Here is a 55,217-nt window from a genome sequence, read left to right as displayed (position 1 = left end):
AGCTTGCCGATCGCCGCCGCGACCTTCACCGCGAAGTCCGGATGCGCGTTCAGTCCCGTGCCGACCGCCGTGCCGCCCTGCGCGAGCTGATACAGATGCGGCAGCGTCGCCTCGACATGCCTGATGCCCTGATCGAGCTGCGCCACGTAACCTGAAAACTCCTGCCCAAGCGTGAGCGGCGTCGCGTCCTGCAAGTGCGTGCGGCCGATCTTCACGATCTTGTCGAAGGCCTTCGCCTTCTTGTCGAGCGTATCGCGCAGCGTCTTGAGCGACGGAATCAGATGCTTCGTGATCGCCATCGCCGCGGCGACGTGCATCGCCGTCGGGAACACGTCATTCGACGACTGGCCGCGATTCACGTCGTCATTCGGATGCACGAGCCGTTCTTCGCCGCGCGAGCCGCCCATGATCTCGCTCGCGCGATTGGCGATCACCTCGTTGAGGTTCATGTTGGTCTGCGTGCCCGAGCCGGTCTGCCACACGGCGAGCGGAAACTCATCGGGATGCTTGCCGTCGATGATTTCCTCGGCAGCCTGAATGATCGCCTTCGCCTTTTTCGAATCGAGCACCTTCAGCCCTTCGTTCACCTCGGCGGCCGCGTGCTTGATGATCGCGAGCGCGGTGATCAGCTCGGGCGACTGCTTTTCCGTCGAAATCTTGAAGTTCTGCAGCGAGCGCTGCGTCTGCGCGCCCCAAAGCTTGTCGTTCGGCACGGCGATTTCGCCGAACGTGTCCTTCTCCATCCGTACGTCGCCCTTCGCATCGTGTGTCATGGCGTGAGTTCCCTTACGAAGTTGGATCAAAGCTGCTTGTCGACGGGCAGCAGCATGAAGAGGCCCGTCATCGCGTTGCGATAAAAACCTGCCTCGGGATCGAAATTGTAGGTGACGAGGTCGCCGTTCGCCTCGGTCGTCCAGACGAGGCCCGACTGCGGCGCGCCCGTGCGCCTCAGCTCCTCGGTGACCGCCGCGCTCGCCAGTTGCACGCGCCAGCTCATCTTCGGCGAGATGCCGTTCGCGAAGAGTCTCGCGGCTTCCTCGGCGATCGGTTTGCTGTGGATCACCAGCGCGAGTTCGGTATTCAGTTTGGCCGAGCGCGGATCGAGATTCATGGAGCCGATCACGAGGATACTCCGATCGATCACATAGGCCTTCGCGTGCAGGCTCGCGCGCGACTGCGAGCCGAACAGACCCGCGCGCGGACCGCTTTCGCCTTCGGCCTGTATCGGCTTGAACTCGTACAGCTCGACGCCGTTCTGCAACATCGGAATGCGATACGGCGCGTAGCCCGCCTGCACGGCGACGGCATCGGTCGCGGCGAGCGAATTGGTCAGCACCGCGACGCGCACGTGGCGTTTCGTCAGCTCGCCGAGCGCCTTCACGCCCGCGTCGTGCGGCACGAAGTAGGGCGAGAGAATCAGGAATTCGCTCTGCGCGTCTTTCAGCAAGTCGATGAGGCGCTGCATCGGCGGACTCTTGTAGTCGTCGCTCGGATGCTCGATCTTCGACGGCGAATCGACATGGAATTCCGTCGGCGCCCACACGAGGCCCATTTCCTCGCGCGAAATCTGCTGCGCAAGCGGTGTCGCGTTGAGCGGCTTCGCGTTCAGCGGCTCGGCCTGCTGGCGCCAGTGCGCGCGCAGGTCGTCGCGGGTCTTGTCGAGCTCGGACGGATCGAACTTCTGCTTGTTCAGCGCGCGCAGCGGATACGCAAGCGAGCTGTTCCAGTAATCGTCGAAGCTCGCGGAGATTTCGTGCGTCACGGGGCCGGCGGCGAAGACGTCGAGATCGCGGAACTGCAGCGTTGGGCTCGCGCTGAAGTATTCGTCGCCGAGATTGCGTCCGCCGACAATCGCGATCTGGTTGTCCGCGATCATCGCCTTGTTATGCATGCGGCGCGTGAAGTGGCCAAGCTGCGTGAAGAAATTCTGCGTGCGCTCGGAAAAGCTGCGCTGCGTGCTGCCGTACGGGTTGAAGACGCGGATCTCGATCTTGTCGTGCGAATTGAGCGCCGCCATGATCTGGTCGATGTCCTTGAAATTCAGATCGTCGACGAGCATGCGCACCCGCACTCCGCGATCCGCCGCATAGAGCGCCGCGCCCAAGAGCAGCTTGCCGGTGTTGTCCTCCTCGGCGATGTAGTACTGCATGTCGAGCGTCTTGGTCGCCGCGCGCGCGAGCGCGATGCGGGCCTGCAGCGCGTCGGTGCCGGTCGGCAGAAGGCGCACGGCCGATTGATCCGGATGCTGCCGTTCCAGCGGCGCGAGCGCGTTCGCGAGCGGCGTCGCTTCGTTCGACGCCAGCGCGCGGCTCTCCGGCCGATCGAACGCCGTCGCGGGCGGGCGCGTCGCGCAGGCGGCGAGCGCCGTCGTCAACAGGACGATGGCCACATTGCGCACGGCGTCGCTCAATCTTCTTTCGATGCTGGCGTGCTTCGCGCCACGCTCTGTCACTTCCCACATCCCCCGGCTTTCCGACACTTCGATTCCTCGTTTTTAGTTGTCGCGACTCGGCACGTCCTGACGCATTCGACGGACGGCACGATGAAGCAAGGCGCGTTCTCGCACCGCGCATCTCGAAATTATTTTATGGGAAATCGGAAAAAGGTCGGACGGAATGCCCGCGAGTGAGGGGAAGAGGACGCTGAAGACAAAAAAAAGCCCGCTTGGCTGAAGCGGGCTGACAACCCCTGTCACAGATGTCTCAAGGAGGAGACGGGTTCATCGTAGCAATGCGCGCCGTGCGGCCCAACCAAGCATTCGTGCTATGCAAATCGGCGCGTGCATCGTGTGCTTATCAGACGTGTCCGTGCGGCGCGGCGCTCGCGGCGTCGGTGTCGTCGGGCAGGGGCGCGACGCCCGTTTCGATGAAGCGCCGGCTGATGCGATGAAACCGCAGCGTCATCAATACGGCGACGCTCGCGAGTCCGGCGGCGAGTCCCCACCACAGGCCTTTCGCGCCCAGCTCGAAGTGGAACGCGAGCACATAGCCGGTCGGAAAGCCGACGCCCCAGTAGCCGAACGCGGCGGCGAGCATCGGGATGCGCGTGTCTTTCAGGCCGCGCAGGCAGCCGGAGCCGACCGTCTGCATGCCGTCGACGATCTGGAACACGGCCGCGACGCCGAGCAGCGACGCCGCGAGCGCGACGGTATGCGCGTTGGCGGGATCGTCGAGATTCAGATACAGGCCGACGATCGCGCGCGGCACGGTGATCAGAACGAGGCCCGAGCACACCATGAAGCCGACGCCGAGCGCGAGCGCCACGAAGCCCGCGTGCCGGGCCGCGACCGGCACGCCCGCGCCCACCCAGTAACCGACGCGCACGTTGGCCGCCTGACCGATCGCGAGCGGCACCATGAACGCGACCGACGCGACGTTGAGCGCGATCTGATGCGCGGCGAGCGGCGCTTCGCCGAGCAGGCCGACCATCATGCCGGTGGCGAGAAAGAGCGTCGATTCGACGCCGTAGGTGATCGCGACGGGCCAGCCGAGGCCGAAAAGTTCGCCCATCAGCGGCAGACGCGGGCGCGCGCGCACGACGAAATGCCGGTAGCGCGGCCGCAGATGCAACACCGCGACGAGCGCGATCGCGATGCCCCAGACGGTGATCGTGGTCGCAGCAGCTGAACCGAGGAAGCCTTCGCGCGGCAGGCCGTACGCGCCGTGGATCAGCCCGTAGTTGAGAAAGCCGTTGACGAACACGCCGCCGATCGAGATCCACAGGAGTCTGCGCGCCGCGCCGATCGCGGGCAGAAACGCGCGCATCATCCCGACGCCGATAAGACTGGCCGGCGTCCCCCAGCGCAGCACCGCGCAATATTCGCCGACGTTCTTCGCGAGCGTCGCCGGTTCGTGGAACGCGAGCAGGATCGGCTCGGCGTAGCTCAGCAGCACGAACGCGGGCACGGCGAGGAGTATGGAAAGCACGAGCCCCGTCCAGTAGATGCCCGGCACGCGATCGTCGGCGTTTGCGCCGCGCGCGTGCGCGACCGACACGGACACCGATGTCAGCACGCCCTGCAGCAGCGTCACGACGACGAAGAAGAGGTTCGCGCCGAGGCCGCCCGCCGCGAGCGCGTCGGGGCCGAGCGAGCCGAGCAGGATGGTGTCGGTGACGCCCATCGCCATCTGCGAGAGTTGCGCGATGGCGAGCGGCGCGGCGAGGCGCGCCGTGTCGACGGCATGACGCGAGAGGCTCGGCGGTCCTTGATGCGCGCGTGTCGCGCGCGTGACTTGCGGTTGCATGGCTGCTCGGATCGAAAACAAAGGCGGCGCTCAGCGCACTGAGCGTCGCGGACTGGAAAGCGGAAGGGCAACAAGCGGAGCGCGCTGCGAAACGCGCGCTGACGGGAAAACCGACGCTACAGACCCGGCGCTGAAACCAGAACGAAAGACGACTAGCTTATTGCGTCGCGTGCGGCATGTCGATGACGCGATCGCTTATGGCCGGATTTTCTCAAGTGCGCGGCGCAAGCGCGCAAGTGGCGGCGATGCTATTCGGGGGCGCGGACGTGGATCGTCTGGCCGTCGAGTTTCACGCGCTGACCCGCGCGGATCTTGCAGGTCTTGCGCAGCTCCACCTTGCCGTCGACGGTGACATCGCCCATTGCGACGCGCGCCTTCGCGGAGCCGCCGCTGTCCGCGAGGCCCATCAGCTTCAGCAGATTGTGGAGTTCGACGTAATCGCCGGTGAGGGTGAACTGGAGTGGCGGCATGGGGCGGGTGAAGCAGGAAAGGCCTCCATGATAAACCACGCACAACCGTGCTTCGGGCATGCGACGTGCTGAGTGCCATCGCGGGACCGGTAATCGGATCGCAAGCGAGCTGGTTGGCAATTGTAGCCAGATGAAACCGTCGGTAACAATGACTGGTTTTGGAGAACTCGCCCGATCGTCGCCCGGTCCGACCGTTTGATCGACAAAGCTTCGGTCATCTTTCGAATCGACAAAAGTCGCGCGGCTCGCTCGCATCACCGCTTTCAGCGCGCCGCCGACGCCAACTACAGAGAGGACTAGCTTATGACTCGCGCACGAATCCTTTTGATCGGCTCCGCCATCGCCACGCTCGCCGCTTCGGGCGCTTACGCTCAGACCGCGACGCAGCCCGAGCCGGTGCAGCCGCAGCCGATGCAGGCCCAGCAGCCGATGACGCCTCCGCAGCAGAACGTCGTCGCGCCGGCGTCGACCGATCCGCTCGTCCAGCGCCGCAACGCGAACGCGCAGGCCAACGCCGAGTATCGCGCGTCGAAGAAGGCGTCGAAGGCCGAGCTGAAGGCGCAGAACCAGCAGGCCAAGGCGCAATACAAGGAAGAGGTGCAGAACGCGAAGATCAATCGCAAGGCGGACAAGGACGCCGCCAAGGCGGAACTGAACGCGACGGAGCCGGGCACGCCGAAGGACGCGGGCCTGCAGCACTGAGCGTGACGCGCCGCGAGGCCGCGCGTCGCGGCGCTCGCGGCATCTAAAAGAAGGGAGGACATCATGAATCGAAAAACCAATGCGCTGCTGGCGGCGCTGATCGCGGGGACGCTTGCGAGCGTGAGCGCGGCATCGTTCGCGCAGACGACATCGGACGCCCCGACCGCCGCCGATCAGAAGGCCGCGAAGGAGCAGTCGAAGGCCGACAAGAAGGCGGCCGTCGCGCAGGCCAAGGCCGACAAGAAGAAAACGGAGGCGCAGTCCGACGCCAACGAAGCCGCCGCCGACGCGAAGCTGAAGAACGCGAAGAAGGCCGAGTAGTACCCGCTTTCGTCGCGATGCGAGCCCGGTTCATCGCGAACCGGGCTCGTTGCATTTGGGGCCAAAAGCCTAGTCGAGCCAAAGACTTGCGCGCGCGGGTTGTATGGATATACAGTGTGCGTCACTCTTTTCCCGCCGCCTTCCTTCACGTGCTCACGCTTCCCGACACCGCCGACGCCGCTTCCGATTCCACCGCGAAACAGGTCGCCGACTATCTCGCGAAGCTCAACGAGGCGCAGCGCGAGGCCGTCGAGTTCGGCGTCGATGAACCGGGTCGCACGGGCGGCCCGTTGCTCGTGATCGCAGGCGCGGGCTCGGGCAAAACCAACACGCTGGCCCATCGCGTCGCGCATCTGCTGGTGAAGGGCGCCGATCCGCATCGCATTCTGCTGCTCACGTTTTCGCGGCGCGCGGCGCTCGAAATGACGCGGCGCGTGTCGCGCATCGCGATGAACGCGCTCGGCAAGAAAAGCGCGATCGCGCAGGGGCTGACGTGGTCGGGCACGTTTCACGGCGTCGGCGCGCGGCTGTTGCGCGATTACGCCGATCTCGTCGGGCTCGCGCCATCATTCACGATCAACGATCGCGAAGATTCCGCCGATCTCATGAATCTGGTGCGGCACGAACTCGGGTTGTCGTCGAAGGAGAAGCGCTTTCCCGCGAAGTCGACCTGCTTCGCGATCTACTCGCGCGTCGTGAACACTGGCGCGACGCTTGTTAACGTGCTCGATCAGTCGTATCCGTGGTGCCGCGAGTGGGAAGCCGACCTGAAGCGTCTGTTCGCCGCCTACGTCGCCGCGAAACAGGCGCAAAGCGTGCTCGATTACGACGACCTGCTGCTCTACTGGTCGCATCTCGCGGCAGAGCCTTCGGTGGCGGCGGATCTCGCGAGCCGTTTCGATCACGTGCTCGTGGACGAATATCAGGACACCAACCGCCTGCAGGCGTCCATCCTGCTCGCGATGAAGCCCGACGGGCGCGGCCTCACGGTCGTCGGTGACGACGCGCAGTCCATCTATTCGTTTCGCGGCGCGACCGTGCGCAACATCCTCGATTTTCCGGGCCATTTCGATCCGCCCGCCGCGACCGTCACACTCGATCGCAACTATCGCTCGACACTGCCGATTCTCGAGGCATCGAATGCGGTGATCGGGCTCGCGACGGAGCGCTACACGAAGAACCTGTGGACCGACAAGGCATCGGCGCAGAAGCCGCGCGTCGTTTCCGTCGCCGATGAAGCCGATCAGGCGCGCTATGTCGTCGAAAAAGTGCTGGAGGCGCGCGAGGCGGGCATGAAGTTGAAGGCACAAGCGGTGCTGTTCCGCGCCGCGCATCACAGCGCGACGCTCGAAATCGAACTCACGCGGCGCAACATTCCCTTCGTGAAGTTCGGCGGACTCAAGTTTCTCGATTCCGTCCACGTGAAAGACGTGCTGGCGGTGCTGCGCTGGGCGGAGAATCCGCGCGATCGCGTCGCGGGTTTCCGGGTCGCGCAGTTGCTGCCGGGCATCGGTCCGGCCATCGCCGGGCGCTTGCTCGATAGCGTCGCGCAAGACCAGGCGCCAGCCGCGATCGCCCGGTTTCAGGCTCCCGCGCGAGCCAGCGAAGACTGGCCGCGTTTCGTCGGGCTGATGGCGAAACTGTGCGGCCGCGAATCCGGCTGGCCGGCCGAGTTCGAAATGATCCGCCGCTGGTACGAGCCGCATCTGGAACGCAATCACGAGGACGCGGCGATCCGCATCGGCGATGTGCTGCAGATGGAGAGCATCGCGTCGACGTATCCCACGCGCGAGCGCTTTCTCACCGAACTCACGCTCGATCCGCCTGACGCGACGAGCGACGAATCCGGCGTCCCGATGCTCGACGAGGATTATCTGATCCTCTCGACCATCCACTCGGCGAAAGGCCAGGAATGGCGCAACGTGTTCGTGCTGAACGGCGTGGACGGCTGCATTCCGTCCGATCTGGGCACGGGCAGCGACGAGGAAATCGACGAGGAGCGGCGTCTGCTCTATGTGGCGATGACGCGCGCGAAGGAAGACCTGCACATCATCACGCCGCAGCGGTTCTACGTGCACAACCAGACGCATCTGGGCGACCGGCACGTCTGGGCGCAGCGCACGCGCTTCATCCCGCCGCATCTGATGCAGAACTTCGAAGCGGCCGCGTGGCCGCCGGTGATCGCGCCCGCTGCGCCGACCGCGGCGGGGCTGGCGGCGGCCGCGAAAGCGAAAATCGATATCGCGGCGCGCCTGAAGGGAATGTGGGATTAACGCTGCGCGCGTGACGGTCGCGGAGCGCGCTGTGACGGTGCAAAGATGCTGCGCAGCCAAGCGGCGAAGCGCGTGAAGCCGTCGTAAGGCTCTTCGACGAACAGCTCGGGCCGCAACGCGCGCAGATACTCCAGCACCTGTTGCGCCTCCTGCTTCTGGATCGACCCATAGAAAATGCCGAGCCGCAGCAGGCAGCGCAGTTCGCCCAGCTTCTCGCGCGCGGTCGAGCCGATGCTCGTCTCCACGGAAATCTTCGTTTCGTACACGCGCTGACGCAGCGAATCCGCGAGACGCCACGCGGGCGTCTGCATCTTTTCCTCGACTTCGCGAATATCCGCCGCAGCCGATTTGATCTGCGACGCGAGCATGTCCACTTGCGACACGTCGCCCTTCGCCTCGGTGACGATCGCGGTCGCCCACGCGCGCGATGCCGCGATGAGGTCCTCCGCGGTCCAGTCGGCGCGGATCGCGAACGCGAATCCGTGCTCGGCGGCCTGACGGATCAGGATTTCGACGACATCGGGAAACTCCTTGTCGAGCGCGCGCTTGGCCCACGCGTACTGGCCGTGCGTGAGCATGCGCTGCACCGCCTGCTCGGTCAGCGGCGTGTCGTTGTCCAGCAGCTTCGCGCGCAGGAAGTCCTCGAACGTCGGCGTGACGAATTGCGGATCCAGCTTCAGCGACAGGCGCATGAACGCTTCGAAATCGCGATGCAGCGAAGCGATCGTCTCTTCGCGTAACGAAAGGGTGATTTGACGCATGTTGGTTCCCGGTTCCGCGTCCGGATGGTCCGGAGCGCGGGAAATGCCTTTGGCGCCGCTCTCGGGGCGGAGTCCATTCGTTTCTGATATCGGCGCGATTTCCGGGAACTTGAGGATTCTTCGATGCTTTTTGAAAGCCTTTTAACGGCCGATTGACGGAAACGTTTAGCGCAGCACGGCGAACTGCCAGACGAAAAATACCGTCAGCGACACCGCAATCGTCAAAAGCGGCCGTTTCGTGAGCGCGCAAACGATGATCGCGACGATCGACGCCACGAGCTGCGGATTGCGCCAGGTGATTTCGGCGCCGTTGCCGTGCGGCGAGACCGCCATCGGCACGATGATCGCCGTGAGCACCGTCACCGGCACGAACGAGAGCGCGGTGCGCACGATCGGCGGAAAGGGCAGGCGCTCGCCCAGCACGAACACGGCGGCGCGGATCACATACGTGACCACCGCCATGCCGAGGATCAACGTGATGTAGTTCATTGCGTGCGCTCCTTGGCGTTCTTCAGGCGGCTTTTCTCGTGCGGCCGGTTTTCCATCAGCGTGAGCACCATGCCGACCGCGACGCCCACGAACACCGCCGCGAGCAGCCCGAGCTTGTACGGCCAGCCTTGCCACGCGAACGACAGCACGCCCGATGCGAGCGCCGCCGCAACGAACCGCACGGCCACGAGCTGCGGCACGATGATGGCGATGAACGTCGCGACCATCGCGAAGTCGAGGCCGAGCGACTTCAGACCGGGAAACGCCGCGCCGAACAACAGGCCGGCGAGCGTCCACAACTGCCAGTTCAGGTACATCGCGACGCCGGAGCCGAAAAAGTAATGCGGGCCGGTCTCGCCCGGCGCGCGCTTCTGATAGTGCGCGTAGGCGACGGCGAAGACTTCGTCGGTGAGCAGGCCGGCGAGCGCCCAGCGCCAGCGGCGCGGCAGATGCGCGACATACGGCGCGAGCGTCGCCGAATAGAGCACGTGTCGCAGATTGACGACGAGCGTCGTCGCCCAGATGACGGCGAAGCTCGCATGCGACGCGATCAGGCCGACCGCGATGAACTGCGCGGAGCCCGCGAACACGGCGAGCGACATCAATTGGCCGTGCCAGAGCGAGAGCGGACTTGCGGTGACGAGCGTGCCGAAGATCACGCCGAAGGGCGCGGCGCCGATCATCATCGGAATGGTGTCGCGTGCGCCGGCGGCGAATTCGCGCAACGCGGCGCCGGAAGGTTGAGCGGGTATTGCTTTCAAGATTTCCTCCTATGGAAGCGAGGATACGCAAGACGCCGGCTCACACGCTTGTACGTTCTTGCGCTTTCCTGGCTGGGCGGCGCTCAGCGCCAGCGGCCGGGCGGCACGCCGAACGTGCGCTTGAAATGGCGCGTGAAATGACTCTGGTCGGTGAAGCCGCTCGCCGCGGCGACGTCGGTCACGGAAGCGCCCGCGCGCAGTGCCGGCAACGCGCGCACGATACGCAACTGGTTGCGCCATGCATGCGGCGCGAGACCCGTTTCGCGCGTGAAGAGACGCGCCGCGTGGAAGGTCGAGAGACCGACCGTCTGCGCGAGTTCGGCAAGCGTGACCGGTTCGAGCAGATCGTTGGCGAGGCGGGATTTCATCGCCGTGACGCGGTGCGTGTCGGCGGCGAGCGGCGCGATGTCCGGGTGTTCCAGCGCGTGGCGGCCGAGTAGCGTCGTCACGGCATCGACGAGCGCCAGTTCCGCGGCGAGCGGGTCGGCGCCGCTTTCCAGCAGCCGATGCGCGACGACCAGACGCCGCGCCAGATCGGGATCGCGGATGATGTCATCGGGAAACCAGGGCGACGATTCCCGCCGCCCCGACATATCGCGCGCGAGGCCTTCGACGAACGGCACCGGCAGATAGAACACGCGATAGCGCCAGCCCGCATCGACGGCCCGCGCGCCGGTATGCACCTCGCCGGGATTGATCACCGGCACCGAGCCGGTTTCGGCCACGTGATGCGCACCGCGATAGTCGTAGCACTCCGCGCCGGCTTCGATGACGGGCACCGTGTAGGCGTCGTGCCAGTGCGGCGAGAATTCGTGATCGTAGTATTCGGCCGTGACCATGTCCGCGTCAGGCACGAGCGGCGAGCGCCAGTAGCGTGCGGCGTTGCGGAAACGGTCGGCATTCATCGTCGGGAAAGTCTGAGGCGGGCGGAATCGCTCAGTTTACAACTTTGCTACGCGCCGGACAGGACAGTTGCGCATCACTTCACCGGTATGGTCGTGCCTTCGGGCACTGGCACGGCCGTCACGCTGTTCTTCGGGCTGCCGGTCGCGACGCGGTCGCTGTACGTCAGATAGACGAGCGTATTGCGCTTTGCATCGACGATGCGCACCACGTGCAGCGTCTTGAAGATGAACGACATGCCGGCCGAGAACACATCGGTTTTCTGCTTGAGCGGCTGGGCGATTTTGATCGGCCCGACCTGACGGCAGGCGATCGACGCTTCGGTCGGATCTTCGGCGATGCCGAGCGTGCCTTTCACGCCGCCCGTGCGCGCGCGCGACACGTAGCAGGTCACGCCCTGGACGAGCGGATCGTCGTAAGCGTCGACGCTCACGCGATCAGAGCCGGTGAAGCGGAAATTGGTGTTGACGCTGGCGATTTCCTCCGCGTGCGCGAATCCCGCGCCGAGGAGGGTGGCGAGCAAGGCCAGGTTTCGGGCGAGCGCAAGAGCGGAGGGTTTCATCGTCGTCTTCCGGAAAAGAGAAAGGGCGTCGTATTGTATCGACGCCCCTGGCTCTTCGATGCATCTCGCGCTTCGCATGCAGTCAATGAAAGATCAGATACAGGATCACCAGCACGATCACCGGCACGCCGAGCAACCATCCGAGTAGGTAAGGCATGTCGTCCTCCTTCGCGTGTTGTTGTTGACGATTCCAGTATCGCGAGGAAGGCGCGTGCCCGTTAGCCGTGCCTGTCCGAAATCTGTGTAGGTGTTGTCCTATCAGGACTTTCTCGCGGCTTACAGATTCGTAAGGCGATTCGATTCAGGCGACGCGCTTCTTCCGTGCCGCGATGTCGGCGTAGAGCGTGCGCACGTAATCGAGATGCGCGCCCGCGCACTCGCGCGCCCGCGCGGGATCGCGCGCGACGATCGCATCGAAGATCGCGCGATGCTGCGTCATCAGGTTCGCTTCGACTTCATCGTCGTAATCGACTAAACGATGCGAGGTCAGCATCGATTCGCGAACCAGTTCGTTGAGGCCATGCATGACGTGCGTGAGCGCGACGTTGTGCGTCGCGTCGGCGATCGCGAGATGGAACGCCGCATCCTTTTCCGCGATGCGCGTGCTCTTGTCGGCGACGGCGGTCTGGAGCGCGTCGAACGCGGCGGCGATGCGCGCGATATCGGCGTCGGTGGCGCGCTCGGCGGCGTAAGCGGTGGATAGCGTTTCGAGGCCGTGGCGCAGTTCGAGCACGTCGGCGCTGGCGTTCGGCTGCTGTTCGAGCAGTGCGGCGAGCGGATGCGACACGAGCGGCGCGGTCACATCCGACACGACGAAACCGCCGCGTCCCGCCGCGCGTATGAAGCCGTCCGATTCCAGCCGGATCAGCGCCTCGCGCAGCGACGGGCGCGACACGTTCAACTGCTCGGCCAGATCGCGCTCGGCGGGCAGGCGTTGGCCGGGCAGGAGCGTGCCGTTCGAGATCAGTTCGCGAATCTGACCGGACACGACATCGGAGAGGCGCACGCGTGAGTACGAATGCGCATGGACGGGCTGAAAACTCATCGCTGGACGTATAGGCCGGTTGAAAGCTGGTGAATGTCCGAGTTTGACACGAAAGAGGCATCTCATTAAAGTCTTGGTCAGACCAAGCTTACCAAAAATGATTGTCCAACCCCACGATCGGACCTCATGAAAGTTGCCCTGTTCGTCCCCTGTTTCATCGACGCGTTCTATCCGCAGATCGGCATCGCCACACTCGAATTGCTCGAGCGGCTCGGCGTGGACGTCGACTATCCGCCGGACCAGACGTGCTGCGGCCAGCCGATGGCCAATAGCGGCGCGCACAAGGACGCCGCCGGCGCCGAGCGCGTGTTCGCGCGGAATTTCGCCGACTACGACTATGTGGTCGGGCCGTCGGCGAGTTGTGTGCATCATGTCCGCGAGCACTTCACCGCGATCGAGCAGACGAGCGCGGTGCAGAAGGTTCGTCGCAATACGTATGAGCTCGTCGAATTCCTGCATGACGTGCTGAAGGTGCGCGAGTTTCCGTGGGCCGAGTTTCCGCACAAGGTCGGGCTGCACAACAGTTGCAGCGCGGTGCGGCATCTGCGCGAGACATCGAATTCGGAAGTCGCGGGCACGCCGTTTTCGAAGCCCCGCGCGCTGCTCGAAGGCGTGAAGGGCATCGAATTCGTCACGCCCGCGCGTCCCGACGAATGCTGCGGCTTCGGCGGCACGTTCTCGGTCACCGAAGAGGCCGTCTCCGTGCGCATGGGGCAGGACAAGGTGCGCGATCACGTCGGGGCCGGCGCGGAGTACATCGTGTCGGGCGACATGTCGTGTCTCATGCATCAGCAAGGCTGCGCCGAGCGCATGAAGGCCGATGCGAAGTTCATCCATATCGCGCAGGTCCTGAACGGAGCACGCGCATGAGCAAGACCGTTCGCATCGATCACGCGAAGGCGGCGGGCGCGTTCCTGCAGAAGCCGGATCACGTCGCGTTCCACGACAAGCGTCTGTGGGATTTGCGCAGCAAGCGCGACGCGCAGGCGCACGGCATCCCCGAATGGGAGACGATGCGCAATCTCGCATCGCAGATCAAGGAGCACACGCTGTCCAATCTCGCCGATTACATCGCGCAGTTCGTCGATCAGGCCGAGAAGAATGGCGTCGTCGTGCATTTCGCGGCCGATGCGCAGGAGCACAACGAACTCGTCTACAAACTGATGAGCGAGCGCGGCTTGACCTCGCTGGTGAAGAGCAAGTCGATGCTCACCGACGAGTGCTACATGCGCGACTATCTCGAGCCGCGCGGCATCACGGTGATGGAAACCGATCTCGGCGAGCGTATTCAGCAGCTCGATCATCAGGACCCGAGCCATATGGTCGTGCCGGCGGTGCACAAGCTGCGCGCGGACGTGGCCGAGCTTTTCGGCAAGACCATCGGCACCGATCCGCAGAACAGCGACATTCACTATCTCGCCGAAAGCCAGCGCATGAACACGCGGCCCTACTTCGTGCGCGAGAAGACGGCGGGCATGACCGGCTGCAACTTCGCGGTCGCGGAAACGGGCACGGTCGTCGTGTGCACGAACGAGGGCAACGCGGATTTGTCGGCGAACGTGCCGCCGCTGCATATCGCGTCGATCGGCATCGAGAAGATCATTCCGACGATCGCCGATCTCGGCGTGTTCGTGCGCATGCTGTCGCGCAGCGCACTGGGTTCGCCGATCACCCAATACACATCGCACTTTCGCCAGCCGCGTCCGGGCACGGAGATGCACTATATCCTCGTCGACAACGGCCGCGCGGAGCGGCTCGCGATGGACGATTTCTGGTATTCCCTCAAATGCATCCGCTGCGGCGCGTGCATGAATACGTGTCCGGTGTACCGGCGCAGCGGCGGCCTTTCCTATGGCGGAACGTATTCCGGGCCGATCGGCGCGATCATCAATCCGACCCACGACCTGAAGCGCTATAGCGCGCTGCCGTTCGCCTCGACGATGAACGGCAGTTGCACCAACGTCTGCCCGGTGAAGGTGAACATCCACGAGCAGATCTACAAGTGGCGCGAGGTGATCGCGGAGAAACACGAAGTGCCGTTCGTGAAGCAGGAAGTCCTGAAGATGGCGGGGCGCCTGCTCGCGAGTCCGACGCTTTATCGCGCGACGGTCGCGTCGCTCGGCGGCGCGTTGAAGCGTCTGCCCAATTTCGTGCTCTACAACCCGCTCAACATCTGGGGACGTCAGCGCGATCTGCCGGAAGCGCCCGCCGAGACTTTTCACGAGTGGTACAAGAAAAACCGGAAGCCTGAAAAATGACGACTCGCGAAGCTTTTCTGTCGAAGATCCGCGCGGCGCAGCCTGCATCGCGTTCGCGTCCCGATGTGCCGCTCTTTCCGTCGCCCGAAGGCGATCTGAAGGCGCGTTTCACGGCGGCGCTGACCGCGATGGGCGGAACGTGCGTCGAAGCCGGAGGACTGGACGATGTGAACGCGCTGATCGCGTCGCGTTTTCCGGATGCGAAGGTGATCGCATCGGCGGTGCCGGGCGTCGATGGCACGCGGCCGCTTTCGCCCGATACGCCGCCGGCGTCGCTCCAGGATGTCGATGTGGGCATCGTGAGAGGGCGCTTCGGCGTCGCGGAAACGGGCTCGGTGTGGTTCAGCGAGCAAGAGTATGTGGTGAACTCGATCGGCTATCTGTCGCAGCATCTCGTCGTGCTGCTCGATCCCGCGCTGCTCGTGGAGGGCTTGCAACAGGTGTATCGACGGCCCGATTTCGCATCGGCGCGCTATGCGGTGCTCGTGACGGGACCGTCCGCGACGGCGGATATCGAAGGCGTGCTGATTCGCGGCGCACAAGGCGTGCGCTCGCTCACCGTCGTGTGGCTCGCGTGAAGCGTCAGTGCTTCCAGACGGAGTAAATGCAAAAAGCCCAGTCGCGTGACTGGGCTTTTTGACTGAAGCTTTTGGCTCCCCGACCTGGGCTCGAACCAGGGACCTACGGATTAACAGTCCGGCGCTCTACCGACTGAGCTATCGGGGAACAACTGAGGTATCTGCTGCTGAGATAAAAAACCCAGCCGATTGACTGGGTTCTTTTGAAACCGACTTGCTGGAGTTTTTGGCTCCCCGACCTGGGCTCGAACCAGGGACCTACGGATTAACAGTCCGGCGCTCTACCGACTGAGCTATCGGGGAACATCTACAGCAGAGAAGCGAAATTATAGGGGGCTGAGATTATCGTGTCAACGCCCAATCTTCACTCGAAAAGCAAATTTTTGCAGTCAAACCGAAGCGTGATGCGGACGAACGCGCGATTTAACGCTCAAGCAGGTTCAGCTTGTCCTTGACGTCCTTGAACTCGTCGGCCTCGGGAAGCGAGCCCTTCGTCTTCGTGATGCTGGGCCAGTTACGCGCAAGGTCGGCGTTCAGTTCGGTGAAGTGCTGCTGGTCCCCGGGCACGTCTTCTTCGGCGTAGATCGCGTTCACCGGGCACTCGGCCACGCAGACGGCGCAGTCGATGCACTCGTCCGGATCGATCGCGAGAAAGTTGGGACCTTCGCGGAAGCAATCCACCGGGCACACGTCCACGCAATCGGTGTACTTGCACTTGATGCAGCTTTCGGTCACAACGTGAGTCATTCAGGCTCCTGCATGCGGAATTCTTGGGGGCGGCGCCCTGAGCGGCTACGTGGGCCGGGAGGTGCGCGTATCGAAACGCATATTGTAGCGTAACGGTAAAAGCGGGCGCGGGCCGCACGCGACGCGCTTTATATCGATTCGTGATGTATGTATGCGCGGCTTCGGTAAGGGAGGGCATGGATCATGCCGTCGTACACATTCGGGTAACATGGCCCTAAAGGCATACGGCCTGGCGCCGGGCGCACGGCCAATTCGCGTGGATGTTCCAGTCAGAACCATGATCATCAATTCGCTGCTCGATACCGACCTCTACAAGTTCACGATGATGCAGGTCGTGCTGCATCATTTTCCCGCGGCGCATGTCGAATATCGCTTCCGCTGTCGCACGCCGAACGTGGATCTCGTGCCGTACATCGACGAGATTCGCGACGAGGTGCGCCAGCTCTGCAATCTGCGCTTCAAGGAAGAGGAGCTGGATTATCTGCGGCGCATGCGCTTCATCAAGAGCGACTTCATCGATTTCCTCGCGCTCTTTCATCTGAACGAGAAGTCCATCCGTATCGCGCCGTCGCCCAAGAATAATGGCGAGATCGACATCGAGATCGAAGGGCCGTGGCTGCACACGATCCTCTTCGAGATTCCGGTGCTCGCGATCGTCAACGAGGTCTATTTCCGCAACACGCAGCGCAAGCCCGAGTACGAAACCGGCCGCACGCGTCTGCGCGAGAAGATCAAGCTGCTCGCCACGCCGCCCGAATACTCCGACTGCAAGATCGCCGATTACGGCACGCGCCGCCGCTTTTCAGGGCAGTGGCACGAGGAAGTCGTGCTGACGCTGAAGGACAAGCTCGGCGCGCAGTTCGCCGGCACGAGCAACTGTTTCTATGCGATGAAGCACGGCCTGCGGCCGCTCGGCACGATGGCGCATGAATACTTGCAGGCGTGTCAGGCGTTGGGCCCGCGGCTGCGCGACTCGCAGATTTTCGGCTTCGAGATGTGGGCGAAGGAATATCGCGGCGATCTCGGCATCGCGCTGTCGGACGTCTACGGCATGAAGGCGTTCCTGCGCGACTTCGACATGTATTTCTGCAAGCTGTTCGACGGCGCGCGCCACGATTCCGGCGATCCCTTCGACTGGGGCGAGCGCCTTCTCAGGCACTACGAGGAGAACCGCTGCGACCCGCGCACCAAGGTGCTCGTGTTTTCCGACGCGCTCGACATCCCCAAGGTGCTCCAGCTCTATCAGCAGTTTCGCGGGCGCTGCCAGTTGGCGTTCGGCGTCGGTACGAATCTCACCAACGATCTCGGCTATCAGCCGCTGCAGATCGTCATCAAGATGGTCCGCTGCAACGGCCAGCCGGTCGCCAAGCTCTCGGATTCGCCCGGCAAGAACATGTGCGACGACAAGGCCTATCTCGCCTATCTGCGTCAGGTGTTCGGCATCGAGCAGCCGGTCGGCGACGACTGACGGCGTCGCAGCCGTGCATTCGGCCTATGCCGTTCGGCCGAGGTTCGTGCGCGTATGTCGCTCGCTATAATTCGAACGCGTCGTCGATCAGTCCGGCGCGTTCGAATCTCAAGCACGCCAACACGAGGACGGCACCATGGATACATCGGTCGCGCGCCGCAATATTCTCGCGCGCATTCGCAGCGCGCAGGGCCGTCGCGGCACGCCAACGGAAGCCGAGCGCGAGACAGCGCAAGAGTATGTCGAGCGGCATCCCGCGGGTCCGCGTCCTCCGTTACCTCAGACCCGTGACGAGCTGATCGCGCGCTTCACGCTCGAAGCCGAGCGTCTTTCCACGACCATCGCCGAAGTGGAATCGCTCGCGGATGCACCCGCCGAAGCCGCGCGCTATCTCCAGTCGCTGAACCTTCCCGTCGATGTCGTCACGTGGCCCGCACTCGGCGATTTGCCCTGGGCGCAAGCGGGCATTCAGGCGGCGCTGCGCAAACCGGCCGACGCCGATCTCGTCGGCATCACCGGCTGTTTTTGCGCGACGGCCGAAACCGGTTCGCTCGTATTGCTCTCGGGCGCCGATACGCCCGCATCCGGCGCGCTTCTGCCTCAGACGCATATCGCCATCGTGCCGGCGTCGCGTATCGTCGCGGCGCACGAAGACGCGTTCGCGTTGATGCGCGCCGAGCGGGGCGATTTGCCGCGCGCGGTGAACTTCGTTTCGGGACCGTCGCGCACCGGCGATATCGAACAGACCATCGTGCTCGGCGCGCATGGGCCGTATCGCGTGCATGTGATCATCGTGCGCGGAGCCTGAGCACGATGCGACGTTTCGTTTCCGGCGCGCTGTGCGCGGGGCTGGCGCTCATCGCCGCACCCGCCAGCGCGGCGACACCCGATGGCGCGACGCTTCCGGCAACGTGGGGCATCCCGTTCATCGGCGTCCTGCTTTCCATCGCGGTGTTTCCGCTCATCGCACCGAAGCTCTGGCATCACCACTTCGGCAAGATCGCGGCCGCGTGGACCGTCGCATTTCTGGCGCCGTTCGCGCTCGCGTTCGGGCCCGGCACGGCGGGCGGCGTACTGGTTCACGCAATGCTCGAAGAGTACGTGCCGTTCATCGTCCTGCTGGCGTCGCTGTATACGGTCGCGGGCGGCATCTGCGTGCGCGGCAATCTGCACGGTTCGCCGCGTCTGAATACGGGGCTGCTCGCGCTCGGCACCGCGCTGGCGAGCATCATGGGCACGACGGGCGCGGCCATGCTGCTGATCCGTCCGCTCTTGCGCGCGAACGACAATCGCAAGCATGTCGTGCATGTCGTCGTGTTCTTTATTTTTCTCGTCGCGAATGCGGGCGGCTCGCTCACGCCGCTCGGCGACCCGCCGCTTTTCCTCGGCTTTCTGAACGGCGTCGGCTTCTTCTGGACCACTGTGCATCTCGCGCTGCCGATGCTCTTCGTCTGCGGCGCGCTGCTCGTGGCCTTCCATGTGCTCGACAGCTACTACTGGCGCAGGCACGACGCGCGGCCCGCCTTTCTCGATCCGACGCCCGACACGCCGCCGCTCGGCATCGACGGCAAGATCAATTTCGCGTTGCTCGCGGTGATCGTCGTGCTCGTGCTGATGAGCGGCATATGGAAGCCCGGCATCGCGTTCGACGTGTTCGGCACCGAGGTGAAATTGCAGAATCTCGTGCGCGACGTGCTGCTCATGGCCGTGCTGCTGGCCTCGCTCGCGCTCACGCCGAAAAGCGCGCGAGCGGGCAACGCGTTCGACTGGGCGCCCATCGAGGAAGTGGCGAAACTGTTCGCGGCAATCTTCATCACGATCGCGCCCGTCATCACGATCCTGCGCGCGGGCGAGGCGGGCGCGTTCGCGGGCATCGTGCACGCGGTGTCGGATGCACACGGCAAGCCCATCGACATCGCTTACTTCTGGGCGACGGGCCTGCTGTCCTCGTTTCTCGACAACGCGCCGACCTACCTCGTGTTCTTCAATCTCGCGGGCGGCGACGCGCACACGCTCATGACCACCGACGCCACGACGCTCGCCGCCATCTCCGCGGGCGCGGTCTTCATGGGCGCGAACACGTATATCGGCAATGCGCCGAATTTCATGGTGAAGGCGATCGCGGAATCGCGCGGCGTGCGCATGCCGAGTTTCTTCGGCTATATCGCATGGTCGGGCGTGGTCCTCCTGCCGATTTTCGCCGTTCTGGGCTGGCTATTTTTCTAGGAGCAATCGATGAAGAAGGTACTTGTCGCGCGTCCCACTTTTCCCGATGTGATCGAGCGCCTGAAACAGTATTTCGATGTCGACGTGAACCTCGGCGACGTGCTCCCGCAGGACGAGTTCGCGCGCCGTATCGCCGACAAGGACGGTGCCTTCACCGCGGGCGAGTGGGTCGGCGAGAAGGAGTTGGCGGGCGCACCGAACCTGAAGGTCGTCGCGAACATGGCGGTCGGCTACAACAACTTCGACATGAAGGCCTTCGACGCGCACAAGGTCCTCGGCACCAACACGCCGAACGTGCTGAACGAAACCACCGCCGATTTCGGCTGGGCGCTGATGATGGCGGCCGCGCGCCGCGTCACCGAATCCGAGCACTATCTGCGCGCGGGCAAGTGGCAGAAGTGGTCGTTCGATTCGTTTCTCGGCGCCGATGTGTACGGATCGACGCTCGGCGTGATCGGCATGGGGCGCATCGGACAGGCGCTCGCGCGGCGGGCGGGCGGCTTCGACATGCGCGTGATCTATCACAATCGCTCGCGTGTCGCGCCCGAGATCGAGGCGCAGCTTAACGCCGAGTACGTGTCGAAGGAAGACCTGCTCAAGCGCGCGGATCATGTCGTGCTCGTGCTGCCGTACACGAAGGAGAACCATCACACGATCGGCGCGTCCGAGCTCGCGCTGATGAAGCCGACAGCGACGCTCACGAACATCGCGCGCGGCGGCATCGTCGATGATGCGGCGTTGATCGTCGCATTGCGCGACAAGCGCATCGCGGCGGCGGGCATCGACGTGTTCGAGGGAGAGCCGGACTTCAACCCGGATTTCCTGCTGCTCGACAACGTGGTGTTGACGCCGCACATCGCGAGCGCGACCGAGGGCACGCGCCGCGCGATGGCCAATCTGGCGGCGGACAACCTCATCGCCGCGCTCGGCGAAGGGCCGCGCGCCGGAAATCCGCCCAACCCGATCAATCCGGACGTGCTGAAGAAATGACGGAATTGCTGTATGGCGCTGTCGCCGCATTGGCGATCGCGCTGGTCGTGTCGCTCTTCGCGCTCATCGTCGCGATCCGGCGTAACTCGAACGCGCATATTTACGATGAATTCGAGGCGCTCACCGATCGCGTGAACGACATGGGCGAGGCTCATGCGCGCGCGCAAGAGCGGCTCGAACGCGGGCTGCGCGGCGACATCGCCGAGAGCGCGCGCGTGTCGCGCATGGAATCGCAAAGCGGCTTCACGCAATTCCATCAGACGCTCGCGACGCAACTGGCGAGCACGTCGAGCGTGCAGAACGCGCAGTTCGACGCGCTCGCACAGCAACTCGCGCAACAAAGCCAGCAGGCGCGCGAGGATCAGGGCAACGCGCTGAAGCGCTTCGCCGATTCGATGTCGCTGCATCTGTCGCAGATGTCGGAGGCGAACGAGCGTCGGCTCGGCGAAGTGCGTGCGACGCTCGAAGCGCGTCTCAAGGACATCGAGGCCAACAACGCGACGAAGCTCGACGAGATGCGCCGAACCGTCGACGAAAAGCTGCACGCAACGCTCGAACAGCGGCTCGGCGAGTCGTTCAAGCTCGTGTCGGACCGGCTGGAGCAGGTGCATCGCGGGCTCGGCGAAATGCAGACGCTCGCGGCCGGCGTCGGCGATCTCAAGAAGGTGCTCACCAACGTCAAGACGCGCGGCATCTGGGGCGAAGTGCAGCTCGAATCGCTGCTGGAACAATTGCTTACGCCGGATCAGTACGCGAAGAACGTCGCGACGATTCCGAAGAGCAACGAGCGCGTCGAGTTCGCGATCAGGCTACCCGGCCGGCACGATGCGCCAGGCGCGCCGGGCGATGCCGCGACGCCTGTGTGGCTGCCCATCGACGCGAAGTTTCCTCGTGAGGACTACGAGCGCCTGATCGACGCTCAGGAAAGGGCGGACGTGGTCGGCGTGGAAGACGCGTCGCGCGCGCTCGAAGGCCGCTTGCGCGCGGAAGCGAAATCGATCGCGCAAAAGTACGTCGCGCCACCGCACACCACGGACTTCGCGTTGCTCTTTCTGCCGACCGAAGGACTCTACGCGGAAGTGCTGCGCCGCCCCGGTCTGAGCGATTCGCTGCAGCGCGACTATCGGGTGACCATCGCCGGACCGACCACGTTGACCGCGCTGCTCAACAGTCTGCAGATGGGATTCCGCACGCTCGCCATCGAGAAGCGTTCGAGCGAAGTGTGGCAGGTCCTCGGCGCGGTGAAGACCGAGTTCGGCAAGTTCGGCGAAGTGCTGGCGAGAACGAAGTCGCAGCTCGAAACCGTTACGCGCTCGATCGAAGCAGCGCAGACGCGCACGCGGCAGATGGGCAAGCGCCTGCGCGATGTCGAGGCGCTGCCGGGAGAACAGGCGGCGGGACTATTAGGCGATGCGTCGTCGCCGGAAAGCGACGACGACCTTTGACTTACTGGGCGAGGCGTTCGAGCGGCTCGCCGGTCACGCGCACGATGCGCCAGTCGGGCAGAACCGTCGCGCCCATCTTCTCGTAGAAGTCGATGGCGTTCTGATTCCAGTCGAGCACCGACCACTCGAAGCGGCCGCACTGACGCTCGACCGCGAGCGCGGCGAGCTTCTTCAGCATCAGCGTGCCGAGACCGCTGCCGCGCAGCGACGGACGCACGTACAGGTCTTCGAGATAAAGGCCGCGTTTGCCGAGAAAGGTGGAGAAGTTCTGGAAGAAGAGCGCATAGCTCACGACTTCCCCTTCCTGCTCCGCGACGAGCGCTTCCGCGGCGGGACGCGCGCCGAAGAGGGCCTCGTGCACGCCTTCCCTGGTCGCGATGAACAGATGCGTGAGCTTCTCGAACTCCGCGAGCTCGTACATCAGGCCGAAAATCGCGGCGACGTCGGCGGGCGTGGCCGCGCGGATCGTCGCATTCCCGTTCGCGGCGCTCATGCTTCCTCCGGCGCGTCGGACAGCACGATTTCGATGCCGCCGAAACGCGACGCCACCCAGTTGTACGCGTGGCACGCGATCCACAGCAGGATGAAACCGAGAATGGCGTTGAGCAGCAGCGCGCTCGTGACGGTGCTCACTTCCACCGAGCCGTATCGCACGAACGCGACCACGACGCCGAGCAGCACGATGGGCACGCTGAAAGTCAGGTACACGAGGATCAGCGCCTTGGCGGTCTGTCCGGGTGCAATGAATGAGATCTGCTTTTTCATGGAAGGAAAGCCCCGTCTATCGATGTAGGAATGTTTGTGCTGGCGACGTTCGTTGCGGCGCGCGTCAGATCAGGCCGTCGAACGGCACGATCTCGATATCGTCGCCGGCGTCGATGTCGCCGCGCGCGTGCTCGAGCACGATGAAGCAGTTGGCTTCGCTCATCGAGCTGAGCACGCCGGAACCTTGCGGGCCGGTCGTGACGACGCGAAAGCGGCCGTCGTCGTCGCGCGTTGCGATGCCGCGCTGGAACTCCGTGCGGCCCGCGCGTTTTTTCATCGGCTCGGCGGCGCGCGCGCGGATGACCGTGAGCGGCTGGCGCGTCGCGCCGGACATTGCAATCAGCGCTTCGCGCACGATGAAGTAGAAGGTCGCCATCACGGCAACCGGATTGCCCGGCAAGCCGAAGAAGAGCGCCGACTTGCCCGTGCCCGCGCGCGCGCCCGACCACAGGCGGCCGAACGCGAGAGGTCGGCCGGGGCGCATCGCGATCTTCCAGAAAGCGACATCGCCCAGCGAATTCATCAGTTCGCGCGTGAAGTCCGCATCACCGACCGACACGCCTCCCGAACTGATGACGACATCCGCGCTTTCGGTCGCTTGACGCAGCGCCTTTTCGAGCGAAGCGCGGTCGTCGCGCACGATGCCGAGATCGACCGTTTCGACGTTAAGGCGCTTGAGCATCGCGAAGAGCGTGTAACGGTTGCTGTCGTAGAGACTGCCCGGACTCAGCGTTTCGCCGACCGAGCGCAATTCGTCGCCCGTCGAAAAGAACGCGACGGTGAGGCGCTTCTGAACGGACACTTCGCCGATGCCGAGCGACGCGAGCAGACCCAGATCCGATGCGCGCACGATGCGGCCAGCGAGCAGCGCCGGCTTGCCTTTCGCGAGATCCTCGCCCGAGAGGCGACGGTTCTGGCCCGCGCGGATCGTTGCGGCGGAGAAGCGGATCGCATCGCCTTCGCGCGTGACGAGTTCCTGCGGCACGACCGTGTCGCAGCCCGGCGGAATGAGCGCGCCCGTCATGATGCGCACGCACTCGCTCGCACCCGGCGCGCGTTCGAACGGCTTTCCTGCGAGCGCAGTGCCCGCGACGGACAAGTCGAGCGTATCGCCGCCGCGCGAGAGCGCAACGCCTGCGAACGCGTAGCCGTCCATCGCGGAGTTGTCGAACGCGGGCACGTCGATCGGCGAGATCACGTCGTCGGCGAGCACGCGGCAGAGCGCGTCGTGCAGGCCCACGCGCTCGATCTGCGCGTCCCGCGTGCGCGGCATGGCCCACTGACGCACGATTTCCTGCGCGGCTTCGACAGGAAGCGCATTCGGATCGTACTGGGCGACGCAGGCGGAGAGGTCCTTGGACGTGGTCATGAATCGGCGTGGATCGCGCCGGAGCCCGGCGAAGAAGCAGCCACGAGGCCGCGCGGTGGTAGAACGCCTGTACGCGGATTGCCGCAATGGCGGACGTGAGAATCAGCGGCGTTCCAGCTCGGCCAGCTGCTGTAAATCATTGATATTGTAAAACGCGCGTTCATCGTGAAATCGCACTTCCACCGGCTTGTGGCGCGCGTACCACGCGCGGACCTTGCGTTCTCCGCGGTCGAGCCAGGCGTCGAGATCGTCGGCGAGCGAGGTGCGCAGGAGCGCGAAAACCGGATGCGCCATGACTTGCCCGGACGCATCGATTGTTGCGGCGTACGCAACGTCGCCGTCATGCGCGTCGAGCGCCTGCATCAACGTGGCGCCGATATGTTCGTCGACGAAAGGCGCGTCGCAAGGCGCGGTCAGCACATATTGCGTGGTCGCGGCGCGCAATGCGGCGGCGATGCCTGCGAGCGGCCCCGGATAATCCGCCCGCGTGTCCACGATGACGCGCGCGCCGAACGCAGCGCCCAGGCGCTCGTAATCATCGATGGAACGGTTCGCGCTGATCAGAAGCGCGTCGGCCTGAGGCGCGATGCGGCGCATGACATGCAGTGCGAGCGGCTCGCCATGAAACGGCTGCATGCCTTTGTCGACGCCGCCCATGCGCGAGCCGCGTCCGCCCGCGAGCACGAGCGCGGTGACAGTCGAGGCGGAGCGGGCGTTCAGCACGAGCGATCCGACGCGCTCAGCCGCCGATGTACGACATCTCGACGCGACGCGCATCGTCGCGCGACGGCGCCGATGCGCTGCCGCGCAATTGCGAATAGCGGTCGCCGCGCGCTTCCCAGATGCGCGCGATGGCCGTCGCGACGTCCTCGTCGCTCGCGCCGTTGCGGATCAGGCCGCGCAGGTCGTGGCCCGATACCGCGAAGAGGCACAGGTAGAGCTTGCCTTCGGTCGAAAGCCGCGCGCGCGTGCAGGAGTCGCAAAAGGCGCGCGTGACGCTGGAAATCACGCCGATTTCGCCGCTGCCGTCGCGATAGCCCCAGCGCTGCGCCGTTTCGGCCGCGGTATGGGCTTCGAGCGGTTCGAGCGGGAAATGCGCGTCGATGCGCTCGACCACTTGCGCCGACGGCAGCACTTCGCTCATGTTCCAGCCGTTCGACGCACCGACATCCATGTATTCGATGAAGCGCAGAACCGCGCCGCTGCCTTTGAAATGCCGTGCCATCGGCACGATTTCCTGATCGTTCGTGCCGCGCTTCACGACCATGTTCACCTTGATCGGATCGAGGCCGGCGGCTTGCGCCGTTTCGATGCCGTTCAGCACGTCGGCGACCGCGAAATCGGCGTCGTTCATACGGCGAAAGAGCGCATCGTCCAGCGCGTCCAGGCTGACCGTGACGCGCGACAGGCCCGCGTCTCTCAGAGAGCGGGCCTTGCGCGCGAGCAGCGAGCCGTTCGTGGTGAGCGTCAGGTCGAGCGGACGGCCTTCAGGCGTGCGCAGGAGCGCGAGCCGCTCGATCAGGAATTCGATGTTCTTGCGCAGAAGCGGCTCGCCGCCCGTCAGGCGAATCTTCTCGACGCCATGCGCGACGAACACGCGCGCAAGCCGCTCGATCTCCTCGAACGAGAGCAGGGCGGCGTGCGGGAGAAACTGGTAATCCTTGTCGAACACATCGCGCGGCATGCAGTACACGCAGCGGAAGTTGCAGCGGTCCGTCACCGAAATGCGCAAGTCGCGCAGCGGGCGCGCGAGCGTGTCCGTGAGCAATCCGGACGGCGACGCCGTCACGCCGGAGAAATCCGGGATTGCGCTGACGTCGGCGAGAGGAATGATGCGTCGGGACATGATGACTCGGGGCTTGGCCTGCGGCCTTGTTCGAATGATGGTTACACCGTCTCATTTTAGCGGAACCGGACGCAAGGACGCACCGGCACGAAGTCGCGGTTTTCCCTTGTCATCGACCAAAAGAAAACGCCATCGACCGGAATCGATGGCGTTTTTTCTGCTGCTGCCGGTTCACCGAAGCGAACTGGCTCGTGCGAGCGCGCTTAGTGGACGTGCTTGCCGGTTTCCACTTGCTGCATCGGCGTGGTGTCGGCCGGCGGGAGCACCTTGCGCTCACGCGGCACGCGCACCGCGGCCGGCTCGCGCGCGGCGGCGGCGTTCGCCTCGCGCAGCTTGCTTTCGTCGGTGTTGACCCAGACGAGACCGGCTTGCTCCAGCATCGGCATGAGCGTTTCGACGGCGATCGGCTTCGACGTCGCGGGCGCGGCCGGCGCGGCGGACTTCACCGGCTCAGCAACGACGGCGACCGGCTCTTGCGCGGCCACGGGCGCCGGCGTTTGCACTTCCGTGCTCTCGACAGGCGTTGCCGGCTCGACGATCGTCGCTTCCGGCGTCGGCGCGACTGCGGCGGTTTTCACCGGCTCGGCGACTTCGACGGGCTCAGCCGCTACGGGCTCGACGGGCGTCGGCGCCGTTTCGACGGGCTTTGCCGCTTCGACCGGCTTCGGCGCTTCCGTCGCGGCGGGCGCGAACGGATCGGCGGTCGTCGTCTCGGCAACCTTCGGCGACGGGCCGAACGGATTCTCGACCGGCGTCGCGGAAGCGGGCTTCGCGAAGACATCGAACGTGGCCGGTTCGGGCGTTTGCGACTTCAGCTCGAACGGCTCGGCTTCGACGGCCTTGGCGACCGGCGCTGCTTCGGCTGCCACAGGCGCTTGCTCTTGCGTTTCTGCCTTCGCCTCGACCGGCTTCGCAACCGGCTGCTCGATGACCTGCTCGACCGGTTGCGGTGCGACGGGACGGCTTTCGCGACGCGCGGACGCTTCCTGCGCGGCTTCGGCGTCGAACACGCCGGCTTGCGCGGAGACGCTTTCGGCGGAACCTTCTGCTTCGGCAACGTCGGCGGCGTGATTCACGGTCATGCCGTCTTCATCGCGGTCGCGACGGCCACCACGACGGCCACGGCGACGGCGGCGACGCTCTTCGCCCTCACGCGCGGCTGCCTGTTCGGCGGCGTCGATGCCGGCCTGTTGCGCATCGAGATTGAGTTGCGTCGCTTCGACGATTTCCGACGGCACCGTTTCGCCCTGCGTCAACGCCTCGACGGCGGCTTCCGGTTGCGGCTTGCGGCGCTCGCCGCGTTCCGCGCGCTCGGTGCGTTCACCGCGATCAATGCGTTCGCCGCGTTCGGCACGCTCGCCACGGTCGGGGCGTTCGCGGCGTTCCTGGCGCTCGGCCGCTTCCGGACGGGCGGCGCGTTCCGCGTTGCGATCGCGCGTTTCGCGCGGTTCACGTGCTTCACGCGGCTCGCGGGGTTCGCGTGCCTCACGTGCCTCACGCGGTTCACGGGTCTCGCGCGGCTCGCGGACTTCACGCAGTTCACGTCCTTCACGGCCGCCACGCGGTTCGCGATCCTCGCGACGCGCGCCCTGGCGGCCCGCGCCGTTGCTACCCGTCGCGGTACCTGCCGCAGCGCCTTCACGTCCGGCGCCGCTGCCGCCGTCACGGCGGTTGCGATTGCGATCGCCGCCGCCGGTGCGCTCGCCGCGTTCACGCGGAGCGCGCGTGGCCGGTTGAGCTTCCACCGGTGCCGGAGCGGGCTGCGCTTGCGGCTGAATGCCGAACAGATTCTTGATCCACGCGATGAAACCGCCGCTCGCCGGCGCGGGCGCCGCAACGGGCGCGGCCTCGACGGGCGCGGGCTTGACCGGCGCGCTCGGCGCCGGCTTTTCGGGCGTGATGCCCTTCACGGCCGCTTCCTGCTTCGGCTTCACTTCCTCGGTGCGCTTGCTGTAGCCGGTTTCCGACTCCAGCTCGCTCGCCGCTTCGACAGCCATCTTCCACGACGAGCGCGGTTCGTCGAGGCGTGCATCGTCGTGACGCAGACGTTCCAGCTTGTAGTGCGGCGTTTCGAGGTGCTTGTTCGGGATCAGAACGACGTTGACCTTGAAACGCGACTCGATCTTGTTGATTTCCGAGCGCTTCTCGTTCAGCAGGAAGGCGGTCACCTCGACCGGCACCTGGCAATGGATCGCCGCGGTGTGCTCCTTCATCGCTTCTTCCTGAATGATCCGCAGCACTTGCAGCGCGGACGATTCGGTATCGCGGATATGACCCGTGCCGTTGCAGCGCGGGCAGGTCACATGGCTGCCTTCGGACAGCGCCGGGCGCAGACGCTGACGCGACAGTTCCATCAGGCCGAAGCGCGAAATCTTGCCCATTTGTACGCGCGCGCGGTCGTGCTTGAGCGCATCTTTCAGGCGCTGTTCGACTTCGCGCTGGCTCTTCGCCGACTCCATGTCGATGAAGTCGATCACGATCAGCCCGCCCAGATCGCGCAGACGCAACTGGCGCGCGACTTCGTCGGCGGCTTCGAGGTTGGTGCGCGTGGCGGTTTCCTCGATATCCGCGCCCTTGGTCGCGCGCGCCGAGTTCACGTCGATGGCGACGAGCGCCTCAGTGTGATCGATCACGATCGCGCCGCCCGAGGGCAGCGGCACCGTGCGTGAGTACGCCGTTTCGATCTGATGCTCGATCTGGAAGCGCGAGAAGAGCGGCACGTCGTCGTGATAGCGCTTCACCTTCGAGAGGTTGTCGGGCATCACGATGTCCATGAAGGCGCGCGCCTGATCATGGATTTCGGTCGTGTCGATGAGGATTTCGCCGATGTCCGGCTGGAAGTAATCGCGGATCGCGCGGATCACGAGGCTCGATTCGAGATAAATGAGCATCGGCTGGCCGGCGACGCCGCTCTGCGACGCGGCTTCGATCGCGCGCCAGAGTTGCATCAGGTAGTTCAGGTCCCACTGGAGCTCTTCCGCCGAACGGCCGATGCCGGCGGTCCGCGCGATGATGCTCATGCCTTCCGGCAGTTCGAGCTGCGCCATGGTTTCGCGCAGTTCCTGCCGCTCGTCGCCCTCGATCCGGCGCGACACGCCGCCGCCGCGCGGGTTGTTCGGCATCAGGACGAGATAGCGTCCGGCCAGCGAAATAAACGTGGTCAGTGCCGCGCCCTTGTTGCCGCGCTCTTCCTTCTCGACCTGAACGATGAGTTCCTGGCCTTCGCGCAGCGCGTCCTGGATGCGCGCGGAGCGCATCTCGACGCCATCGCGGAAATACTGGCGGGCGACTTCCTTGAACGGCAGAAAACCGTGGCGGTCTTCGCCGTAGTTGACGAAGCAGGCTTCGAGCGACGGCTCGATGCGAGTGATGACTCCCTTGTAGATATTGCCTTTGCGCTGTTCGCGCCCGGCGGTTTCGATGTCGATGTCGATGAGCTTCTGCCCATCGACGATGGCGACGCGCAATTCTTCTTGCTGCGTCGCGTTAAACAGCATGCGTTTCATGAAACGGCTCCAGAGCGGCTCCGTCCTTCCTCGTCGGGCGAATCGGCGTCAGTGACAGGTAACGTCACGCGCGCGAAGCGGGAGGGTGGGCGTGCCACGCTTTTTTGTGTGTTGTCACAAAGCACGCTGGAGCGGGACTTCTGGCGGGAGAATTGCCGAAAGCAGGCGTTGGCGCCCGAATGGGGCAGCCGCGCCGTGGGGCTCATTGCGAAACAACTGCGAGGCGTCGGATGCGTCGCGCGGCGCGTGGCGAGGATGAACGGCGGCGCTGCGGCTGCGCGTCTCAAAAAAGACGCGCCGAACCGAACCGCGCTCTTGCGAAAAGCCTGATTCCTCCCAACGGCGGCTGCGGGGACGAACGGTCTCGCGCAAACCAGCGCGATGCTTCGTGACCGATCCTCTTCGCTGCCATACCGCGCCGGCGCGGCCGCGGGCTCGATTGCTCCCGTCGGCTCGCGGCCGTGTGTCTCGCCTCATTTTGCGGCGTCGCCGCGCTTCGCAGAATTCAGCGCAGCAGCGGTTTTCGCCGGCAATTGTTCGCAAAACCGGCGAGCGTCGATTTGCCTATTTCTCCCGCTCGATGGCAGGGTCGATTCGGGCTGGCATCCGGCTTTGCTTGCCGGGCGCCGTCGCTTCTCGCCGATAAAATTCTTTTTGACCAAAAATCCGTTACCGTCGACGATCGACTCGACCGAACGCGCCTGTGGGCTCCGTCCCTGCCGGTGATATCGCCGTGCGTGCAACTCGTCGCTCTCGATTTCCGGGTGAGCAACCGACCTCGGGCGCAAGTAAAATGATGGTTTATCGCTTGCACCTGTACAGTCTGATCAATCTCGGCCGCTGCTTGATCTTAAGCGTCGACCTTTTCAGGCTGTTCGCAAATTATATTCAGAATGAATGAGTTAGGCAAAACATCCCATAAACGGGTCGCAAGCGAGCAAGTGTCGATGATCGAAGTCGACGAAACCGCCGCCGGTCAGCGAATCGACAACTTTTTGCTGCGCGTCTGCAAGGGCGTCCCCAAAAGCCACATTTACCGCATTCTCCGCAGCGGGGAAGTGCGCGTGAACAAGGGGCGCATCGACGCGGCGTACCGGCTCGAACTGGGCGACCTCGTGCGCGTCCCGCCGATTCGCACCGCGCAGCAGGACGAGGCGCCGGTGTCGTCGAACGCGCCCGCCGCCGAATTTCCCATTCTTTTCGAGGACGACCATCTGATCGTCATCGACAAGCCGTGCGGCGTCGCGGTGCATGGCGGCAGCGGCGTCGCGTTCGGCGTGATCGAGCAACTGCGCAATGCGCGACCGCACGCGAAGTTCCTCGAACTGGTGCATCGGCTGGATCGCGAAACCTCCGGCGTGCTGATGCTCGCGAAAAAGCGCGCCGCGCTCGTCAATCTCCATGAGCAGATCCGCGAGAATCGCATCGACAAGCGCTATTACGCGCTCGGCCACGGCGACTGGCAAAGCGACTGGGGCCGCCGGCGCATCGTGAAGGCGCCGCTGCACAAGTACGTCGCGGCGGACGGCGAGCGGCGCGTGCGCGTTCAGGAGAACGGCCTGCCGTCACACACGGTTTTCAATCTGATCGAGCGCTGGCACGACTACGCGTGGGTCGAGGCGGAACTGAAGACGGGGCGCACGCATCAGATCCGCGTGCATATGGCGAGCATCGGCCTGCCGATTGCTGGTGACGCCAAATACGGCGATTTCGCGCTGAACAAGGATTTGGCCCGTCCGAACGCCAAACCGTCGCTAAAGCGCATGTTTTTGCACGCATATCGTCTGAAAATTACCCATCCCGCGACGGGCGAGCCGTTGCAGTTCGAAGCGCCGTTGCCCGTCGAATGCAAGCGGGTCATCGAGCAACTGAAAAATCGAGAGACAGCGTAAATGGCGCGGCAGCAATTTGATCTGATCGTTTTCGACTGGGACGGCACGCTGATGGATTCGACCGTCCACATCACGCGCAGCATTCAGGCTGCGTGCCGCGACCTCGGGCTGCCGGTTCCGGCGGATGAATCCGCGAGCTACGTGATCGGGCTGGGCCTGAAAGACGCGCTGCAAATCTGCGCGCCGACGCTCGATCCGTCCGACTATCCGCGCCTCGCCGAGCGTTATCGGTTTCATTTCCTGACGATGGGCCAGAAGACCGAACTCTTCGACGGCGTGCGCGAGTTGCTGCAGGAACTGCGCGATCTCGGCTATTTCCTCGGCGTCGCAACGGGCAAGAGCCGCGTCGGGCTGAATCGCGCGCTCGACGAATCGCGGCTCACGAGCCTCTTCGACGGCACGCGCTGCGCCGACGAAACATTCTCGAAACCGCATCCCGCGATGCTCCACGAACTCACGCGCGAACTCGGCCAGGATCTCGGGCGCACGGTGATGATCGGCGACACCACGCACGATCTGCAAATGGCGATCAACGCGGGCGCGGCGGGCATCGGCGTCGGCTACGGCGCGCATCCGGCGGATTCGCTCGCGGCGCTCAAGCCGCAGTTTTGCGCCGACAGCGTCGCTTCGCTGGCCGGCTGGCTGCGGGAGCACGCGTGACGGCGGCCGCGGGGGATGCGGTTCGCGTGTGCGCATCGGAAGAACTCGTCGATGGAGGCGCGGGCGTGCGCGTTCCGGCAACGGAAGCGAGCGGCGACGCCGTCGTCTTTTTCGTGCGCTACGACGGCAAGCCGCACGGCTACCTGAACCGCTGCGCGCACGTGCCGATGGAGCTCGACTGGAACGAGGGCCAGTTCTTCGAAAGCTCGGGCCTATACTTGATGTGCGCGACCCACGGGGCGATCTACGAGCCCGACACCGGAAAATGCGTCGGCGGTCCGTGCCGCGGCGCGCGCCTTCGGGCCGTGACCGTCGAGGATCGCGATACGCCGGAAGGCCGCGCGGTCTTCTGGCTCCCCGACGACGCATTGCGTCCCGCCTGACTCCCTTCTCATCACATCCATAACGCATGTCCGACAACATTCCGCCGCGCGGCAACGACAATTGGGAGCGCGACGCGCTCGAACGCATCGCGCTTGCCGCCATCCGCGAGCAGCGCGCCGCGCGGCGTTGGCGCATCTTCTTTCGCTTCGTGTTCCTTGGCGTGATCGCGCTGATCGCGTGGGGCGTGTTCGATTTCACCGGCGACCGCGTCGCGAAAGCGGGCAAGCACACGGCGCTCGTCGATTTGCAAGGCGAAATCTCCGCAAATAGCGATGCGAGCGCCGACAACATCGACGGGGCGCTTCAGAGCGCGTTCGAGGACCAAAACACGGCGGGCGTGATCCTGCGCATCAACAGTCCGGGCGGCAGTCCCGTGCAGGCGGGCATCATCAACGGCGAGATCCGGCGGCTGCGCACGAAATATCCGAAGACGCCGCTGTACGTGGTCGTCGACGACATGTGCGCGTCGGGCGGCTATTACGTCGCCGCGGCCGCCGACAAGATTTACGTCGACCGGGCGAGCATCGTCGGCTCGATCGGCGTGCTGATGGACGGATTCGGCTTCACCGGTCTGATGGACAAGCTCGGCATCCAGCGCCGCATGCACACGTCGGGCGCGAACAAGGGCGCGTTCGATCCGTTCTCGCCGGAAACGCCCGCGATGAACGCGCACGCGCAGGACATGCTCGACCAGATCCACGCGCAGTTCATCGATGCCGTGAAGCTGGGGCGCGGAAAACGTCTGAAAGACGATCCGGAGCTCTTTTCCGGCATGTTCTGGACGGGCGAGAAGAGCGTCGAACTCGGTCTCGCGGATGGTTTCGGCGACGCCAGCTATGTGGCGCGCGAAGTCATCAAGCAGCCGGATATCGTCGACTACACGCAGAAGGAGAGCATCAGCGAGCGTGTCGTGCGGCGCTTCGGCGCTTCGGTCGGCGATGCCGCCATGCGCGCGCTCACGCTCGGCGGCAAGCCCCAGTTGCGCTGATTACGACGCCAGCAGCAGAAAAATCGCCGGACGCTTGTGCAGCTCCGGCGCGCTCAGTTTCTTCCAGTCGGCCGCGGTGCGCGTGACGATGGTTTCGCCAGCCAAGGTCAGATCGACGGCGACGCAGATGAGCGTCGACGGCGCGCAGGTGGCGATGAGCGTATCGAGCATCGCGCGATTCCGGTACGGCGTCTCGATGAAAATCTGCGTCTGATTGGCCTTGCGCGACAACTGCTCCAGTTCGCGCAAGCGCTTGCCGCGCTCGCTGGCGTCGACCGGCAGATAACCGTTGAACGCGAAACTCTGGCCGTTCATGCCCGAGGCCATAAGCGCGAGCAGAATCGAACTCGGACCGACGAATGGCACGACCTTCACGCCGCGCTGATGCGCGCGCCGCACGAGCAGGGCGCCCGGATCGGCGACGGCGGGGCAGCCGGCTTCGGAGACGAGTCCCGCGTCGGTGCCGGCGAGAATCGGCGCCAGCAGCTTGTCGATTTCGGCGGGCGGCGTGTTGACATTCAACTCGCGCACTTCGATTTCCTGAATCGGCCGCTCCGTGCCCACTTTCTTCAAGAACGCGCGCGTCGTTTTCGCGTTTTCGCCGATGTAGTACGCGAGCGCCGCCGCCTGCGCGCGCACCGGTTCGGGCAGGACGTGCGCGAGCGCGTCGGCGTCGCCTTCGCCGAGCGTATTCGGGATCAGATAGAGAACGCCGCTCATGCCGCCCCCAGAACCGGATATCCGGCGTTCACCAGCATGCCGGTCAGCGCGATCAGCGGCAAACCGATGAGCGCAGTCGGATCGTTCGAGTCGATGGCTTCGAGAAGCGCGATGCCGAGGCCTTCCGCCTTCGCGCTGCCGGCGCAGTCGTAGGGCGTTTCGGCGCGCAGATAGGTCTCGATCTGCGCGTCGGAATAGCGACGAAATCGCACGCGGGTGACGATGTCGGCGGATTGCACGTCGCCCGTGCGGCTGTCGAACAGGCAGAGCGCGCTATGGAATTCGACGCTGCGGCCACGCATCGCCTGTAGCTGCGCGACGGCCTTTTCGTGCGTACCGGGCTTGCCGATCTGCTTGCCGTCGAAGGTCGCGACCTGATCGGAGCCGATCACGAGCGCGCCCGCGTGGCCGTTGAGGCGCGCGGCGGCGGCGCGCGCCTTGGCGATCGACAGCCGCACGGCGGTCGCTTCGGGCGTTTCGCCGGCGTTCGGCGTTTCATCGATATCGGGCGAGACGACGTCGAAAGGCATGCGCAGGCGCGCGAGCAGCTCGCGCCGATAGGGTGAACTGGACGCGAGAATCAGGCGCGGCGGCGGTTTTGAAGCTTCGGACATGGAGCGGATCCGGCAAAAATAGGTGTAAAAACGACGGGCGGCAGGTCCGCCCTTAAGTATTTGACTCGAAAGAATAAAGCCGATATGATTTTGGGCTTTTCATCGGTACTTGCGCGGCGAAGCCGTCTGCTCGGGCCGATGAGCCGGTGGAAGAAGCGCTTTCGGCCGGGCTTTGCCAAGAAGCACGAATGTCGGCTCGATGCAAATTCGGGCAAGCCACGCGTTCCTCGATGTAGCATCGCGGTGCATACTGAGCATTCACCGGAAGCACTAACCAAGCAAGGCCAAGCAGGAGCGCACATGACTCAGAATCCTGGCAAACCTGTGAGCCCCGCCGATCTGCGCGCGCTCGACATTTACGACTTCGCCAAAAGCGGTAGACAAGCGGCCGGCGCGCTGCGCTTGTCGCAGATGCCGCGCATGTTAGCCGAAGTCCCGGTCGAAGCGCCAGATCGCGACACCGTGTTCACGTGGCAGGGCGAGGGCTCGACCCAGCCGGAACTGCAAAACGACGGCACGGAGGCGCCGCAGCCGTATCTGCGTCTCGCGGTGCACGGCTCGGTGTGGCTCATGTGTCAACGCTGTCTTCAGCCGTATTCGCAACATCTCGATGTCGATGCAACGTATCGGATCGTGGCGACGGAGGAAGAAGCGGACGAATTTCCGCTCGACGACGATGAAGTCGAAGTGATCGTAGGCTCGCGCCAGTTCGATCTTGTCGACTTGATCGAAGAGGAATTGTTGCTGTCCTTGCCGCTCGTGCCCAAGCACAACGTGTGTCCCGAGATCCACGAAAGCTTGCTCCCGGGCGATGCGGACGACGAGTCGGATGAAAGCGGTGCGCAGGAAGAAGGCGACAAGCCGAATCCTTTTGCCGTGCTGGGGAAGCTGAAGCAAAGCGGACCCGACGACAAGAAGCACTGAATTGGTTTTGTAGCACGCAACAAACTGGTAGCGCGATGTGCGCACCCGATGGCCGAACGGCCGAGGGCTGTCGGCGGATCGGGCTGTGTTAGAATTCGCAAAATTTTTCTGGAGTAATCATGGCAGTTCAGCAAAACAAGAAGTCGCCGTCGAAGCGCGGCATGCACCGTTCCCACGACTTCCTCACGACGGCTCCGCTGGCTGTCGAGCCGAGCACGGGTGAAGTGCATCTGCGCCACCACGTGAGCCCGAACGGCTACTATCGTGGCAAGAAAGTCATCAAGACGAAGAACGACTGAGCGTTCGTCGACGCTTGATGCGCCCGTCGGAACCGTTCTGCGGGCACGTGGGCGCAACTCGCTCTTGACACTTTCCCGGTACGACGAGAAAGCGGCATTTCACTGCCGCTTTTTTGTGCCCGAAATTCGTCGCATTCCATGACTGTAAAGATAACCATCGACTGCATGGGAGGCGACCACGGTCCGGCCGTGACCGTTCCCGCTGCCGTCAATTTCGTGCGCTCGCATCCCGACGCGCACCTGATGCTCGTCGGTCTCGAGCAGCCCATTCGCGCTCAGTTGAAGAAGTCGAAGGCGCTCGACGACCCGCGCCTGACCATCGTTCCCGCAAGCGAAGTCGTCGCGATGGACGATCCGGTCGAAGTCGCGCTCCGCAAGAAAAAAGATTCCTCGATGCGTGTCGCGCTCAACCTCGTGAAGGAAGGCGAGGCGCAGACCTGCATTTCCGCCGGCAATACCGGCGCGCTCATGGCGGTGTCGCGCTATGTGCTGAAGACGCTCGCCGGTATCGAGCGTCCGGCCATCGCGTTCGCCATGCCGAGCCAGAAGGGCTACACCACCGTGCTCGACCTCGGCGCCAATGTCGATTGCGAACCCGAGCATCTGCTGCAATTCGCGGAAATGGGCCACGCGCTCGTGTCGGCGATCGAAGGCCGCGAGCGGCCCACCATCGGCCTGCTCAACATCGGCGAAGAAGTCATCAAGGGCAACGAAACGATCAAGCGCGCGGGCGAACTCCTGCGCGCGAGCACGCTCAACTTCTACGGCAACGTGGAAGGCAACGACATCTACAAAGGCACGACCGATGTCGTCGTGTGCGACGGCTTCGTCGGCAATGTCGCGCTGAAGACTTCCGAAGGCCTCGCGAAGATGCTCGCCGACATCATCAAGGAAGAGTTCAGCCGCAACTTCGCCTCGAAGCTGATGGCGCTCGTCGCACTGCCCGTGCTCAAGCGTTTCAAGAAGCGTGTCGATCCCGCGCAATATAACGGCGCGGCATTGCTCGGCCTGCGCGGGCTGGTCATCAAGAGTCACGGTTCCGCCGAGGCCTTCGGGTTTGAGTGGGCTATCAAACGCGGGTATGATGCCGTCAAAAATGGCGTGCTCGAACGCCTGGTGCGCGCGATGGAAGAGAACGCACCCGCCGCGCGCGAGGCCGGCGCGAGCGCTCCCGCGTCCAGCGCGCCGGTTGCTGTGGATCAACCCGTCCAACAGCCTGCCGCACCGCTCAACTCACAGCCCAACTCGCAGCCGAACCCGCCGGGCGAGTCCGGTACTGCGCTACATTCGAAGGCATAATGGCTCATTCCAATCTTTACTCTCGCGTGCTGGGCACCGGCAGTTATCTGCCGTCCGAGCGCGTCACGAATCAGGACTTGGCGGACCGTCTCGCGAAGCAGGGCGTCGAGACGAATGACGAATGGATCGTCGCGCGCACCGGCATTCACGCGCGCCACTTTGCCGCTCCGAACCAGACGACCAGCGATCTCGCGCTCGTCGCATCGCAGAGAGCGATCGAAGCGGCGGGCGTCGATCCCCAATCGATCGATCTGATCATCGTCGCCACGTCCACGCCGGACTTCGTGTTCCCGAGCACCGCCTGCCTGCTGCAGAACAAGCTGGGCATCAAGAACAACGGCGCGGCCTTCGACGTTCAGGCCGTGTGCTCCGGTTTCGCGTACGGCGTCGCGACGGCCGACAGCTTCATTCGCAGCGGCATGAACCGCACCGCGCTCGTCGTCGGTGCGGAGACGTTCTCGCGCATCCTCGATTTCAACGATCGCACCACGTGCGTGCTGTTCGGCGACGGCGCCGGCGCAATCGTGCTGCAGGCGTCCGAAGAGCCGGGCGTGCTGTCGAGCGCGCTGCACGCGGACGGCAGCTATTCCGACATTCTCTGCACGCCGGGCAACGTGAACGGCGGCGTGGTGGAAGGCCGCGCGTTCCTGCACATGGACGGTCAGGCCGTCTTCAAGCTCGCGGTCAACGTGCTCGAAAAGGTCGCGCTCGAAGCGCTCGACAAGGCGAAGCTCGCGCCGGAAGACATCGACTGGCTGATCCCGCATCAGGCCAATATCCGCATCATGCAAAGCACCTGCCGCAAGCTGCATCTGCCGCCGGAGCGCATGGTCGTGACCGTCGGCGAGCACGGCAACACGTCGGCGGCATCGATTCCGCTCGCGTTCGACGTCGCGGTGCGCGACGGGCGCATCAAGCGCGGCGACAACGTGCTCATCGAAGGCGTGGGCGGCGGCTTCACGTGGGGCGCGTCGGTCATCCGCTACTGATCGTTTATCGATTCCCTCTACTCATTCGCAACTGATCCCGTCGTCACGATAGCCGCCGCGCGCCACATGCGCGCGAGGCGCGTGCACAGACACCGACGACATCGCGGATCATTCCAATCAACGAGGACGATATGAAATTTGCGTTCGTTTTCCCCGGACAGGGCTCGCAGTCGATCGGCATGCTCAACGCATTCGCCGATCACGCCATCGTGCGCGAGACGGTGCAGCAGGCATCCGACGCGCTCGGCCAGGATCTCGGCAAGCTGATCGCCGAAGGCCCCGCCGAAGAGTTGAACCTGACGACGAACACCCAGCCCGTCATGCTGACGGCGGCCTACGCGATCTACCGCGTATGGGAAAAGGAAACGGGTTTGAAGCCGGCGCTCGTCGCGGGCCACAGTCTCGGCGAATACACCGCGCTCGTCGCGGCCGGCGCGCTCGCATTCGCGGGCGCCGTGCCGCTCGTGCGTTTCCGCGCGCAGGCGATGCAGAGCGCCGTGCCGGTGGGCGAAGGCGGCATGGCCGCGATCCTCGGTCTCGATGACGACACCGTGCGCGCCGTGTGCGCGGAGGCTTCGTCGGCGGGTGTCGTCGAAGCGGTGAACTTCAACGCGCCCGCGCAAGTGGTGATCGCGGGTTCCAAGGCAGCGGTCGAGAAGGCATGCGAAGTGGCCAAGGCGAAGGGCGCGAAGCGCGCGTTGCCGCTGCCGGTATCGGCGCCGTTCCATTCGTCGCTGCTCAAGCCCGCATCGGACCAGTTGCGCGACTATCTCGCGAAGGTCGAGATCAAGGCGCCGCAGATTCCGCTGATCAATAACGTCGATGTCGCGATCGTTTCCGATTCCGTTGCGATCAAGGACGCGCTCGTGCGTCAGGCGGCCGGTCCGGTGCGCTGGGTCGAGTGCGTGCAGGCGATGGCGAAAGAGGGCGTCACGCACGTCATCGAATGCGGTCCCGGCAAGGTGCTCGCGGGTCTGACGAAGCGTATCGACGGCAATCTCGTCGGCGGCTCGATCTTCGATCCGGCATCGCTCGAAGAAACGCGCAAACTGATCGCTGGCTGAGGAACAACGACATGAGTCTCCAGAATCAAGTAGCAATCGTCACGGGCGCGTCGCGCGGCATCGGACGCGCGATCGCGCTCGAACTCGCGAAGCAGGGCGCGACGGTCATCGGCACGGCGACGAGCGAAAGCGGCGCGGCCGGCATCGGCGAGGCGTTGCAGCAGGCGGGCGGCAAGGGCCGCGGCGCGGTGCTGAACGTGAACGACGCGGCCGCGGCGGACGCGTTCATCGATGGCATCGTGAAGGAATTCGGCGCGCTGAACGTGCTCGTCAACAACGCGGGCATCACGAAGGATCAGCTCGCGATGCGCATGAAGGACGACGAATTCGACGCCGTCATCGATACCAACCTGCGCGCGGTCTTCCGTTTGTCGCGCGCCGTGCTGCGCCCGATGATGAAGGCGCGCGGCGGCCGGATCATCAATATCACGTCGGTGGTCGGTTCGTCGGGCAATCCGGGTCAGGCCAATTACGCCGCCGCGAAGGCCGGCGTCGCGGGCATGACGCGCGCGCTTGCCCGCGAAATCGGCAGCCGCAACATCACTGTGAACTGCGTCGCGCCGGGTTTCATCGATACGGACATGACCAAGGTCCTGCCGGAAGAGCAGCGAACCGCGCTCACGGCGTCTATCCCACTTGGCCGACTGGGCGCGCCGGAAGATATCGCGCATGCTGTGGCATTCCTGGCATCGCCGTTTGCCGGCTACATCACCGGTACGACGCTGCACGTGAACGGCGGCATGTACATGTAAGGCCTTAATAGGCATTTCGCGGAATTTCGCTTAATATCCGCGCCGGGACGGGCGCGCGAAATGCTCAAAAGAGCTTCGTGCGCACCGCTTCAGCGCGGCAGTAATAAATTAGTGCGATGTCAGCGGCAGCCCTCATGATGAAGGGCGCCGGACGACGGAGCATGGAACTGACGCGCCGTATTTTGCGGGTCCAAACCTGATAAAATGCGCGCACTCGTATTTTTGAACTTTTTTCCCTCGGAGGGCTGCATGGACAACATCGAACAGCGCGTGAAGAAGATCGTCGCCGAACAACTGGGCGTGGCGGAAGCCGAAATCAAGAACGAAGCTTCGTTCGTGAACGATCTGGGCGCTGACTCGCTCGATACGGTCGAACTCGTGATGGCGCTGGAAGACGAATTCGGCATGGAAATTCCCGATGAAGAGGCCGAAAAGATCACCACGGTTCAGCAAGCGATCGATTACGCTCGCGCGAACGTCAAGGCCTGAGGCCGGACGCGCCAGCGACTCATCGCTCAACCAGCTTGATCGTCGCTGCAAACCGATTTGACAGCCACAGGGCACACAGGGCGGTTTCCTGTGGCCGCTGTGGCTTTTGTTTTTCGTCATTTTATGGATAAGGGGTTACCGTGAGCCGTCGTCGAGTTGTTGTTACAGGCCTGGGGCTCGTTTCGCCTGTCGGCAATACTGTTGCCGACGGCTGGGCCAATCTGGTCGCGGGCAAGTCGGGCATCGCCAATATCACGAAGTTCGATGCGACGAACTTTTCCACGCGTTTCGCCGGCGAGGTGAAGGGCTTCAACATCGAAGACTACATGCCCGCAAAAGAGGCGCGCCATATGGATACCTTCATCCATTACGGCTTCGCCGCGGGCGTCCAGGCCATGCAGGACAGCGGCCTCGAGATCACCGATGAGAACTCGGAGCGCGTGGGCGTCGTGGTCGGCTCGGGCATCGGCGGTCTGCCGATGATCGAAGTCACGCAGACCGAGCTGCTCAATCGCGGTCCGCGCCGCATTTCGCCGTTCTTCGTGCCTGCGTCGATCATCAACATGATCTCCGGCCATCTGTCGATCCGCTTCGGCCTGAAGGGCCCGAACCTGTCGATGGTCACGGCCTGCACGACCGGCCTGCATTGCATCGGCGAGGCGTCGCGCCTGATCGAATACGGCGATGCGGATGTCATGATCGCCGGCGGCGCGGAAGCCACGGTTTCCCCGCTCGGCATCGGCGGCTTCGCGGCGGCGCGCGCGCTTTCGCAGCGCAACGACGATCCCGCGACGGCGAGCCGTCCGTGGGATACCGACCGTGACGGCTTCGTGCTCGGCGAAGGCGCCGGCGTGATGGTGCTCGAAGAGTACGAGCACGCGAAGAAGCGCGGCGCGAAGATCTATGCCGAAGTGCTGGGTTACGGCATGAGCGGCGACGCGTATCACATGACCGCACCGCCGGAAGACGGCGACGGCGGCCGCCGCGCGATGGTCAACGCGATGAAAAACGCGCGCATCAACGCGGACGAGGTGAATTACGTCAACGCGCACGGCACGTCGACGCCGCTCGGCGATATCGCGGAAACCATCGGCATCACGCGTGCGCTCGGCGATCAGGCGAAGAAGGTCGTCGTGAACTCCACCAAGTCGATGACCGGCCACTTGCTGGGCGGCGCGGGCGGGCTGGAATCGGTGTTCACCGTGCTGGCCATTCACAATCAGGTGTCGCCGCCGACCATCAACATCTTCAACCAGGATCCGAAGTGCGACCTGGATTACTGCGCGAACACGGCGCGGGAAATGAAGATCGACGTGGCGGTGAAAAACTCGTTCGGCTTCGGCGGCACGAACGGCTCGCTCGTCTTCAAGCGCCACTGAGCACGGCGCGCTCGTCATCACGGGGATCGATATGACGGGCGCGTGCGTGGATCGGCCGCATCGGGATACCGGCTCCGCGCCGGCCGTCGCGATGCGGCCGTCGCGTTTTATGCTGGGCGCGATGCTCGGATTCGCGGGCGTTGCGGGCGCGTCGGTGTTTCAGTACGTCCTCGCGCAAGCGGAACACGCCGGGCATGCATTCGTGGCGTGCGCGGCGACATTGGCGGTGCTCGGACTCGCGTCGTATCGATGGGTGCGGGCTCAGCCTTCGGCCATCGGCTTGCTGCCGGACGGCCTCGCGGTCTGGAACCGGACCGGGGCGGTGCGGTACATGCGCATCGCGGGATGCGCGCAATGGAGCGGTCGGCTCCTTGTACTGACCCTGCTGGACGCGCGCGAGCGGCGCGAAACGCTCGTCGTCGCAGCCGATTCGGTCGATGCCGGCACCTTTCGGCAACTCGCCGTACAGGCGCGCCGCGCCGCGGCTTCCCACCTGTAACGACTGTAACGGCGCATGAGCGTACCGGTTGCCTTACAGGCGGTAACGCTACAATAGCCCTCCGCGCAACACCCCAAGTTAAACGGATTTCACAGGTGAGCGAAAAAGAAATCGACCAATTGCTGGTCGAGCGTGTCCAGAAAGGTGACAAGGCCGCGTTCGAACTGCTGGTCGCCAAATACCACCGCAAGATCATTCGACTGATCTCGCGCCTCGTGCGCGACCCCGCCGAGGTCGAGGACGTCGCCCAGGACGCCTTCATCAAAGCCTATCGCGCGCTGCCCCAGTTTCGCGGCGAATCCGCGTTTTATACCTGGCTCTACCGGATTGCGGTCAACACCGCAAAGAACTACCTTGCGACACAGGGCCGCCGTGCTCCCACTTCTACCGAGGCCGATGCAGAAGAAGCGGAAACTTTCTCCGACGCGGACCAACTAAGGGATATCAACACGCCCGAGTCGATGTTGATGAGCAAGCAGATCGCTGAAACGGTCAATGCTGCGATGGCGCTGTTGCCGGAGGAATTGCGCACTGCCATCACGCTCAGGGAAATTGAAGGTCTGAGTTACGAGGAAATCGCCGAAATGATGGATTGCCCGATCGGCACCGTCAGATCGAGAATTTTTCGTGCTCGCGAAGCCATTGCGGCAAAATTGCGTCCGTTGTTGGACACTCCTGAAGGCAAGCGCTGGTAGGCGGCGGAATCCTCGGGGCAGGGACGCGATATCTGGGTTGGTGGTGTCACAACGGGGTGTGGTCAAAGATGGGGAGCATCATGGGGTCGGTCTCGATGCAGAATCAAACACAGGCGGGTTCGCGCGGCGAGCGCATGTCGGCGTTCGTCGATGGTGAATCGCTCGATGAAATGGGTGATGTCAGCCAGTTTCTCGCCGAACTGAAAAGCGGCGAACGCGCGGCGTGGTCGGCTTATCACCTGATCGGCGACGCTCTGCGTTCGGACGATCTCGCGGTCAGCCCGGCGCGCAGCAGTGCGTTCATGGCCGCATTCTCCGAGCGCTTCGAGGCCGAAGCGCATGTGCTGGCGCCAGCGGCGCTGCCCGCCGCAGCGGCGAAAGCGCGTGGCGGCATGCTGCGCCGTCGCGTGATGCCGGCCTTCGCGGTAGCGGCGGCGGCCGCCACACTGACGTGGATCGTCGTACCGCAACTGCAAGGCGTGGGCGGCCGCTCTGGCACGCAGGTGGCGAGCGTCGCACCGGTTGATTCGATGCAGCGCGTGGCGCTCGCGTCGGTGCCGGCGGCAACCACGCGCTCGCCGATCGTGGAAGCGAACATCATCCGCGATGCCGATCTCGATCAATACCTCGAAGCGCATCAGCAGTTCTCCCAGCAGCCCGCGATGCCCGGTTCCATGCCTTTGATTCGCGCGGCGGCTACGTCGCAGGGCCAATAATTTGATGCTGAATGTGCGGTTGAATAAAAAAAGTTACTGGGGGCGGCTGCCGGCGTTGATGCTTTGCGCAGCCGCGTTGTTGACAGCGGCAACTAGCTCCTATGCTCAGGGAGACGATCCCGCCGCCGTTCGCAAGTCAGCCGCCAGCCTGCTCAACCGCATTCACGAAGCGGCCCAGCAGCAAAATTACGAAGGCACGTTCGTTTATCAGCGCGGCGCGACGGTTCAATCGTCGCGCATCACGCACGTCGCCACGCGCGGCGACGGCGAATACGAATCGCTCGAAAGTCTCGATGGCGCGCAGCGCAAGATGCTGCGTCACGACGACGACATGTTCACGTTCGTACCCGAGCGGCATCTTCTGGTCGTAGAGCATCGGCAAAACCGGGATTCCTTCCCGGCGCTGCTTTCGACCAGCGGCGACCAGGTGCTCTCCGTCTACGAGCCGAAGCTTCTGGGCAACGACCGCGTCGCGGGCGTCGAAAGCCAGGTGCTGGGACTCGATCCGAAAGATTCCTATCGATTCGCCTACAAGCTCTGGGCCGACGCGAAAACCGGTTTGCTGCTGCGCGCGCAAACGCTCGATCCGGACGGTCAGGTGCTCGAACAGCTTTCGTTCTCGCAAGTGCGCATCGGCGGGCCGATCGACAAGACGCCGATCGCGAACGGAATTCGCGGCACGTCGGGCTGGACCATCGTGCGACCGCCCGTGCAACCCGTCGACATGGAAGCGCAAGGCTGGCAACTGACGCCGAATATCGCGGGTTTCCGCAAGATTCGCGAGCTTCGTCGTCCGATGGCGTCGAGCCAGCAGGGCCAGCCGCCGATTCCGGTCGATCAGGCTGTGTTTTCCGACGGACTCGCGACGATCTCCGTTTTTGTCGAGCCGGTGGAGAAAAATACGCGCAAGGAAGGCGCGGGCAATAGCGGCGCCACGCATGTTCTGGTGAAGCGCCGCGGGGATTTCTGGATCACCTTGCTGGGTGAAGTGCCGCAAGCCACATTGCAGCAATTTGCTTCTACCATAGAATACAAGCCTTCCAAGTAATCCAGATCCCGGCCTCCAACATATGAGCAACTTCTCGCTGCGCAAGTTCATCGCGGCCGCGGCGCTCGCCGTGTGCCTGCCGTTCGTATCGCAATCTGCGTCGGCGGTGCCCACGGTGAACCTGCCGGACTTCACGACGCTCGTCGACAAGGTGGGGCCCTCGGTCGTGAACATTCGCACGACCTCGCGCGTGGGTTCGGGCAGCGATCTGCGCGGCCTGCCGCCGGGTCTCGATGAAGGCGACATGTCCGAGTTCTTTCGCCGCTTCTTCGGCATTCCGATGCCCGGCCAGCCTCCGCGTGGCGGTGGTGGCGGCGGCGGCAACAACGGCGGCGGCAGCGGCGGCGACCAGGGCAAGGGCGGCAGCCGCAGCGCGCCGGACGACAACCAGGACAACTCGGAACAGAGCAGCGGCGTCGGCTCGGGCTTCATCCTTTCGACCGACGGCTACGTGATGACCAATGCGCACGTCGTCGACGATGCGGACACCATCTACGTGACGCTCACCGACAAGCGCGAATTCAAGGCGCGGCTCGTCGGCGTCGACGAGCGCACGGACGTGGCCGTCGTGAAGATCAGCGCGACGAATCTGCCGGCGATCACCATCGGCGATTCGAACAAGGTGCGCGTCGGCGAATGGGTGCTCGCGATCGGTTCGCCGTTCGGCCTGGACAACACGGTGACCGCGGGCATCGTCAGCGCGAAGGGGCGCGACACGGGCGATTATCTGCCGTTCATCCAGACCGATGTCGCCGTGAATCCGGGCAACTCGGGCGGTCCGCTCATCAACATGGCGGGCGAAGTGATCGGCATCAACTCGCAGATCTACAGCCGCACGGGCGGCTTCATGGGCATTTCGTTCGCGATTCCGATCGATGAAGCGATGCGCGTGGCGGATCAGTTGAAGACGTCGGGCAAGGTCGTGCGCGGGCGCATCGCGGTGGCGATCGGCGAAGTGACGAAGGATGTCGCCGATTCGCTCGGGCTGGCGAAGGCGCAGGGCGCGCTCGTATCGAGCGTCGAATCGGGCGGTCCGGCGGATAAGGCGGGCGTGCAGCCGGGCGACATCATCCTGAAGTTCAACGGCCAGAACGTCGAGACCGCGACCGATTTGCCGCGCATGGTCGGCGACACGAAGCCCGGCACGAAGACCACGCTGACGATCTGGCGCAAGGGCCAGACGCGCGATCTGTCGGTGACGATCGCGGAGATGCAGCCGGACAAGGTCGCGAAGACCGAGCAGAAGAAGGCGCCGCAGCCGAAGGAGCGCGCGAGCAATTCGCTCGGGATGGCGGTGAGCGACATTCCGGCGGATCAGAAGAAGGCGCTCAAGCTGTCGAGCGGCGTTCAGGTCGATGCCGTCGAAGGACCGGCGGCGCGCGCGGGCTTCCAGAAGGGCGACATCGTCATGCGCATCGGCGATACGGATATCACGAGCGCGAAGCAGTTCCAGGAAGTCGCGCAAGGTCTGGACGCCAGCAAGATGGTCGCGATTCTCGTGCGTCGCGGCGACAACACGCAATTCGTGCCGCTGCGCCCGCGCGTGCCGGCGCAGAAGTAAGCGCATGACTTCGGCTTCGGGCGCGCCTTTTGTCCTGTACGGGCGCGCCTGGTGTCATTTGTGCGAGGACATGCGTGCCGAACTGGAGCCGATCGCCGCGCATCACGGAAAGGCGATCGAATGGATCGACATCGATGAAGATCCGCTGCTGGAGGCGCGCTACGACGAGCGCGTGCCGGTGCTCACGCTCGACGGCGTCGAGTTGTGCCAGTACCGGCTCGACGCACGCGCCGTGTACGTGGCGCTCGGCGTGCGTGAGCCGTGAGTCCGGCCGAGGCGAAATCCGCCGGGGCAACCCCGTTTTCGGCTAAAATGCTGAAGTTTTCCCCAAATTTTCAAGGCGTGCTCCGCGTTGGTGAGGGCGCGCCTTTTTCGCTTTTTTCGGGCTTGCGGCACTGAATGGATCATATTCGTAATTTTTCGATCATTGCGCACATCGACCACGGCAAGTCGACGCTCGCCGACCGCATCATCCAGTTGTGCGGCGGCTTGTCCGACCGTGAGATGGAAGCGCAGGTGCTCGATTCGATGGACCTCGAGCGCGAGCGCGGCATCACGATCAAGGCGCAAACTGCGGCGCTCACCTACAAGGCGCGCGACGGCAAGGTCTACAACCTGAACCTGATCGACACGCCGGGGCACGTCGACTTCTCCTACGAAGTCAGCCGCTCGCTGTCCGCGTGCGAGGGCGCGCTCCTCGTCGTCGATGCGAGTCAGGGTGTCGAGGCGCAAACCGTCGCGAACTGCTACACCGCGATCGAGCTGGGCGTCGAAGTCGTGCCGGTGCTGAACAAGATCGACCTGCCGGCGGCGAATCCCGAGAACGCGATCTCCGAAATCGAGGACGTGATCGGCATCGACGCGACCGACGCCGTGCATTGCAGCGCGAAAACCGGTCTGGGCGTCGAGGACGTGCTCGAATCGCTGATCGCGAAGGTGCCGCCGCCGAAGGGCGATACGGAAGCGCCGCTGCAGGCGCTCATCATCGATTCGTGGTTCGACAACTACGTCGGCGTCGTGATGCTGGTGCGCATCGTCAACGGCACGCTGAAGCCGAAAGACAAGATCAAGATGATGGCGACCGGTGCGCAATACCCGGTCGAGCACGTCGGCGTGTTCGCGCCGAAGTCGACGAACCTCGCGCAGCTTTCGGCGGGGCAGGTGGGCTTCGTGATCGCGGGCATCAAGGAACTGACGGCCGCGAAAGTGGGCGATACCGTCACGCTCTCGACCCGCGCCGCCGAAGCGCCGCTGCCGGGCTTCAAGGAAGTGAAGCCGCAGGTTTTCGCCGGCCTCTATCCGGTCGAGGCGAACCAGTACGACGCGCTGCGCGAATCGCTCGAAAAGCTGAAGCTCAACGATGCCTCGCTGCAATACGAGCCCGAAGTGTCGCAGGCGCTCGGCTTCGGTTTCCGCTGCGGCTTTCTCGGTCTGCTGCATATGGAAATCGTGCAGGAGCGGCTCGAGCGCGAGTTCGACATGGACCTCATCACCACGGCGCCGACGGTGATTTACCAGGTCGTGCAGCGCGACGGCACGACCATCTCCGTCGAGAACCCGGCGAAGATGCCGGAGCCGCCGAAGATCGAGGAAGTGCGCGAGCCGATCGTCACCGTGAACCTGTACATGCCGCAGGAATATGTCGGCTCGGTCATCACGCTGTGCACGAACAAGCGCGGCCAGCAGATCAACATGCAGTATCACGGCCGTCAGGTGCAGTTGACCTACGAAATCCCGATGGCGGAAATCGTGCTCGACTTCTTCGACCGCCTGAAGTCGACGTCGCGCGGCTATGCGTCGATGGACTACGAATTCAAGGAATATCGCGCGGCCGACGTAGTCAAGGTGGATATGCTCATCAACGGCGACAAGGTCGATGCGCTGTCGGTCATCGTGCACCGCTCGCAGAGCCAGCACCGTGGCCGCGAAGTGGCGTCGAAGATGCGCGAACTGATTCCGCGTCAGATGTACGACGTGGCGATTCAGGCGACCATCGGCTCGAACATCATCGCGCGCGAGAACATCAAGGCGCTGCGCAAGAACGTGCTCGCGAAGTGCTACGGCGGCGACATCTCGCGCAAGAAGAAGCTGCTCGAAAAGCAGAAGGCCGGCAAGAAGCGCATGAAGCAGGTCGGTTCAGTCGAAATCCCGCAAGAGGCTTTCCTGGCGATTCTGCGCGTCGATGAATGACGCCGGCGCCGCGAGGCAAACAACGATAACAACCGGAAGCGATTGATGAATTTCGCATTGATTCTTTTGATTCTCGTCGTATTGACGGGTATTGCATGGGTGCTGGACAAACTGGTGTTTCTGCCGCAACGGCGGCGCGCCGCCGAGGCCGCGGTGGCCGAGTTCGATCGCCAGCAGGAGCGCGTCGGCGAGCGTTTCGCCGATGAAAACGCCGCGCAGACGCGCGCCCGCCTGCGCGACGACAAGCTGCGCCAGCCGTGGTGGCTCGAATACACGGCGAGCTTCTTTCCGGTGATTCTCGCGGTGTTCGTGGTGCGCTCGTTCATCATCGAGCCGTTCAAGATTCCGTCCGGCTCGATGGTTCCGACTTTGCTCGTCGGCGACTTCATCCTCGTGAACAAGTACGAATACGGCCTGCGCATGCCGATCACCAACACGAAGATGACGAACGGCGGCCCGCTCAAGCGCGGCGATGTCGTGGTGTTCCGCTACCCGAAGGACGAATCGGTCGACTACATCAAGCGTGTGATCGGTTTGCCGGGCGACACGGTCGCGTATGAAGACAAGAAGCTTACGATCAACGGCAAGCCGGTGCCCGAAACCCCGCTGCCCGACTATTTCGACGACGAGCGCATCGGTTACGCGAAACAGTTCGAGGAAGACCTCGACGGCCGCAAGAACGCGATCCTGAACAATCCGCAGGTGCCGCCGTTCGTCGTCGGCGCTGACGACTTCCCGTTCCGCGACAACTGCAACTACAACGCGCAGGGCGTCACGTGCAAGGTGCCGCCGGGCAACTACTTCATGATGGGCGATAACCGCGACAACAGCGCGGACAGCCGCTACTGGGGCTTCGTGCCGGACAAGAACATCGTCGGGCGCGCGTTCTTCATCTGGATGAACTTCAGCAACCTGAAGCGCATCGGCTCGTTCCAGTGATATCCGCAACGCCGGCTCGTCCCGATAAGACAGCCGGCGTTCGTCTCGATAAAAACAAGCTTCGAAACGGCGTGAAGAAGCACGGCTAACACCGTCTCGCCACGCGTTTTCCGGCGTGGATCGGCGGAATCGTCCGCCCGCGCGCCCGCGTTATACTCTCTCCATGCCATCTTCTCCGTTGGAAAGCCGGCTGCGGTACGAATTTCGCAATGCGGAATTGCTGCGCCAGGCGATGACCCACCGCAGTCACAGCGCCACGCACAATGAACGGCTCGAATTTCTCGGCGATTCCGTTCTAAATTGCGTGGTGGCGGCGCTTTTGTTCCAACGATTCAGCAAACTCGACGAAGGCGACCTGTCGCGCGTGCGTGCGAATCTGGTCAAACAGCAGTCGCTTTACGAAATCGCGCAGGCGCTCAACGTGTCCGAAGGCTTGCGGCTCGGCGAAGGCGAACTGCGCAGCGGCGGCTTTCGCCGTCCGTCGATTCTCGCCGATACCCTCGAAGCGATTTTCGGCGCGATCTTCCTCGACGGCGGTTTCGACGCCGCGTACACGGTCATCAAGCGGCTCTACACGCCGGTGCTCGATCACATCGATCCGCGCACCATCGGCAAGGATGCAAAGACGCTGCTGCAGGAATATCTCCAGGGACACAAGATCGCGCTGCCGACCTACACGGTCATCGCGACTCATGGCGCCGCGCACAATCAGCAGTTCGAAGTCGAATGCACGGTGCCGAAGCTCGACGTGAAGGTGTCGGGTTCCGGCGCGAGCCGCCGCGCCGCCGAACAGGCCGCCGCCAAGAAGGCGCTCGACGAAGTGGCGGCCGCCGCGTCGACGCTCGGCGTGAAGCCGAAGCGCAAGGGCGCGCGCGCCGCGAAACAGGTCGAACCGGAAGTGGTGCCCGGCGTCACCGGCATCCAGACGGCGCTCGATCTGCGTTCTCCCGACCGGCGCGAGCGCCATCATGGTCCGCATGGCGCGCAGGCTGCGCAGGAACGGCCGGCCACCGCGCCGCTCGCCGTGATCCGCGCGACGCATGTCGAGCCGTCCGCGAGCGCCTATGCAGTCGCCGACAAAACCGAACGCGCCGTGATCCACAAGCCGGAAAAAACAGCGAAGAGCGATTCGACGGAGCCGTCCGAGCGCAGCGCGAACGCAGACAAGCCCGCACCTTCCAACGATCGCGAAGACGATTCCGCAGCCGACACCGAAACGAGTAACGCCGCGGGCCCTGATGCGACCAGCCACGTCGTGCGCGCCGCCGACGCCGGCCACTGACGCGTGTTGCCGCGCCTATCGCGCACACGCGCCCCAACGATTTATTGCCGCACACATCTATGAACGCTCCTACTTCTTCTGGTTTCCGCTGCGGCATGGTCGCGATCGTCGGCCGTCCCAACGTCGGCAAGTCGACGCTGATGAACGCGCTCGTCGGTCAGAAGGTGAGCATCACCTCGCGCAAGGCGCAGACGACTCGCCATCGCATCACCGGCATCAACACGTTCGAAGACGCGCAGTACATCTTCGTCGATACGCCCGGTTTCCAGACGCGCCACAGCGGCGCGCTCAACCGCTCGCTGAACCGCGCGGTGACGTCGACGCTGACTTCCGTCGATGCGATTCTCTTCGTGATCGAAGCGGGCCGTTTCGGTCCCGACGACCAGAAAGTGCTCGACCTGATTCCGGCCGGCACGCCCACGCTGCTGATCGCGAACAAGCTCGATCGCGTCGGCGACAAGGATTCGCTCTTTCCCTTCATGCAGCAGATGTCGGCGCTGCGTGACTTCCGTGAGATCGTGCCGCTGTCGGCGAAGCATCCGGAGGACATCAAGCGGCTCATGTCGGTCATCAAGCCCTATCTGCCGGAAGGCGAGCCGATCTACGGCGAGGATGATCTGACCGATCGGAGCGAGCGTTTCCTCGCGGCCGAAATCCTGCGCGAGAAGGTTTTTCGCTGGACCGGCGACGAGTTGCCGTACACGAGCACGGTGCTCATCGACAAGTTCGAAACCGAAGGACGTCTGCGCCGTGTCTTCGCTACGATTCTCGTCGACCGCGACACGCACAAGGCGATGATCATCGGCCAGAAGGGCGCGAAGCTGAAGCAGATCAGCACGGAAGCGCGACTCGACATGGAGAAGCTCTTCGATGGTCCCGTGTATCTCGAAACCTTCGTCAAGGTGAAGAGCGGCTGGGCGGATAACGAAGCGGGCCTGCGCGCATACGGCTACGAGTGATGCATGGACGACGGCTCGAACGACGCCCGGATGATTCCACCCGCCGATGATCGTCCCGCCGACGATTTCGACGCGGACGAGCGCCCGGCCGCGCGCGCCGTGCCGAAGCCCAGGCGGACGTCGTCGTCATCGTCCGTTGCCGGGAGCGGCGAGAAGCGGCCGCGCGCCGCGCCGCGCTCCGACTTTCGTATCGCCGAGCAGCCGGGCTTCGTGCTGCACAGCTATCCGTATCGCGAGACGAGCCTCATCATCGATGTGTTTTCGCGCGATTTCGGCCGCGTCGCGCTCGTCGCGAAGGGCGCGAAGCGTCCGCATTCCGCGTTGCGCGGCGTGTTGCAGACGTTTCAGCCGCTGGGTCTCTCCTGGTCCGGCAAGGGCGAAGTCCGCACCCTGACGACCGCCGAATGGGTCGGCGGCATGCTGCCGCTGACCGGCGACGCGTTGCTTTGCGGCTTCTACGTGAACGAGCTGCTCGTCAAGTTCTGCGCGCGCGAAGACGCGCATCCGGCGCTCTTCAATCATTACGTGCTGACGCTCTCACGCCTCGCGCACGACGAGCCCGCCGTGCAAGTGTTGCGTTCGTTCGAGCGCGTGCTTCTGCGCGAAACCGGCTATGCGATGAATCTCACGCGCACCGTCACGCGCCAGCCGGTCGTGGCCGAAGGCCGCTATGTGTTCGATCCCGATCGCGGCGTGCGCGAAGCGTCCGACGATCTTCCCGCGGCCTGGCCGGTGATTTCGGGCCAGACGCTCATCGACATGGAACGCGACGACTACACCAGTCCGCAGACGGCCGCGCAGAGCAAAACGCTGATGCGCTTCCTGCTGAACCATTACCTGGGCGGCACGCCGCTCGCCACCCGTCAGATATTGATCGACCTGCAAAAACTATGAGCTTCTTTCTCTCATCGCCAGCGAGCGTGATCGATCTGGGCGTGAACATCGATCACGTCGCCACGTTGCGCAATGCGCGCGGCACGACGTATCCCGATCCGATCCGCGCGGCGCTCGCCGCCGAGGAAGCGGGCGCCGACGCCATCACGCTGCACTTGCGCGAGGATCGCCGCCATATCGTGGATGCCGATGTGCGCACGCTGCGGCCGCTTCTGAAAACGCGCATGAATCTCGAGTGCGCGGTGACGCGCGAGATGCTCGACATCGCGTGCGAGATCAGGCCGCACGATGTCTGCCTCGTGCCGGAAAAGCGCCAGGAGGTGACGACCGAAGGCGGCCTCGATGTCGCGGGCCGCTTCGAGGAGGTGAAGGCCGCGTGCAGGCAGCTCGCCGATGCGGGCGCGCGCGTATCGCTTTTCATCGATCCGGACGAGGCGCAGATTCGCGCCGCGCACGAAGCGGGCGCGCCGGTGATCGAACTGCACACGGGCCGATATGCCGAAGCGCACGACGAAGCCGAACAGCAGCGCGAGTTCGAGCGCGTCGCGGCGAGCGTCGATTTCGGCAACTCGCTCGGGCTCAAGGTGAACGCGGGCCACGGACTGCACTACACGAACGTGCAGGCGATCGCCGCGCTGCCGGGCATCGTCGAGCTGAACATCGGGCACGCGATCGTCGCGCACTCGATTTTCGCGGGCTGGGACAACGCCGTGCGCGAGATGAAGGCGATCATGGTCGCGTCGCGCCTCGCGTCGATCCACGCTCGCTGAGCACGTCATGGCCATCTACGGAATCGGCACGGACGTCGTGCAGGTGAGCCGCGTCGCGGCGGTGATGAGGCGCACGAAAGGACGCTTCGCCGAAAAGGTGCTCGGCCCCGACGAGTTGCGCATCTATCACGCGCGCAACGCGCGCTCGGAAGTACGCGGGCTCGCGTTTCTCTCGACGCGCTTTTCGGCCAAGGAAGCGTTTTCGAAGGCAATCGGCCTCGGCATGCGCTGGCCGATGACCTGGCGCGCGCTGCAGACGCTCAACGAGCCGAGCGGCAAGCCGATGATCGCCGCATCCGGCGAGCTGGCCGAATGGCTCGCGCAACGCGGCATCACGGCGAAGGTCACGGTCAGCGACGAGCGTGACTACGCGGTGTCGTTCGTCATCGCGGAAGTGCCCGATCAGGCCTGAGTTCAATCCAACTAACGCACAAGAAACCAATTGAATCCGATGAAACGCATTCCCGGGCCCGTCATGTTCGACGTTGCCGGCACGACGCTGAACGACGCGGATATCGAGCGCCTCACCCATTCGATGACCGGCGGCATCATTCTGTTCGCGCGGCATTTCGAGAACCGCGCTCAGCTCGTCGCGCTGACGGATGCGATCCGTGCGGTACGCGACGATATCCTGATCGCCGTCGATCACGAAGGCGGGCGCGTGCAGCGCTTTCGCACCGACGGCTTCACGGTGCTGCCCGCGCCGGGCAAGCTCGGCGAACTGTGGGACCGCGACGTGCTCGCCGCGACGAAAGCCGCGACCGCGTTCGGCTACATGCTCGCGGCGGAGTTGCGCGCGTGCGGCATCGACATGAGCTTTACACCGGTGCTCGATCTGAATTACGGGCAGTCGAAGGTCATCGGCGATCGCGCGCTGCACAGCGATCCGCGCGTCGTGACGATGCTCGCGAAGAGCCTGAATCACGGCCTCGCGCTCGCCGGCATGGCGAACTGCGGCAAGCACTTTCCGGGTCACGGTTTCGCCGAAGCCGATTCGCACGTCGCGCTGCCGACCGACGATCGCCCGCTCGAAGAAATCCTCGCCACCGACGTGCGTCCGTACGACTGGCTCGGCATGTCGCTGTCATCGGTGATTCCCGCGCACGTCATCTACACGCAGGTCGACGATAAACCCGCCGGCTTCTCGCGCATCTGGCTGCAGGACATCCTGCGCGGCAAGCTCGGCTTCAACGGCGCGATCTTCAGCGACGACCTTTCGATGGAAGCGGCCCGCGCAGGCGGCACGCTCACCGAAGCGGCCACTGCCGCGCTGACGGCGGGCTGCGACATGGTGCTGATCTGCAATCAGCCGGAAGAGGCGGGCAAGGTGCTGGAGCAGTTGCGCTATACGCCGCCGAAGGCATCGGAGCAGCGCCTGAGGCAGATGCGTCCGCGCGGCAAGGCGCTGCGCTGGAGCAAGCTGCAGGCGCACGCCGACTATCAGGCGGCGCGCGCACTCGTCAAAGAGATGCTCGGCTAAAA

At 64.2% G+C, this 55,217-nt stretch carries 56 protein-coding genes and 2 tRNA genes (1 of these 58 running past the window's edge); 37 read left to right on the top strand and 21 right to left on the bottom strand.

From position 1 onward, the window contains the following. The 4 genes from fumC to QCE73_RS10085 form a co-directional block, all read right to left on the bottom strand. A protein-coding gene (gene fumC, locus QCE73_RS10100) for a class II fumarate hydratase (RefSeq protein WP_309881034.1) crosses the window boundary here: on the bottom strand, positions 1–773 show its 5' portion. Its footprint begins 634 nt before the window's first position; only the first 773 of its 1,407 coding nucleotides appear in the window; its start codon is at positions 771–773; the stop codon falls past the left edge of the window. Between the two features lie 26 nt (positions 774–799). Continuing rightward, on the bottom strand, positions 800–2,461 hold the full coding sequence (locus QCE73_RS10095) for a phospholipase D family protein (protein WP_309881032.1): 1,662 nt from the start codon (positions 2,459–2,461) through the stop codon (positions 800–802). A gap of 334 nt (positions 2,462–2,795) precedes the next feature. After that, the gene (locus tag QCE73_RS10090) at positions 2,796–4,244 is read right to left on the bottom strand and encodes an MATE family efflux transporter (RefSeq protein ID WP_309881031.1); all 1,449 of its coding nucleotides are present in this window, start codon (positions 4,242–4,244) and stop codon (positions 2,796–2,798) included. Between the two features lie 248 nt (positions 4,245–4,492). Next, positions 4,493–4,714, bottom strand: coding sequence for an RNA-binding S4 domain-containing protein (locus tag QCE73_RS10085; RefSeq protein WP_035501732.1), 222 nt, complete (start codon positions 4,712–4,714; stop codon positions 4,493–4,495). A gap of 303 nt (positions 4,715–5,017) precedes the next feature. Between QCE73_RS10085 and QCE73_RS10080 the strand changes: the two genes are divergently transcribed. The 3 genes from QCE73_RS10080 (at position 5,018) to QCE73_RS10070 (ending at position 8,010) form a co-directional block, all read left to right on the top strand. Beyond that, on the top strand, positions 5,018–5,416 hold the full coding sequence (locus QCE73_RS10080) for a hypothetical protein (RefSeq protein WP_309881030.1): 399 nt from the start codon (positions 5,018–5,020) through the stop codon (positions 5,414–5,416). A 63-nt stretch (positions 5,417–5,479) separates the two neighbouring features. After that, complete coding sequence (locus QCE73_RS10075) at positions 5,480–5,737, top strand: hypothetical protein (RefSeq protein ID WP_035501730.1); 258 nt, start codon at positions 5,480–5,482, stop codon at positions 5,735–5,737. Positions 5,738–5,886: 149 nt separating this feature from the next. Next, positions 5,887–8,010, top strand: a complete 2,124-nt coding sequence (locus QCE73_RS10070; protein WP_309881972.1) for an ATP-dependent helicase — start codon at positions 5,887–5,889, stop codon at positions 8,008–8,010. On the opposite strand, the gene QCE73_RS10065 is transcribed toward QCE73_RS10070, so the two are convergent. From QCE73_RS10065 to QCE73_RS10040, 6 genes are all read right to left on the bottom strand, one after another. Further along, positions 8,007–8,771: a DUF4088 family protein gene (locus tag QCE73_RS10065; protein ID WP_035501728.1), complete on the bottom strand. Its 765-nt coding sequence runs from the start codon at positions 8,769–8,771 to the stop codon at positions 8,007–8,009. The genes QCE73_RS10070 and QCE73_RS10065 overlap by 4 nt on opposite strands. A gap of 165 nt (positions 8,772–8,936) precedes the next feature. Further along, entirely contained in the window at positions 8,937–9,260 is a 324-nt protein-coding gene (locus QCE73_RS10060; protein WP_035501727.1) for an AzlD domain-containing protein, read from the bottom strand. Further along, a complete protein-coding gene (locus QCE73_RS10055; protein WP_309881971.1) occupies positions 9,257–9,946 on the bottom strand; it encodes an AzlC family ABC transporter permease in 690 nt (229 codons plus the stop codon). Before QCE73_RS10055 ends, QCE73_RS10060 begins: the two co-directional genes overlap by 4 nt. A 158-nt stretch (positions 9,947–10,104) precedes the next feature. Next, entirely contained in the window at positions 10,105–10,926 is an 822-nt protein-coding gene (locus QCE73_RS10050; RefSeq protein ID WP_309881027.1) for an AraC family transcriptional regulator, read from the bottom strand. A 74-nt stretch (positions 10,927–11,000) separates the two neighbouring features. Further along, positions 11,001–11,486 carry a CreA family protein gene (locus tag QCE73_RS10045; RefSeq protein ID WP_035501724.1) on the bottom strand — a complete coding sequence of 162 codons (486 nt, stop codon included), beginning with the start codon at positions 11,484–11,486 and terminating at the stop codon, positions 11,001–11,003. Between the two features lie 301 nt (positions 11,487–11,787). After that, complete coding sequence (locus tag QCE73_RS10040; RefSeq protein WP_309881025.1) at positions 11,788–12,531, bottom strand: FCD domain-containing protein; 744 nt, start codon at positions 12,529–12,531, stop codon at positions 11,788–11,790. Positions 12,532–12,657: 126 nt separating this feature from the next. On the opposite strand from QCE73_RS10040, the gene QCE73_RS10035 reads away from it, so the two are divergent. The 3 genes from QCE73_RS10035 to QCE73_RS10025 are packed head-to-tail and all read left to right on the top strand — an operon-like array spanning position 12,658 to position 15,367. Next, positions 12,658–13,401 (top strand): (Fe-S)-binding protein, encoded by a 744-nt coding sequence (locus tag QCE73_RS10035; protein WP_309881024.1) that lies wholly within the window; start codon positions 12,658–12,660, stop codon positions 13,399–13,401. Next, on the top strand, positions 13,398–14,789 hold the full coding sequence (locus QCE73_RS10030; RefSeq protein ID WP_309881023.1) for a lactate utilization protein B: 1,392 nt from the start codon (positions 13,398–13,400) through the stop codon (positions 14,787–14,789). Before QCE73_RS10035 ends, QCE73_RS10030 begins: the two co-directional genes overlap by 4 nt. Next, a complete protein-coding gene (locus QCE73_RS10025) occupies positions 14,786–15,367 on the top strand; it encodes an LUD domain-containing protein (RefSeq protein ID WP_035501718.1) in 582 nt (193 codons plus the stop codon). The genes QCE73_RS10030 and QCE73_RS10025 overlap by 4 nt, the downstream gene beginning before the upstream one ends. 72 nt (positions 15,368–15,439) lie before the next feature. On the opposite strand, the gene QCE73_RS10020 is transcribed toward QCE73_RS10025, so the two are convergent. The 3 genes from QCE73_RS10020 to fdxA all read right to left on the bottom strand — a co-directional run bounded on the left by QCE73_RS10020 (position 15,440) and on the right by fdxA (position 16,114). Continuing rightward, positions 15,440–15,515: transfer RNA gene (locus QCE73_RS10020), tRNA-Asn, on the bottom strand. 79 nt (positions 15,516–15,594) lie between these two features. Continuing rightward, positions 15,595–15,670, bottom strand: a tRNA-Asn gene (locus QCE73_RS10015). Between the two features lie 120 nt (positions 15,671–15,790). Further along, the gene (gene fdxA, locus QCE73_RS10010; RefSeq protein ID WP_035501717.1) at positions 15,791–16,114 is read right to left on the bottom strand and encodes a ferredoxin FdxA; all 324 of its coding nucleotides are present in this window, start codon (positions 16,112–16,114) and stop codon (positions 15,791–15,793) included. Positions 16,115–16,391: 277 nt separating this feature from the next. Between fdxA and pncB the strand changes: the two genes are divergently transcribed. The 5 genes from pncB (at position 16,392) to QCE73_RS09985 (ending at position 22,243) form a co-directional block, all read left to right on the top strand. Further along, positions 16,392–17,582: a nicotinate phosphoribosyltransferase gene (gene pncB / locus QCE73_RS10005; protein WP_035501715.1), complete on the top strand. Its 1,191-nt coding sequence runs from the start codon at positions 16,392–16,394 to the stop codon at positions 17,580–17,582. A 136-nt stretch (positions 17,583–17,718) separates the two neighbouring features. Then, positions 17,719–18,390, top strand: a complete 672-nt coding sequence (locus QCE73_RS10000; RefSeq protein ID WP_035501713.1) for a lactate utilization protein C — start codon at positions 17,719–17,721, stop codon at positions 18,388–18,390. A 5-nt stretch (positions 18,391–18,395) separates the two neighbouring features. Then, positions 18,396–19,808: a sodium:proton antiporter gene (locus tag QCE73_RS09995; protein ID WP_309881020.1), complete on the top strand. Its 1,413-nt coding sequence runs from the start codon at positions 18,396–18,398 to the stop codon at positions 19,806–19,808. A 9-nt stretch (positions 19,809–19,817) separates the two neighbouring features. Continuing rightward, positions 19,818–20,798, top strand: coding sequence for a D-glycerate dehydrogenase (locus tag QCE73_RS09990; RefSeq protein WP_309881019.1), 981 nt, complete (start codon positions 19,818–19,820; stop codon positions 20,796–20,798). Further along, on the top strand, positions 20,795–22,243 hold the full coding sequence (locus tag QCE73_RS09985) for a DNA recombination protein RmuC (RefSeq protein ID WP_309881017.1): 1,449 nt from the start codon (positions 20,795–20,797) through the stop codon (positions 22,241–22,243). The genes QCE73_RS09990 and QCE73_RS09985 overlap by 4 nt, the downstream gene beginning before the upstream one ends. Before the next feature lies 1 nt (position 22,244). Here QCE73_RS09985 and QCE73_RS09980 read toward each other — a convergent pair whose 3' ends face one another. The 6 genes from QCE73_RS09980 to QCE73_RS09955 form a co-directional block, all read right to left on the bottom strand. Further along, complete coding sequence (locus tag QCE73_RS09980; protein WP_309881015.1) at positions 22,245–22,736, bottom strand: GNAT family N-acetyltransferase; 492 nt, start codon at positions 22,734–22,736, stop codon at positions 22,245–22,247. Next, positions 22,733–23,008: a hypothetical protein gene (locus QCE73_RS09975; protein ID WP_008342276.1), complete on the bottom strand. Its 276-nt coding sequence runs from the start codon at positions 23,006–23,008 to the stop codon at positions 22,733–22,735. The genes QCE73_RS09980 and QCE73_RS09975 overlap by 4 nt, the downstream gene beginning before the upstream one ends. Before the next feature lie 64 nt (positions 23,009–23,072). Next, positions 23,073–24,377 carry a gephyrin-like molybdotransferase Glp gene (gene glp / locus QCE73_RS09970; RefSeq protein WP_309881014.1) on the bottom strand — a complete coding sequence of 435 codons (1,305 nt, stop codon included), beginning with the start codon at positions 24,375–24,377 and terminating at the stop codon, positions 23,073–23,075. Between the two features lie 102 nt (positions 24,378–24,479). Further along, positions 24,480–25,154 (bottom strand): molybdenum cofactor guanylyltransferase MobA, encoded by a 675-nt coding sequence (mobA, locus tag QCE73_RS09965; protein WP_404989743.1) that lies wholly within the window; start codon positions 25,152–25,154, stop codon positions 24,480–24,482. After that, complete coding sequence (gene moaA / locus QCE73_RS09960) at positions 25,117–26,223, bottom strand: GTP 3',8-cyclase MoaA (RefSeq protein ID WP_309881012.1); 1,107 nt, start codon at positions 26,221–26,223, stop codon at positions 25,117–25,119. Before moaA ends, mobA begins: the two co-directional genes overlap by 38 nt. Positions 26,224–26,426: 203 nt before the next feature. After that, entirely contained in the window at positions 26,427–29,729 is a 3,303-nt protein-coding gene (locus QCE73_RS09955; protein WP_309881011.1) for an Rne/Rng family ribonuclease, read from the bottom strand. An 893-nt stretch (positions 29,730–30,622) separates the two neighbouring features. Here QCE73_RS09955 and rluC point away from each other — a divergent pair. From rluC to QCE73_RS09935, 4 genes are read left to right on the top strand one after another with little or no spacing between them, the layout of a single operon-like run. Then, complete coding sequence (rluC, locus tag QCE73_RS09950) at positions 30,623–31,621, top strand: 23S rRNA pseudouridine(955/2504/2580) synthase RluC (RefSeq protein ID WP_035501695.1); 999 nt, start codon at positions 30,623–30,625, stop codon at positions 31,619–31,621. Next, on the top strand, positions 31,622–32,281 hold the full coding sequence (locus QCE73_RS09945) for an HAD-IA family hydrolase (protein WP_309881009.1): 660 nt from the start codon (positions 31,622–31,624) through the stop codon (positions 32,279–32,281). It begins immediately after the preceding gene. Continuing rightward, on the top strand, positions 32,278–32,664 hold the full coding sequence (locus QCE73_RS09940; protein WP_309881008.1) for a Rieske 2Fe-2S domain-containing protein: 387 nt from the start codon (positions 32,278–32,280) through the stop codon (positions 32,662–32,664). Before QCE73_RS09945 ends, QCE73_RS09940 begins: the two co-directional genes overlap by 4 nt. Before the next feature lie 26 nt (positions 32,665–32,690). Next, positions 32,691–33,653: a S49 family peptidase gene (locus tag QCE73_RS09935; RefSeq protein WP_035501688.1), complete on the top strand. Its 963-nt coding sequence runs from the start codon at positions 32,691–32,693 to the stop codon at positions 33,651–33,653. Here QCE73_RS09935 and QCE73_RS09930 read toward each other — a convergent pair whose 3' ends face one another. Further along, positions 33,654–34,373 carry an SAM-dependent methyltransferase gene (locus tag QCE73_RS09930; protein ID WP_035501686.1) on the bottom strand — a complete coding sequence of 240 codons (720 nt, stop codon included), beginning with the start codon at positions 34,371–34,373 and terminating at the stop codon, positions 33,654–33,656. It lies immediately after the preceding gene. Then, positions 34,370–34,987 carry a Maf-like protein gene (locus QCE73_RS09925; protein WP_309881006.1) on the bottom strand — a complete coding sequence of 206 codons (618 nt, stop codon included), beginning with the start codon at positions 34,985–34,987 and terminating at the stop codon, positions 34,370–34,372. Before QCE73_RS09925 ends, QCE73_RS09930 begins: the two co-directional genes overlap by 4 nt. A 300-nt stretch (positions 34,988–35,287) precedes the next feature. On the opposite strand from QCE73_RS09925, the gene QCE73_RS09920 reads away from it, so the two are divergent. From QCE73_RS09920 to nagZ, 22 genes are all read left to right on the top strand, one after another. After that, positions 35,288–35,911, top strand: a complete 624-nt coding sequence (locus tag QCE73_RS09920) for a DUF177 domain-containing protein (RefSeq protein ID WP_035501684.1) — start codon at positions 35,288–35,290, stop codon at positions 35,909–35,911. A 119-nt stretch (positions 35,912–36,030) separates the two neighbouring features. Beyond that, positions 36,031–36,210 carry a 50S ribosomal protein L32 gene (gene rpmF / locus QCE73_RS09915; RefSeq protein WP_035501683.1) on the top strand — a complete coding sequence of 60 codons (180 nt, stop codon included), beginning with the start codon at positions 36,031–36,033 and terminating at the stop codon, positions 36,208–36,210. Positions 36,211–36,348: 138 nt separating this feature from the next. After that, entirely contained in the window at positions 36,349–37,509 is a 1,161-nt protein-coding gene (gene plsX / locus QCE73_RS09910; RefSeq protein WP_035501681.1) for a phosphate acyltransferase PlsX, read from the top strand. Continuing rightward, positions 37,509–38,498: a beta-ketoacyl-ACP synthase III gene (locus QCE73_RS09905; protein ID WP_035501680.1), complete on the top strand. Its 990-nt coding sequence runs from the start codon at positions 37,509–37,511 to the stop codon at positions 38,496–38,498. Before plsX ends, QCE73_RS09905 begins: the two co-directional genes overlap by 1 nt. Positions 38,499–38,629: 131 nt before the next feature. Then, the gene (fabD, locus tag QCE73_RS09900; RefSeq protein ID WP_309881004.1) at positions 38,630–39,562 is read left to right on the top strand and encodes an ACP S-malonyltransferase; all 933 of its coding nucleotides are present in this window, start codon (positions 38,630–38,632) and stop codon (positions 39,560–39,562) included. A gap of 11 nt (positions 39,563–39,573) precedes the next feature. After that, complete coding sequence (fabG, locus tag QCE73_RS09895; protein WP_035501677.1) at positions 39,574–40,314, top strand: 3-oxoacyl-ACP reductase FabG; 741 nt, start codon at positions 39,574–39,576, stop codon at positions 40,312–40,314. A 249-nt stretch (positions 40,315–40,563) separates the two neighbouring features. Continuing rightward, positions 40,564–40,803: an acyl carrier protein gene (gene acpP / locus QCE73_RS09890; RefSeq protein ID WP_004197638.1), complete on the top strand. Its 240-nt coding sequence runs from the start codon at positions 40,564–40,566 to the stop codon at positions 40,801–40,803. Between the two features lie 140 nt (positions 40,804–40,943). Further along, complete coding sequence (fabF, locus tag QCE73_RS09885; protein WP_035501675.1) at positions 40,944–42,182, top strand: beta-ketoacyl-ACP synthase II; 1,239 nt, start codon at positions 40,944–40,946, stop codon at positions 42,180–42,182. Between the two features lie 31 nt (positions 42,183–42,213). Further along, positions 42,214–42,681, top strand: a complete 468-nt coding sequence (locus QCE73_RS09880) for a protein YgfX (RefSeq protein ID WP_309881002.1) — start codon at positions 42,214–42,216, stop codon at positions 42,679–42,681. 95 nt (positions 42,682–42,776) lie between these two features. Beyond that, on the top strand, positions 42,777–43,376 hold the full coding sequence (gene rpoE / locus QCE73_RS09875) for an RNA polymerase sigma factor RpoE (protein WP_035501673.1): 600 nt from the start codon (positions 42,777–42,779) through the stop codon (positions 43,374–43,376). 80 nt (positions 43,377–43,456) lie between these two features. After that, positions 43,457–44,092, top strand: coding sequence for a sigma-E factor negative regulatory protein (locus tag QCE73_RS09870; RefSeq protein WP_309881000.1), 636 nt, complete (start codon positions 43,457–43,459; stop codon positions 44,090–44,092). Positions 44,093–44,096: 4 nt separating this feature from the next. Next, positions 44,097–45,140: a MucB/RseB C-terminal domain-containing protein gene (locus QCE73_RS09865; protein WP_309880998.1), complete on the top strand. Its 1,044-nt coding sequence runs from the start codon at positions 44,097–44,099 to the stop codon at positions 45,138–45,140. Between the two features lie 22 nt (positions 45,141–45,162). Then, complete coding sequence (locus QCE73_RS09860) at positions 45,163–46,701, top strand: DegQ family serine endoprotease (RefSeq protein ID WP_035501669.1); 1,539 nt, start codon at positions 45,163–45,165, stop codon at positions 46,699–46,701. Positions 46,702–46,705: 4 nt separating this feature from the next. Continuing rightward, the gene (locus tag QCE73_RS09855; RefSeq protein WP_309880995.1) at positions 46,706–46,966 is read left to right on the top strand and encodes a glutaredoxin family protein; all 261 of its coding nucleotides are present in this window, start codon (positions 46,706–46,708) and stop codon (positions 46,964–46,966) included. Between the two features lie 134 nt (positions 46,967–47,100). After that, positions 47,101–48,891: a translation elongation factor 4 gene (lepA, locus tag QCE73_RS09850; protein ID WP_035501666.1), complete on the top strand. Its 1,791-nt coding sequence runs from the start codon at positions 47,101–47,103 to the stop codon at positions 48,889–48,891. Between the two features lie 45 nt (positions 48,892–48,936). Beyond that, complete coding sequence (gene lepB, locus QCE73_RS09845) at positions 48,937–49,830, top strand: signal peptidase I (RefSeq protein WP_035501663.1); 894 nt, start codon at positions 48,937–48,939, stop codon at positions 49,828–49,830. A gap of 163 nt (positions 49,831–49,993) precedes the next feature. Then, positions 49,994–51,112, top strand: coding sequence for a ribonuclease III (gene rnc / locus QCE73_RS09840; protein ID WP_309880992.1), 1,119 nt, complete (start codon positions 49,994–49,996; stop codon positions 51,110–51,112). Between the two features lie 59 nt (positions 51,113–51,171). Next, a complete protein-coding gene (era, locus tag QCE73_RS09835) occupies positions 51,172–52,071 on the top strand; it encodes a GTPase Era (protein ID WP_238215425.1) in 900 nt (299 codons plus the stop codon). A 3-nt stretch (positions 52,072–52,074) separates the two neighbouring features. Further along, on the top strand, positions 52,075–52,965 hold the full coding sequence (recO, locus tag QCE73_RS09830) for a DNA repair protein RecO (protein WP_309880989.1): 891 nt from the start codon (positions 52,075–52,077) through the stop codon (positions 52,963–52,965). After that, complete coding sequence (gene pdxJ, locus QCE73_RS09825; protein WP_309880988.1) at positions 52,962–53,735, top strand: pyridoxine 5'-phosphate synthase; 774 nt, start codon at positions 52,962–52,964, stop codon at positions 53,733–53,735. The genes recO and pdxJ overlap by 4 nt, the downstream gene beginning before the upstream one ends. A 7-nt stretch (positions 53,736–53,742) precedes the next feature. Then, entirely contained in the window at positions 53,743–54,147 is a 405-nt protein-coding gene (acpS, locus tag QCE73_RS09820; RefSeq protein ID WP_035501657.1) for a holo-ACP synthase, read from the top strand. A 39-nt stretch (positions 54,148–54,186) separates the two neighbouring features. Beyond that, positions 54,187–55,215 carry a beta-N-acetylhexosaminidase gene (gene nagZ / locus QCE73_RS09815; protein WP_309880986.1) on the top strand — a complete coding sequence of 343 codons (1,029 nt, stop codon included), beginning with the start codon at positions 54,187–54,189 and terminating at the stop codon, positions 55,213–55,215. The last annotated feature ends 2 nt before the right edge of the window (positions 55,216–55,217 follow it).

It is taken from the genome of Caballeronia sp. LZ029, assembly GCF_031451275.1.
Classification (GTDB): domain Bacteria; phylum Pseudomonadota; class Gammaproteobacteria; order Burkholderiales; family Burkholderiaceae; genus Caballeronia; species Caballeronia jiangsuensis.
Note: the sequence above shows the minus strand (reverse complement) of the source record. Positions and strands in the feature narration are given on the sequence as shown.

Bases quoted from the DNA above. Each gene is read 5' to 3' on its own strand.
- fabG (WP_035501677.1), top strand. From the start codon at position 39,574: ATGAGTCTCCAGAATCAAGTAGCAATCGTCACGGGCGCGTCGCGCGGC.
- nagZ (WP_309880986.1), top strand. From the start codon at position 54,187: ATGAAACGCATTCCCGGGCCCGTCATGTTCGACGTTGCCGGCACGACG.
- pncB (WP_035501715.1), top strand. From the start codon at position 16,392: ATGATCATCAATTCGCTGCTCGATACCGACCTCTACAAGTTCACGATG.
- QCE73_RS09945 (WP_309881009.1), top strand. From the start codon at position 31,622: ATGGCGCGGCAGCAATTTGATCTGATCGTTTTCGACTGGGACGGCACG.
- QCE73_RS10085 (WP_035501732.1), bottom strand. From the start codon at position 4,714: ATGCCGCCACTCCAGTTCACCCTCACCGGCGATTACGTCGAACTCCAC.
- QCE73_RS10075 (WP_035501730.1), top strand. From the start codon at position 5,480: ATGAATCGAAAAACCAATGCGCTGCTGGCGGCGCTGATCGCGGGGACG.
- QCE73_RS10060 (WP_035501727.1), bottom strand. From the start codon at position 9,260: ATGAACTACATCACGTTGATCCTCGGCATGGCGGTGGTCACGTATGTG.
- QCE73_RS09995 (WP_309881020.1), top strand. From the start codon at position 18,396: ATGCGACGTTTCGTTTCCGGCGCGCTGTGCGCGGGGCTGGCGCTCATC.
- QCE73_RS10090 (WP_309881031.1), bottom strand. From the start codon at position 4,244: ATGCAACCGCAAGTCACGCGCGCGACACGCGCGCATCAAGGACCGCCG.
- QCE73_RS09975 (WP_008342276.1), bottom strand. From the start codon at position 23,008: ATGAAAAAGCAGATCTCATTCATTGCACCCGGACAGACCGCCAAGGCG.
- QCE73_RS10035 (WP_309881024.1), top strand. From the start codon at position 12,658: ATGAAAGTTGCCCTGTTCGTCCCCTGTTTCATCGACGCGTTCTATCCG.
- rnc (WP_309880992.1), top strand. From the start codon at position 49,994: ATGCCATCTTCTCCGTTGGAAAGCCGGCTGCGGTACGAATTTCGCAAT.
- QCE73_RS09905 (WP_035501680.1), top strand. From the start codon at position 37,509: ATGGCTCATTCCAATCTTTACTCTCGCGTGCTGGGCACCGGCAGTTAT.
- moaA (WP_309881012.1), bottom strand. From the start codon at position 26,223: ATGTCCCGACGCATCATTCCTCTCGCCGACGTCAGCGCAATCCCGGAT.
- QCE73_RS09985 (WP_309881017.1), top strand. From the start codon at position 20,795: ATGACGGAATTGCTGTATGGCGCTGTCGCCGCATTGGCGATCGCGCTG.
- QCE73_RS10080 (WP_309881030.1), top strand. From the start codon at position 5,018: ATGACTCGCGCACGAATCCTTTTGATCGGCTCCGCCATCGCCACGCTC.
- fdxA (WP_035501717.1), bottom strand. From the start codon at position 16,114: ATGACTCACGTTGTGACCGAAAGCTGCATCAAGTGCAAGTACACCGAT.
- QCE73_RS09870 (WP_309881000.1), top strand. From the start codon at position 43,457: ATGGGGTCGGTCTCGATGCAGAATCAAACACAGGCGGGTTCGCGCGGC.
- QCE73_RS09880 (WP_309881002.1), top strand. From the start codon at position 42,214: ATGACGGGCGCGTGCGTGGATCGGCCGCATCGGGATACCGGCTCCGCG.
- QCE73_RS09980 (WP_309881015.1), bottom strand. From the start codon at position 22,736: ATGAGCGCCGCGAACGGGAATGCGACGATCCGCGCGGCCACGCCCGCC.
- rpmF (WP_035501683.1), top strand. From the start codon at position 36,031: ATGGCAGTTCAGCAAAACAAGAAGTCGCCGTCGAAGCGCGGCATGCAC.
- QCE73_RS10045 (WP_035501724.1), bottom strand. From the start codon at position 11,486: ATGAAACCCTCCGCTCTTGCGCTCGCCCGAAACCTGGCCTTGCTCGCC.
- QCE73_RS10050 (WP_309881027.1), bottom strand. From the start codon at position 10,926: ATGAATGCCGACCGTTTCCGCAACGCCGCACGCTACTGGCGCTCGCCG.
- QCE73_RS09855 (WP_309880995.1), top strand. From the start codon at position 46,706: ATGACTTCGGCTTCGGGCGCGCCTTTTGTCCTGTACGGGCGCGCCTGG.
- lepA (WP_035501666.1), top strand. From the start codon at position 47,101: ATGGATCATATTCGTAATTTTTCGATCATTGCGCACATCGACCACGGC.
- QCE73_RS09930 (WP_035501686.1), bottom strand. From the start codon at position 34,373: ATGAGCGGCGTTCTCTATCTGATCCCGAATACGCTCGGCGAAGGCGAC.
- QCE73_RS09935 (WP_035501688.1), top strand. From the start codon at position 32,691: ATGTCCGACAACATTCCGCCGCGCGGCAACGACAATTGGGAGCGCGAC.
- QCE73_RS09990 (WP_309881019.1), top strand. From the start codon at position 19,818: ATGAAGAAGGTACTTGTCGCGCGTCCCACTTTTCCCGATGTGATCGAG.
- QCE73_RS10055 (WP_309881971.1), bottom strand. From the start codon at position 9,946: ATGATGATCGGCGCCGCGCCCTTCGGCGTGATCTTCGGCACGCTCGTC.
- QCE73_RS10030 (WP_309881023.1), top strand. From the start codon at position 13,398: ATGAGCAAGACCGTTCGCATCGATCACGCGAAGGCGGCGGGCGCGTTC.
- recO (WP_309880989.1), top strand. From the start codon at position 52,075: ATGGACGACGGCTCGAACGACGCCCGGATGATTCCACCCGCCGATGAT.
- QCE73_RS09920 (WP_035501684.1), top strand. From the start codon at position 35,288: ATGACTCAGAATCCTGGCAAACCTGTGAGCCCCGCCGATCTGCGCGCG.
- fabD (WP_309881004.1), top strand. From the start codon at position 38,630: ATGAAATTTGCGTTCGTTTTCCCCGGACAGGGCTCGCAGTCGATCGGC.
- acpP (WP_004197638.1), top strand. From the start codon at position 40,564: ATGGACAACATCGAACAGCGCGTGAAGAAGATCGTCGCCGAACAACTG.
- pdxJ (WP_309880988.1), top strand. From the start codon at position 52,962: ATGAGCTTCTTTCTCTCATCGCCAGCGAGCGTGATCGATCTGGGCGTG.
- QCE73_RS09955 (WP_309881011.1), bottom strand. From the start codon at position 29,729: ATGAAACGCATGCTGTTTAACGCGACGCAGCAAGAAGAATTGCGCGTC.
- QCE73_RS10025 (WP_035501718.1), top strand. From the start codon at position 14,786: ATGACGACTCGCGAAGCTTTTCTGTCGAAGATCCGCGCGGCGCAGCCT.
- QCE73_RS10065 (WP_035501728.1), bottom strand. From the start codon at position 8,771: ATGCGTCAAATCACCCTTTCGTTACGCGAAGAGACGATCGCTTCGCTG.
- QCE73_RS09925 (WP_309881006.1), bottom strand. From the start codon at position 34,987: ATGTCCGAAGCTTCAAAACCGCCGCCGCGCCTGATTCTCGCGTCCAGT.
- QCE73_RS10000 (WP_035501713.1), top strand. From the start codon at position 17,719: ATGGATACATCGGTCGCGCGCCGCAATATTCTCGCGCGCATTCGCAGC.
- plsX (WP_035501681.1), top strand. From the start codon at position 36,349: ATGACTGTAAAGATAACCATCGACTGCATGGGAGGCGACCACGGTCCG.
- QCE73_RS09860 (WP_035501669.1), top strand. From the start codon at position 45,163: ATGAGCAACTTCTCGCTGCGCAAGTTCATCGCGGCCGCGGCGCTCGCC.
- QCE73_RS10040 (WP_309881025.1), bottom strand. From the start codon at position 12,531: ATGAGTTTTCAGCCCGTCCATGCGCATTCGTACTCACGCGTGCGCCTC.
- acpS (WP_035501657.1), top strand. From the start codon at position 53,743: ATGGCCATCTACGGAATCGGCACGGACGTCGTGCAGGTGAGCCGCGTC.
- rluC (WP_035501695.1), top strand. From the start codon at position 30,623: ATGAATGAGTTAGGCAAAACATCCCATAAACGGGTCGCAAGCGAGCAA.
- QCE73_RS09865 (WP_309880998.1), top strand. From the start codon at position 44,097: ATGCTGAATGTGCGGTTGAATAAAAAAAGTTACTGGGGGCGGCTGCCG.
- glp (WP_309881014.1), bottom strand. From the start codon at position 24,377: ATGACCACGTCCAAGGACCTCTCCGCCTGCGTCGCCCAGTACGATCCG.
- mobA (WP_404989743.1), bottom strand. From the start codon at position 25,154: ATGCGCGTCGCGTCGAGATGTCGTACATCGGCGGCTGAGCGCGTCGGA.
- era (WP_238215425.1), top strand. From the start codon at position 51,172: ATGAACGCTCCTACTTCTTCTGGTTTCCGCTGCGGCATGGTCGCGATC.
- QCE73_RS10095 (WP_309881032.1), bottom strand. From the start codon at position 2,461: ATGTGGGAAGTGACAGAGCGTGGCGCGAAGCACGCCAGCATCGAAAGA.
- lepB (WP_035501663.1), top strand. From the start codon at position 48,937: ATGAATTTCGCATTGATTCTTTTGATTCTCGTCGTATTGACGGGTATT.